Source organism: Rhodoferax sp., from assembly GCF_028714215.1.
Taxonomy (GTDB): domain Bacteria; phylum Pseudomonadota; class Gammaproteobacteria; order Burkholderiales; family Burkholderiaceae_C; genus Rhodoferax.
The window spans coordinates 57672-115342 of the sequence record NZ_JAQTMS010000003.1 but is presented as its reverse complement, the minus strand read 5'-3'; the positions used below and the strand labels follow the sequence as shown (position 1 = coordinate 115342).

Below are 57671 nucleotides of genomic sequence, written 5' to 3'. Positions count from 1 at the left end.
GACCAAGCAGGCTTACATCAGCCGGTTTGGCCATGACAAGTGGGTTGAGCATCTCAAGTCGATTGACGATGTCTGGTTCGGAATCCAGCAAATGATCAAGTCTCTGGAGTTGCCCTATGCAACGGTGCGCCTGTACCAGGACGGCTTGCCCGTTTGCGCCAGAGAAGAGGACATTGTCAAGGACGTTGCCGCACAGGGGAGCAAGAATCACCGCTTGCTGCTGGAATTGATGGCGCAGGGCGCCCAGTTGATGGGCACCGAAGATGCCGGGCTGCTGCTGCAGGAGTACCAATTCCATCAGGCTGCCGCGCGCCACGCTGATCCCGAGTACCAGCACCAGCGTGAAGAGCAAAGCCGCAAGCTGCTCTGGAAGCGTGATCGGTTTATCGCCAATCGGGTCAACGCGACGCTGCGCGCTGGCGAGATCGGTTTGCTGTTTCTGGGCTTGGCCCATTCCGTTGAGGCACTGCTTGACGCCGACATCCTGGTCCGCCAATTGCTCCCGTCGCTCAGAAAAAAACAGGGAAAGACGCAATGACAGTTGGCAAGATCGCTGGCGCACCTTCGGCCCTGGCCAAGGTGCTGGTGGTGGACGACCAGGAGGATGCACGCTGGGTCTTGTCCAATCTCATGCGACAGGCCGGGTTTGCACCGTTGTTGGCGGCGAACGGCGAAGAAGCACTGGTCGCTATCGGCAAGGAGGTGCCCGACGTGGTGCTGCTGGATATCGGTTTGCCCGACCTGGATGGTTTTGAGGTGCTGACAAAGATCAAGACCGACTACAAAACGACACCTGTCATCATGGTCACCGGCAACGGCAACACCCATGACGCGGTGCGCGCCGTTCGGGCCGGGGCCTGGGATTACCTGACCAAACCGTTCAAGAACGAGGACGTGCTGAGTACCGTTCGCTACGCCCTGGAGGAAAGAAGAGCCAAGCTCCAGGTTCGGCAAATCCTGGACCCTCCGCGCCAAGCCGATTCGCTGGTGAATTCGATGGGAAACAGCGCCGCCATTCAAGGCATCCAGCGCGAGGTGGAACGGGTTGCCCGGACCAATTTCTCGGTCCTGATCACGGGTGAGTCCGGCACCGGAAAGGAATTGGTGTCGCAAGCCATTCACGCCCGAAGCAAGCGCTGCGCCAAGCCGCTGGTGGCGGTCGATTGCGGCGCCATATCGGAGTCGCTGATCGAGAGTGAATTGTTTGGTCACGAAAAAGGCGCTTTCACGGGAGCCCATCAGGCTAAAGCGGGGGCTTTTGAACTGGCCGAGGGCGGCACCATTTTTCTGGACGAGATCGGCAACCTGCCATTGGCGATGCAGGGCAAGCTGCTGCGGGTGCTGGAGACGCGGCGAATTCACCGCATCGGCAGCAGCAAGGAACAAAAAGTCGATTTCCGGGTGGTGGCGGCGACCAATGCCGACCTGTTGGCGATGGTGGAGCGGCACACCTTTCGCGGCGACCTGTACCACCGGCTGGCCGAGTACACGATTCATCTGACGGCATTGCGGGAACGCAAGGAAGACCTGGTGTTTCTGGTGCATCGATTTTTGACCCAGACCAACGCCGAGTTGGACAAGCAGGTGAAAGGCTTGTCAGGCCATGCCTGGGGCATCTTGCAGCGCTACGACTGGCCCGGCAACGCGCGCGAGTTGCGCAACCAGTTGCGCCGCGCCGTCTTGCTGTGCGACAGCACCGATGGCTTGATTGCGCCGGAACTGCTGGGCATGCTTGACCAACGTGTTTGTCCACAGCTGCCGCGGCTGCCGGAGCGACTGACACAGGCGCATTTTGAAACAAGTGAGCACCAGGCTTGCCCGCTGTGTGCGCCAGAGGAGTTCATGACCTTGGGGGTTGATTTTCCCTTGAAGGACTTGATCGGGCAGATTACGACTCAAGTGGAGCGTGCGATTCTTTTGCGGGCGCTGGCACTGACCCACGGTAACAAGGCGCAGGCGGCACGGATGCTGCACCTGGATTACAAAACGATCCATACCAAACTCAAAACGTATGAGATTTCCTCCATTCATTTCATGAAGGACGACTACAAACTTCAGAAAGATGAAGCGGCGCTTCGGCATTGATCAGGCTGGTTTACATCAAAGAGGTAAGAACATGGTTGACAGAAAACGTTCAGATGAATTTGCACCCGGCAAGGAGCGCCTCGATGAAATCGGGCGTCGCCTGGGGGAGGCCTTCGGCAAGGGCAAATCCGAGTCTTCGGGTGGCGGTTTTCTCGCCGGCATGGGCAACCTGATCGAGCAGTTGGGCAAGCTCGCGCAGGAGGCGCAGCAGTCCGGCGGCAGCGTCAGCAAGGGTGGCGAGTTCAAGTTCGGGTCGGGCCAGCAGGCCAAGGGCGTCTATGGCTTCACGGTCAAATCCGGTATCGGGGACAAGAGCCCCAGGGTCGAGCCGTTCGGAAACGTGCGCCAGAACGAGGAAGGCAAGCTGGTGGCGGTGCGCGAGATCCGCGAGCCGATGGTCGATCTGTTTGACGAGCCGGGGCGCTTGCTGATCATCGCCGAGGTGCCGGGGACCGAGGAAGCCAATGTGAAAGTCGAGGTGCACGACGACATCCTGCTCATCACGACTGAAATGGGGCAACCCAACTACCGCAAAGAGATGCTGCTGCCGGCCAGTTTCACCCCCGACAAGCTGAGTTTTCATTGTCGCAACGGCATCCTTGAAATTGCGCTGAGCAAGAAAGGAAAAAGGAAAGGGTCATGAAAAAAGCAGAAGACACCGGTCCGCGCTTCAAGGTCAGCGAGGCCTTGAGCAAGGACGTTGGGCGCGCACTGGCACGACTGGACCCCAGCGATATCCAGGCGCTGGGACTGGAGATTGGCGACATCGTCGAGATCGTCGGCAAGCGGCGCACCGTTTGCAAGCTGATGCCGGCCTACAAGGATGACCGGGGCGGCGCCAGAGTGCAGCTCGACGGCTTGTCGCGCGGCAACGCGGGGGTGGCGCTCGACGATGCCGTGGCGATTCAAAAAGTGAAGGCCCAGGCGGCGCAGCGCATTGTTCTGTCGCCCACCGCGGCGGGTCTGTCGGACCGCGATCTGGAATACATCGGAGCCCGGCTGGACGGCTTGCCGGTGCTGGAGGGGGACCGCATACGCGGCACCTTGTTTGGCAGTCGCTCGCTGGACTTCCTGGTGCGCGAGACCAAGCCCAAGGGACCGGTCCTGATCGCCCCGGAAACCTTGTTGTCGGTCGGTCCGGCGCAGACCGAAGCCAAGGCCAGCCCGACCGGGCGAGGCACGCTGTCGTACGAGGACATTGGCGGACTCAAGCGCGAAGTGCAGCGCGTGCGCGAGATCATCGAACTGCCCTTGCGCTTTCCGGAGGTGTTTGTCCGGCTCGGCATCGACGCGCCCAAGGGGGTGCTGCTGTACGGCCCGCCCGGCTGCGGCAAGACGCTGATTGCGCGTGCCGTCGCGCATGAGACCGACGTGCACTTCTTCTCCATCAGCGGCCCGGAGATCATGCAGAAGTTCTACGGCGAATCGGAGGGCTACTTGCGCAAGCTGTTCGACGATGCGACCAAGCAGGCACCCAGCATCATTTTCATCGATGAGATCGACTCCATCGCGCCCAAGCGGGAAGGTCTGGGGGGTGAACATCAGGTCGAGCGCCGCGTCGTGGCGCAGCTGTTGAGCCTGATGGACGGCCTCAAGGCACGCGGACAGGTGGTGGTCATAGCCGCCACCAACATTCCCAACGCCATTGATCCGGCCTTGCGCCGGCCCGGGCGTTTTGATCGCGAGATCGGGATTCCGATTCCGGACCGCCATGGCCGTTTGGCCATTCTTGAAATCTACACCCGCGGCATGCCGGTGGCCGACGATGTGGACCTGCCCGGCCTGGCCGACATCACCCATGGCTTTGTCGGTGCCGATCTGGAAGCACTTTGTCGCGAAGCGGCCATGATTTGCGTGCGGCGCATCTTGCCGGAGATCGACTTCGCCCAGGCCTCTTTGCCCTATGAGTCCTTGCAGAAGCTCGAACTGTGCAAGGACGATTTTCTGGCCGCCCTGCGTGACGTGGAACCGTCGGCACTGCGCGAGGTTTTTGTCGAGGTGCCCAATACCGGTTGGGACGATGTGGGCGGGCTGGAGGACGCCAAGCGCCTGCTGCGCGAACTGCTGGAATGGCCGCTGCAGCACGCCGATCTGTTTCAGGCCGTCGGTATCAAGCCGCTCAAGGGCGTGCTGCTGTGCGGCCCGCCGGGTTGCGGCAAGACGCTGCTGGCGCAGGCGGCGGCCAGCGCGACCCAGGTCAACTTCATTTCGGTCAAGGGACCAGCCTTGATGTCCAAGTACGTTGGGGAGTCCGAGCGCGCCGTCCGGGAGGTCTTTCAAAAGGCCAAGCAGGCCGCACCGTGCCTGGTATTTTTTGATGAGGTTGACGCCCTGGTGCCACGGCGCGGCAGCGGGGCGTCGGACTCCGGTGTCAGCGAGCGCGTGGTGGGGCAGTTTCTGGCCGAACTCGACGGTGTCGAGAAACTGGCCGGGGTGCTGGTGCTGGCGGCCACCAACCGGCCGGACATGGTGGACCCGGCCTTGCGACGCCCCGGACGCTTTGACGTGACGATAGAGATTGGCCTGCCGGACGAACCGCAGCGGCTGGCGATTCTGCAGGTGCAGGTGCGTGGCAAGCCGGTCGCCAAGGGGGTTGACCTGAAGGCGCTGGCGCTTGGCACGGTGGGGCTGACCGGTGCCGACCTGGGTGCCATCTGCAACCGCGCCGCCTTGAACGCCATCCGCGAGCGGATTGGACAGAGCCAGGGTGCCGGCGCCAAATCGGCCAAGTCTTCCCCGTTGCAGATCCAGGCGCGGCACTTCGATGCGGCCTTGAAAGAATTTTGATCATGACCGATCTGCCGCCTGAAGCCGTACCGGAACTCGGCGTTTACCTCTACTGCCTGGCTCGACCCGAGTGCCTGTCCGCGGTCGGTCTGCTGGCGGATGAGGGATTGCTGGGCGTCGATGAGCGTTACCAGGTGTCGGCGCTGTGCGAGGCCAATGTGGTGGCAGTGACCGGGAAGGTGGTCATCGCCGATTTTTCCGAGCAGAATCTGCAGACCCTGTCCTGGATCGGTGAGCGGGCCACCCGGCATGAGGCGGTGGTGGCACGGATCATGGCGGCGTCGCCGGTGCTGCCGGTCAAATTCGGCACCCTCTACCGTTCCCGGGACAGCTTGCGGGACTTCCTGCGGCAGCATCAGAAGAACATTGAATCGGCACTGGACCAGCTGCGCGACAAGAGCGAGTGGAGTGTCAAGGGCTACCTGGTCGAAGAAGATGCCCGTCGCATCATTGCGGCCGAAGATCCCGAGGTGCAGTCGCGCCGCGCCGCGCTGGCGTCCTCGCCGGGAGTCCGCTACCTGCAGCAGAAGCAACTGGATGCCCGGATCGAAGCGGCGCTGGAGTCGGGGGTGGCGCGGGTCAGCCAGGACTTGCAGCAGGCACTGGCTTTGCACGCGCTGGACGCCAGCCCGTTGCGGCTGCATGCCAGCGCCGTCACCGGACGCGCCGAGCGCATGGTCTTCAACGGCAGCTTTTTGTTGACGCCCGAGATGCTGCCCGATTTCCGCTGCGCACTGGCGGACCAGCAAGAGGCCTACCAGGTGATCGGCCTGAACCTCGAACTACGGGGTCCCTGGCCACCCTACAATTTTTGTCCGAATCTGTCTGAAACCCGGGCATGAAGAAGTCCAACAGCGCCGGCTTTTCGGCAAGCAGCGGCATCCGCTCCGCGACCACCGCTTCCAGCGAAGCCTGGTATGAAAAGCTTTACCACATGCTGCTGGGGAATATCCCGTTTTCCCTGATCCTGATCGATCCTGCCCTGCGCGTGGTCTCGGCGAACCGCAACTTCATTGAGAAGGCCAGGCGGACCGAGGAAAACACCATAGGGCGGCAGATCCGTCAGGTCTTTCCGGATGCGATCCTCGAGTTCACGCAGCTGGAAGCCAAGATTCGAAGTGTCTTCAACATCGGTTTGCCGCTGCCTGGCGCCCAGATGACCTACCGGGCACCCGGTGTGCCGATCCGCAGCTATTTCTACACCGTGATTCCGATCAAGACCGGTGCCGCGGTGGAACACGCAATGCTGGTGATGGACGATATCACCGAGAAGTTGCAACTGAGTGCCAAGGTCAGGATGGCGGAGCGCCACCTGGCCAGCGTGGTTGAAAGCGCCAATGATCTGGTGATCTCGACCGACCCCGAGGGCTGCATCACCAGCTGGAACCCGGCGGCCGAACGCATCTCGGGCTATCGGATCGGCGAGGTGCAGGGACAGTTGCTGGCCGAACTGTGCGAAACCAGCCAGCGCAAGGACATGGCGGCGATCATCCGGCAACTGGTCGGTGGCGACGTGGTGGAGTTCCGGGAGTTGAACCTGATGGCCAGCTCGGGGGCATCGATACCGGTGGACTGGTCGTTCTCGCCGATCCGCGACGACTCCGGCAAGGTCAGCGGCGTCGTGGCGGTGGGCCGCGATCTGTCCGAGCGGCGGGCGCTGGAGCAACACCTCTACCAGAGCGAAAAACTGGCCGCCTTGGGGGTGATGGCTGGTGGCATTGCGCACGAGTTGCGCAATCCGCTGTCGGTCAGCTTCTCCGCGGCGCAATTCCTTCTGGAGCCGCCCGATGATCCGGTGTTTCAGCAGGAGTGCGTGCGCAAGATCATCGAAGGCATAGAGCGCTCATCCATGATCATCGAGAATCTGCTGCGCTTCGCGCGGCCCTCGTCCAGCAGTCAAAAAGAAGCGCTGAATCTGGTCGCCCTGGTGCGCGAGACGCTCAGCGTGCTGACGCCGCAAGCGAAGCTGCAGAAGATCAATTTGGTGGAGCGCTATGCAGAGCCCGTGCTGCCGATTTCCGGCAATGCCAACCTGCTGCAGCAAGTGATCATGAATCTGGTTTTGAACGCCTATCAGGCGATGCTGGGTGGCGGCGACGTCAGCGTGGCCACCTGGCGCGATGGTGACGCGGCGTTGGTGCAAGTGTCCGATACCGGATGCGGGATTTCGCCGGCCCACTTGAGCCGGATATTCGACCCCTTCTTCACCACCCGGCCGGTCGGCAAGGGTACCGGTTTGGGGCTCTCGATTTGCCACACGATTGTGAAGCAGCATGGGGGCAGCATCGCGGTGGAGAACAGCATCGAGGGACAGGGCACCACGTTTGCTGTGCGCCTGCCGGTTGCGCAGGCTGCCTGATGGTCAAGCACCGCACGGTCCTGGTGGTCGATGACGAACCCGACGTACGTTGGGCTCTGGAAATGATTTTGAAAAAAAACGGCTTTGCCGTCGCCACCGCAGACAGCGGCGACGCGGCACTGCGCTGGCTGCGCTCGCACGCCTGTGACCTGATCCTGCTGGATGCCAAGCTGGGAGATATCGAAGGCGTGGAACTGGCCCGGCGGATTCAGGGTGAAACCTCCAGCAGCGCGCCGATGATTCTCGTCTCCGGCTATTTCTACAAGGACGATAGCGTGGTGCAGCAAAGCTTGAGAACGGGCCTGATCTCGGACTTTGTCACGAAACCGTTTCGTCATGACGACATCATGAACGCGATCCATGCCGTCTTATCTTCGGTATGAGGCGCCATAGCTATGGCGTGCGCTCCATGGTCAATTTGCCTCTGCTTGGACGGTCGGCGCAGCCCTTGGACTGACCAACCTGGGTATTCCATCAGTGATCTTTTCATTCGTTTGATATCTGTCAGTGAAACGGCTTGGTTGGCACCGGATGCCGGCACTTGGCACGGTCAATGCGTTACATCCTGTAACGAAGGGTTTAACCCCGTACTTCGTGTCTGGAAAGCGTTTAACAGGGGTGACATACGTTAGGAGTTTGAAATGGCAAAGGTACAAAAATCGACGGATTCGTCGAGTTTGGCTGAAGTTGTAGACCGCATCTTGGACAAGGGTATCGTTATCGATGCTTGGGTCAAAGTGTCGCTGGTCGGTATTGAACTGCTGTCGATTGAGGCACGTGTCGTGATCGCATCGGTCGAGACTTACCTCAAGTATGCAGAGGCAATTGGCCTCACATCCAGCGCGGCGGCTCCGGCCTAAGGGTCTGTGCTCAGTGTTTTCCTTGCCGGGAGGTTCGCCCCCCGGCAGGGAAAGCATGTGCCTCTAAAACAAGGTCCAACGAATTGAATCCAATCAGCAAGCAGTCAGCAAGCTGCCCAGCCTAAGAGGAGTGAATTGAAATGAGCAACATCCAAAAACACATGGCAACCCCCTTGGTGCCGGGCATGGCGTCTGCGGCGCACGAGCGTCAGCGAGTGGTTGCTGACATCAAGGCACAGACTGCCCACGCACTGCGAGCGTTCGGGCAGGAGCGCAAGGCGATGGCCAGGACGCTGAGAGGCGACCTCGCTGCCGATCAACTGAGCCGGTCTGGCGAAGTGCATCAAATACTTGGCAACGCCAGTGAACTGGGCAGCGAGTTTCGCCAGGACCATGAACTCATGCGCAACAACCTGCGCCAGAGTCTGGTCGAGTCGAGAGAAGCCGTGGTGAGCGCAGTGAGTTCTCTGTTTATTGATTTTTCAAAAGAGCGCGCCGATTTTTCCAAAGCCCATCAGGATATGGCACAGACCCTTAAATCCGGGCTGGCGGCCGATCGCATGGGGCTATCCGCCGAAGTGCTTGAGATACGCCATAACGCCGGCGAGGTGAGCAAGGGCTTGCGCCAGGACCATGGCCTGATGCGCCACGAACTGCGTCGCAGTCTGGCCCAGTCGAGACAAGCCGTCGGGACTTCCGTGGCTTCCCTGTTCAACGAATTTTCCAGAGATCGCGCCGATTTTGCCAAATCGCTGCGGCGCATGGCTAAGGCGCAGGGCGCCGGTTTGGCGCGAGACCGGCGCGAGCGCGCCCACGCGGTGGCGGCGCTGATGCGTTCCTTTGCCAGAGCGCATCATCATATGGCCAAGGCACAGTGGGCCGGCTTGGCCAAATGCCGGCGCGAGCGCGCCCATTCACTGGCCGAACTGATGCAGGGTTTTCATGCTTCACGTGGCCATGTGGGGCACTCGTTGGCCAGGAGTCTGCCCGCAACGACGGCGCGGACCAAGGCGCCGCTGCCCAGTTCCCACTGGAGCACGCCCGTGGCGCTTAAGCCCGGGGTGCGCATCGAGCCCGTTGCACCGATTGCCAGCGCCCGCAACGTGCCAGTGAAAGCCAGCGTCGGGGGCACCGAGAAACTGGTCAAACCGGCGCCGCATGTCGTGTCCCGACGCGAGCTTGTGAAGCCGCTGCCCGAGGTGGCGCCAAGCGCCGCCAAGCCATGGCCCAGCACGCCGCCGCGTGGCGAGCCGGTCAAGCCGGTGGCAAAGAAGGCCCAGGCTGGCGCCAAGGCCAAGGTCAAGGCCGCACCCGCCAAGGCGGTGCACGCCAAAGCCAAGACCTTGAAGCCGAAGAAGAAGTGAGGCGCGAGTTGAGCCGGGCTTGGCGTGGCAGCCAGGGCGCGCGACCGGCCGCTATCGGTGTTAACCAACATGAGGAGTGGGTGCGATGAACGAAGCTGAAGAGCTGACAGTGCTGACGTTGGAGAAGAAGGCCAATTTTGTCGAGACGCCTTATATCCAGGGCGTCGCCGGGCGGGCGCTTGACTACATAGGGGCCGGTTATCCGATTCATTTCAGCGGACCAGCCGGCACTGGCAAGACCGCTCTGGCCATGCACGTGGCGGCGCAACTGGGCCGCCAGGTGATCCTGATCCATGGGGACGACGAATTCGGTAGTTCCGATCTGATCGGAGGCCAAACCGGTTATCGCTCCACCAAGGTGGTCGACAACTACATTCACTCGGTGCTGAAACAGGAGGAGAGTGTCTCCAAGCAATGGGGCGACAACCGCCTGACCACGGCCTGCAAATACGGCTTCACTCTGATCTACGACGAGTTCACGCGCTCACGCCCCGAAGCCAACAACGTGCTGCTGTCGATTCTGGAGGAGCGCTTGCTGGAACTCCCGGATGCGCGCAGTGGCGATGGCTATCTCCAGGTGCACCCCCACTTCAGCGCCATCTTCACCAGCAATCCGGAGGAGTACGCAGGGGTACACAAGACCCAGGACGCGCTGATGGACCGCATGATCACGATCAAAGTGGGGCACCACGACTATGAGACCGAGGTGGCCATCACGCAGGCCAAGTCGGGCCTGCCGTGGCGGCAGTCGAAATCGATTGTCGACATCGTGCGCGAGTTCCGCAAGTTGGGCGTCAACAACGGCCGTCCCACCATCCGTGCCTGCATCATGCTGGGGCGCATCGTGGCCAACCGCAAAGGCACGGTGGCCGCCAGCGACCCGACGTTCCGGCAACTGTGCCATGACGTGCTGAACGCCGATTGCCTCAAGGTAACGCACGATGGGCAGGTTGCAGGGCTGGAACGCCTGGATGAAATCATTGCGCGCTGCTGCCCGCCGCTACCGGCGCTGGTTCCGGTTGCGGGCGACAAGAAGGCCGCCAGCGACTCGCGCCGCGCCGGCAGCGCCGTCAATCTTGTGGCAGAAATCGGCTAAGGGGAAAACCATGAGCACTGATAAGCGCGGCGTGCAGCAGATCAAGACCATGGGCGGGATTGTGGATGCCCGGCGCATCCGGACCTCGGCCGGTGCACTGCTTGAGTTGTCGATGCTGGAAATGGAAAAACAGCGACTCATGAAAGAGATGCAGAGGGCCCAGCGGCGCTGCATTGAAATTCGGGCGCGCGTGGCTGAAATTGAAACCAAGCAGGTCCGACTGCAACGGTCGGTCGACCGACCCTATGCTGAAACGCAGGCCAACCAGGCGCTTGCCGCCATGCCCTTGCCGATTCATACGGCGCCGACCGATCGCCTTAAACGCAGGTCCCTGGCCTATTGAAATAGGCTGGCCCCAAGTCGGCCGTAACCAAGCCGTTTTACTGCTCGTCAATTTGGGAGTGTGATGCAATGAATATCCGAACATCCTCATGCCTGGCATCTTCCTTGAGTAGCGCCGCCTTCCGGCTCGTGCCGGGACGCGACCAACGCGGCCTGGCGTACCGGCGCCGACGCGAGATCATGACCTGGCGGCGGTTGCGGCAAGACCCTGTTCCGGCCGGGTATGGGTTGGCCCCGCGCGGTCGCGTGGCGACCGTCCGCGATATCAAGACCCTGAGTTCCGGCAGGATTCGCAATGGGGTGAAAACATGAGCATTGAAACCCGGCTGGAGCCCGGTCACTACCTGTACGCGATTGCCGACGCAGTTGAATCGCATCCTGTCTACGGGAACATCGGAATCAACGGCGCGCCAGTCTATGTGATATCCCAGGGTCCCCTGGCCGCGGTGGTCAGCGACATCACTGAAAAACGCATTCGGCCCGAGCGCAAGAATCTGGCGGCGCATAACGTCGTCATCAAGCGACTGATGGAAGAGACGACGGTGCTGCCGGTGGCGTTCGGCACCATTGCCGCCAGCAACAAGGCGCTGCTCAATATCCTGAAACAGAACGGCAGCACTTTTGTCGAGCAGTTGGACAAGGTGCGCGGCAAAGTCGAGTTGGGGCTGCGTGTCGTCCTCGATGTGCCGAACATTTTTGAGTACATGGTGACCCATCACCCGGATCTGGCGGAGTTGCGCGATGCCATGCTTGGAAAACAGCACGGACCCTCACAGAATGACAAGATCGAAATGGGACGCCTGTTCGATCACCTGTTGACGCAGGACCGCGAGCAGCACGCCGAGACCGTGATGGAAGTGCTGGGTCCGCGCTGCGTCGACGTCAAACAGAATCCGTCGCGCGAAGAGAAGGAAGTGATGCACCTGGCCTGTCTGGTGGAGCGCGGTGCCCAGAAGGCTTTCGAGGACGGTGTTTTCGACGCGGCCAATCGTTTTGACAACAATTTTTCCTTTGATTTCAACGGTCCTTGGGCGCCGCACCACTTCGTCAGTGTTGCGTTGCAGGCTTGAGGATTGCCCCATGTTGATTCTCGACAATCTGCTGATCTCGCCGTTGCTGTGGATTTTCAGGGAAATCAACGATGCGGTGCAGAAGGAGCAGGCCGGAGAGGCCGAGGCCGTGACCCGTTCGCTCAGCGAGCTTTACATGAAGCTCGATACCGGAGCGATCACGGAACAGGAGTTCGAGACCGCCGAGGCGCAGCTGCTCGACCGCCTGGACGCCATCCGGGACCGGGAGGAGGGGCTGGCCGAAGAGGGTGAAGAAGGCGATGAAGAGGACCAGGAAGAAGAGGAAGAAGAGGACGAGGAAGAAGAAGAGGACGAAGAAGAGTTTGAGGACGAAGAAGAACAGGAAGAAGAAACGCTGGTCGCCAGTTTCTTGCCGAACGTTGCTGCCAGGGTGTGATCGTGGAACCAGCCGCCGTTCCGGGATTTTTGCGGGAAGACGGGCTTCGTCTGCTGCTTTTTGGCGGCAAGGGAGGGGTTGGCAAGACAACTTGCGCCTCTGCCGCCGCCCTGGATTTGGCGCGTCGGCATCCGGCCGCTTCCTTCCTGTTGGTCTCCACTGACCCGGCTCATTCGCTGTTGGATTGTTTTGCCGGCTCGGCAGCGCCGAAGAATCTGGCCTTATGTGAAATTGACCCACAGCAGAGCCTGCAACGCTTCAAGACGCAGCATCAGGAACACCTTCGCACGATTGCCCTGCGCGGTACTTTTTTGGACCCGTCCGATGTGGCCCGGTTTCTGGACCTGTCGATACCGGGTCTGGACGAGATGATGGCTTTGCTGGAAATCATGGCTTGGGTGAAGCAGCAGCGCTACGCCTGTATCGTGGTGGACACGGCGCCGGCCGGGCATACGCTCAAGCTCCTGGGGCTTCCGGCACTGATGCGCCGCTGGGTTGCGGCGCTGGACGCGATGCTGGCCAAGTACCGGTATATGGCGCGGCTGTACCGCGGCGCCTACTGCAAAGAGGCTGTCGATCTTTATCTGGAACAGACCCTGGCTGACCTGAAGAATTTGTGGACGCTGCTGCGTTCGCCCAAGCGGTGTCGCTTCGTGCCGGTGATGCTGGCCGAGACCTTGAGCATCCATGTGACACAGGTGATGCTGCGCGAGTTGGAGCGGCTTGGCTTGCCGGTGCGCGAGGTCGTCGTCAACGGCTTGCTGTCGCAACCATCCGGCTGCCCGGTCTGCGCTGAATGGGCGTCAAGGCAGAGGCTTGAGCTGAAGGAACTCACGCAGGTGTTTTCAAAATACGCCTTCTGGGGGCTGCCCCTGTTGCTTGACGAGGTGCGGGGAGCAGAGCGCTTGTTGAGCCTGTGGGAGCAGGCTCGGCCCCTGGCGCAAGCTGATGACTGGCCGCTTGCCGCGGTGGTGCCCGGCGGCGGGTTCAACAACGTCATCACGGGGCACTCACCGGTAAGCCATCCGGCACCCTTGCCGGCAGCTTCGATGAAGCTCATTTTGTTCGCCGGCAAGGGCGGCGTCGGCAAGACCACCCTGGCCTGCGCCTCGGCGTTGCGGCTGGCACAGGAGCGACGCGGCAAGGAGATACTGCTTTTTTCCATCGACCCGGCCCATTCGCTGGCCGCTTGTCTGGGTTGCGAGATTGGCGCACAGGAAACCCGGGTCGCGCCCGGACTGAGCGTGATCGAGTTGGACGCCCAGGCCGAGTATGAGCGCCTGAAACGGGACTACGCGACCGAGATCAGCGCGGTCTTCGGTCGCGGCACGGAACAGGCCGGAACCGATTTCGCGTTCGACCGGGAAGTCATGGAGCGGATGCTGGACGTGGCTCCGCCGGGTCTGGACGAAATGCTGTCTCTGGCCCGCATCGTGGACTTGATGGATCGCAAGCGGTATGACTGTTTTGTGCTGGATACTGCACCGACCGGGCACCTGCTGCGTTTTCTGGAAATGCCCGAACTGATCGAAAAATGGCTCAAGACTTTCTTTGCTCTATTCCTGAAATACCGGGACGTCTTCTGGTTGCCCAGGATCTGTGAGTTGATGGTTGATCTATCCAAAAAATTGAAGCTGTTTCGGCGCCTGCTGGTCGACGCCAGGCAGGCGGCGTTGCTGGCGGTGACCATTCCTACCGAGATGGCATATGCCGAGACGCTCGATCTGCTGGCCGCCTGTCAACGACTTGGGGTGGCGGTGCCTATCCTGTTTGTCAACCTGCTGACGCCACCCTCTTCCTGCCCCATCTGCTCGGCCTTGCGCCGCGCCCAGCAGCCGCTGCTGGAGCGCTATCGGACGACATGCGCGGATCGGCACCTGGCGCTGGTGTTTCGACAGGACGAGCCACGCGGGTTCGAGCGGCTGCGCGTACTCGGCCGCGCCCTCTATGCAACATAACGGAGAAATGTCATGACGAATGCAGTGGAATTTGACAAAGACGAAGCGCTGGCGGAGTCAGTGAATCTGGCTCCCGAGGCCGGCGCTGCACCCGGCAGCGCTGCTGTTTGCGCCGCGGAAAAGGAGATCAGTTGCGAGATGAGCCGGGAACTGCTGGAGCGGCTTCTCGCCATAGCGCAACGACACCGCAAGGAGGGGAATATCCAGCGCGCCAAGGAACTGTTCTGGACGCTTGTGGAAGAACGTTCCGAGACCCCTCAGGCGGACACGGCAAGGGCGGAGTTGGCGGCGTTGGCCGAAGGCCTTGCCAGCGCCGCTGCCAGCCAACCGCTGCTGGAGCACCTTTTCACCATGGCGCAACATTACCGCAAGGAGGGCAAGCAGCGGGAGGCGACCGAGTTGCTCTGGACGCTGGTGGAAGATCATGCGGGGACGCCTCAGGCAGACGCGGCGAAGGCCGAGTTGTTGGCACTGGCCGAAGGCCATGAGCGCGCCGGCAACCAGCACATGGCGCGCAGCATGTACGAGCGCTTGCTGGACCAGGAAGATTGACCGATGGACGCGGGAGCTGCGTGATGGGATTGGCTGTGGAGAAGAACTCTTCCTTGTGCGAGCTGCTGGACCGGGTGCTCAACACGGGCGTGGTGGCGATGGGCGAAATTGTGATCTCGGTGGCTGGTGTGGATCTGATCTATTTGAATTTGAACCTGCTCCTGACCTCGGTTGAGACGGCGATTGTGCAGCGCAAATTGATGCAGGAGGTCGCATGAACACAGCCCAGGTGTTTCTCTTTCCCGAGGAGAACAAAAGTGCCGAAAAAGCCAATCCGTCGCCCCGCATCGCGCTCGATCCGGAGACTGTCAAGAACGGTCTGGGGCAACTGGTCCTGACACTGGTGGAACTGGTCCGGCAGTTGCTGGAAAAGCAGGCGATCAGGCGCATCGAAGGGGGTTCGCTGACGGAAGACGAGATCGAACGCCTGGGTTTGACTTTTCTTGAATTGGACAAGCAAATGGTCTGGTTAAAAAAAGAATTCGGCTTGACGGACAAAGATCTGAATCTGGATCTCGGCCCGCTGGGCAAATTGCTGTAACAACGCCAACAGACAGACCGGGCGTCCCCCGAGCTGCTGACGCAACAGGATAGAAAGACATGAATACCCCGCAATTGGCGACACCGCCAAACAGGCCCAGGAGCATCACGCATGGCACCAGTTCCGCGACGCTGGCGGATGTTCTGGAACGCATCCTGGACAAAGGCCTGGTGATCGCCGGCGACATCAAGGTCAAGATCGTCGATATCGAGTTGCTGACGATCCAGATCCGTCTTCTGATCTGTTCGGTCGACAAGGCGCGCGAAATGGGGATTGACTGGTGGTCCAGCAGCCCCTACCTGAATCCCAAGCTGGCAGCGGAAAATCCGCAGGCGCAGGCGTTGAGCGCGCGCATCGAACGCCTGGAGGCTTTGCAGCAGACGCAACCGGTGTTGCAACCCTCGGCGGCGCCGGTTCAGAGAGATCAGTTGCTTTCGTGATTGCGCTGCGCGCCCATCCCAATGGGCTGGTACGACATGAAAACCTTCAAATTGCGCAACCGGGCGGGTGCGGCCCAGCCCGCCCGAGCGACCCTGAGCCCCGGCGTCTGGCGTCATGTTTTTGACGCGTTCGCCAAGCCGGCGTCCCTGCAGGACGCGCAGTTTCGCCCGCCGCTGGCCGAGCGGGCTGATTACCGCGCCGCCGGCGTGACCGAGGCGCGGGTGCTGGGCCAAGCGCTGCAAAACATGGCAGCCAAGTTCCATACCACGTTCGAATTGTCTCCCGATGCGATCATGCTGCTGGACCAGCACGGATTTTTCGATTGCAACCCGGCCGCCCTGCGGATGTTCGGCTGCCGCACGCGTGACGATTTCATCCGCAAGCATCCAGCACAGCTGTCCCCACCCAAGCAGCCCGGCGGCGAGGATTCGATGAGCCTGGCCAATCAGCGTATTGCCGTGGCGTACCAGAATGGCAGCCATCAGTTCGAATGGTTGCATCGCCGGCGCGACGGCACCGAGTTTCCGTCCGAGGTGTTGCTGACCGCCCTGGAACTCGACGGCAAGCCGGTGTTGCAAGCCACGGTGCGCGACATCAGCCAACGCAAGCAAAACGAGCAGGCACTGGCCCGGGCCGTCCGCGCTCTGCGCACACTGAGTGCCTGCAACGAGGCGCTGGTGCGCGCCGACAACGAGGCCCAACTCTTGAACTCGATTTGTCGGCTGATCGTGGAAACCGGCGGTTACAGCATGGCGTGGGTTGGTTTTCCCGAGCCGGACACGGCCAAGACGGTGCGCCCGGTGGCGCAATACGGCCACGATGACGGTTTTTTGGCGACCGCCAATATCAGTTGGGCCGATTGCGAGCGCGGGCGCGGCCCCTCCGGCATGGCCATTCGGACCGGTGCGGTCCAGGGCAATCAGAACTTCTTGACCGACCCGGCCTTGCTGCCCTGGCGCCAGGCCGCGCTGGCGCGCGGTTATCGGTCCACCATTGCGCTGCCGCTCAAGAGTGCGGCTGCCACCTTGGGCGTGCTGACCCTCTATGCGCCGGAGCCCGACGCTTTCAACGATGCGGAACTGGCGCTGTTGCAGAAACTGGCTGAAGACCTGGCCTTCGGCATCCAGACCCTGCGTGCTCGCGTCGAGCACCTGCGCCATGCCGAGATCTTGCGGCTGAGTCTGGAGGACTCCATCAAGGCCATTGCCGACACGGTGGAAATGCGCGACCCCTATACCGCCGGCCATCAACGCCGGGTTGGGCAACTGGCCGTTGTCATCGCGCGGGAACTGAGCCGGCCGGAAGACACGAATCATGGCATCGAACTTGCTGCCAGCATTCACGATCTGGGAAAAATCGCGGTCCCGGCAGAAATTCTGGCCAAACCCAGCAAGCTGACGACGATCGAATTCATGCTGCTCCAGAATCACGTTCAGGCCGGTTTCGATATTCTCAAGGACATCAAATTCCCCTGGCCCATCGCCAGCATGGTGTTGCAGCACCACGAAAGGCTGGACGGCTCGGGCTATCCGCGGGGGTTGAGGGGCGAGCAAATCCTGCTGGAGTCGCGCATCCTCGCGGTGGCCGACGTGGTCGAGGCGATGGCCTCGGATCGACCTTATCGGGCAGCCCTGGGGATCGAAGCCGCGTTGCAGGACATGGCGCGCGGCCGGGGCGTCGCTTATGACGCGACGGTGGTCGACGCCTGCATCCGCTTGTTCTCCGAAAAGCAGTTTGCATTTTTGGCCTGATCAATCCCACCATGGGTGATGGCAAAAAAATGTGCGCGGCGCGCGCGCGCTCGCCTATATTTTGGGATAAATTCAGAGCGACAATGTTTTGCGGTGCGGCGGTCGCTTGGAAGGGCATGGCCTGCTGCCGAGCGACGCAGCTGCAATTGAAGGACAGCCAGTGAAGACGGAGACAAAGAGACAGAAATTGCTGTTTCAAGGCAACTGGGTGCGGCCTGCGCTGGCGGGCGTCTTGATCAATTTGATTGCGCTTTCCAGTGTATTTGCTGAAGGCGCCAGTGCTGCCAGACTTCTTTTTCTCGGCAACCAGAACATAGCGCCGGTGGTCTACCTGGACAAGGCAAGCCCGACCGGCGTTGCGGTCGATATTGTCCGCGCGCTGGCGCCGCATCTGCCGCAGCCGATTGAAATCAGGGCCATCGATTGGCCGCAAGCGCAGGCGCTGGTGGCGCGTGGCGAGGCCGATGCGCTGATCCAGATCAACCAGACTGAAGAGCGGGAAAAAATATACGACTTTTCGGAACCCTTGCTGGAGTCGCAGTTTTCAATCTTCACCAGAACCGATAAGGTTGGCATAGCGGGGATTGCAAGTCTTGCCGGTTTGCAGGTGGGCGTCGAGGCGGGCGGGCTGCCCCGGCAACTGCTGGAGAAATTCCCCGCCATTCGGTTGACGATCATTCCCGACTTCCTGGCCGGATTCAAACTGCTCAACGCCGGCGCCATCGACGCCGTGGTGGTGGACTACCGGGTTGGGTCCTATGTGATTGCCGAAAACAAGCTGCGCGACATCCGGATCAGCGGCGAACCGGTGGCCTTCTCCTACTCCGCCATTGCCGTCAAGGAAGGAAATACACAACTCCTGGCCGCCATCAATAGCGCACTGAAGACGATTAAAGCCGATGGCAGCTACCAGCGCGTGATCGACAAATGGAAACCGAAAGAGGTGGTTTTTGAAACGCGCGAGCAGATCAGACACCGGGTCTACTCCCTGGCGATCCTGGTGTTGCTGGTGTTGTTTCTGATCGCGGCGATCTGGACCTTGACCCTGAGAAGGGAACTGGTCAAAAGAAGGGTGGCAGAAGAGCGGCTCAGGCAACAGTACTCGACCTCCCGCGGCATTATCAACAGCGCCAACGCCCTCATTTTTTCGGTCGACCGGCAATACCGTTACACCAGTTTTAACCAAGGCCATGCCGCCAGCATGAAAGCGCTGTATGGCGCGGAGATTGAACTGGGCCACAGTGTGCTGGATTACATGAGCGTGACCGAGGACCGGGACACCGCCCGGCACAACCTGGACCGGGCGCTGGCGGGAGAGCAAGTGGTGGAGGAAGCGTTTTCCGGGGAAGAGTTGCGCTCGCGCCAGTATTTTCAAGTCTCGCACAGCCCGATCAGGAGTGAGGAAGGCGTCATAGGCGTCGCCGTGCTGGCCCAGGACATGAGCGAGCGCCGGCGGGCGGAGGAGGCAACGCACAGACTGAATCGGGAACTGCGTGCCATCAGCGACTGCAATCAGGTTCTGGTGCGGGCGCAGGACGAACCGACCCTGCTGAACGACATCTGCCGCATCGTTTGCGAGGAAGCCGGCTACCGGATGGCTTGTGTCGGTTATGCCGAAAACGACGCGGCCAAGACCGTCAAGCCGGTTGCCTGGGCCGGGGTCGAGCAGGGCTATCTGGCCGACGCCAACATCACCTGGGCCGACACCGAACGGGGCCACGGCCCGGGCGGAACAGCGATCCGCAGCGGCGCTATTGTGTGTGTTCAGGATTTCGCCACCGACCCGCAAACCGCCCCCTGGCGCGACGCTGCCCTACAGCGGGGTTATCGCTCCTGCATTGCCTTGCCGCTGAAGGACGATGGCGCCAAAGTATTCGGTATTTTCCTGATTTATTCGGCCGAGATCAACGCCTTCAGTCCGGACGAAATCCGGCTTCTCGATGAGCTTTCAGGCGATCTGGCGTTCGGCATCACGGTGCTGCGCACCCGTGTCAAGCGCCAGCAGGCGGAAGAGTCGCTCTACGAGGCCCAGCAGGTGTACCGGGCCCTGATCGAATACTCGCCCGACATCATCGCGCGCTACGACCGTGACTGCCGGCGCACCTATGTCAATCCGATGTACTTGAAGGTGGCGCAGATGCCCCGGCAGGGACTGCTTGCCAGCGCGCCGAGCGAGCGCTCGCCGCTGCCCGCCGCCGGTGCCACGGTTCTCCAGGATCTGCTGCGCCGGGTGCTCGACAGCGGCGTCGCCGAGGCCATTGACGTGGTCTGGCCGAAAGCCGACAACATCGATTACTGGTACAACATTTACGCCTTCCCGGAGTTGGACCGCGAAGGACGCGTCGTCAGCGTGATGACTGTTTCGCGCGACATCACGGCGCGCAAACAGGCGCAGGAGGCTTTGACCAGAAAGGAACGCTACTATCGCAAAATGATCGAGGGTGGAACGGAAGTTTTCTTTCTCATCGATCGCTCGGGAACCTTGCTCTACCGTAGCGAGTCAGGAAAGCAAATAACCGGCTGGGATACGGCGGATGTGCTCGGGAGGCCTATAACGGATTTCGTGCCAGCGCAGTCTCTGCCTCTGGTTCGCAACGCAATGGCTGAAGCCCTGGCGAAGCCTGACCAAACGATCAGGGTTGAGGCGCGCTGGAGGCGCAAGGACGGAACCCAACTGGACGCCGAGGCGCTGGCAAGAAACCTCCTCGATGATCCCGATGTAGGCGGTATCGTGATTACCGCGCGCGACATTTCCGGACGAAAACTGGCCGAGCAGGAACTCAGGCGGCTGAACCGCGCCTTGCGCACCCTGAGCGCCTGCAACGAGGCGCTGGTGCGCGCCATAACCGAGGCCGAACTTCTCGACGCCATTTGCCGCCTGGTGGTGGAAACCGGCGGCTACAGCATGGCGTGGGTTGGTTTTCCCGAGCCGGACGCCGCCAAGACGGTGCGCCCGGTGGCGCAATACGGCCACGATGACGGCTTTTTGGCGACCGCCAACATCAGTTGGGCCGATTGCGAGCGCGGGCGTGGCCCCTCCGGCATGGCCATTCGGACCGGTGCGGTCCAGGTCAATCAAGAGTTCTTGACCGACCCTGGGTTGCTGCCCTGGCGGCAGGCGGCGCTGGAGCGTGGCTACCAGTCCGTCATAGCGCTGCCGCTCAAGAGTGCGGCGGCCACCTTGGGCGTGCTGACCCTGTATGCGGCGGCGACCGACGCCTTCAATGAAGCCGAAGTCACTCTGTTGCAGGAACTCGCCGGCGACCTGGCCTTTGGCATCGAGACCTTGCGCACGCGCGCCGAACGCGATCGCATTGCCAGCGAGCACCGGCATCATGAGGAAACGCTGCGGCAGAGCCTGGAGGAGTCGATCAAGGCCATCGCCAACACGGTGGAAATGCGCGACCCCTATACCGCCGGCCACCAGCGCCGGGTCGGGCAACTGGCGGTCGCCATCGCCAAGGAACTGGGCTTGCCGGAAGACACCAATCATGGCATCGAACTCGCGGCCGGCATCCACGACCTGGGAAAAATCAGCATCCCGGCGGAAATTCTCACCAAGCCGTCCAGACTGAGCGGCGTCGAATACATGCTCCTGAAAAATCACCCGCAGGCCGGCTTCGATATTCTCAAGGACATCAAATTTCCCTGGCCGATCGCCAGCATGGTGTTGCAGCACCACGAAAGGGTGGACGGCTCGGGCTATCCGCAGGGGCTCAGGGGCGAGCAAATCCTGCTGGAGTCGCGCATCCTGGCGGTGGCCGACGTGGTCGAGTCGATGGCCTCGCATCGACCGTACCGGCCGGCGCTGGGGGTAGACAGCGCGCTCAAGGAGATGGCGAGAGGCCGGGGTACCGTCTACGATGCGGCGGTGGTCGATGCCTGCCTGCGCTTGTTTACACAAAAACAGTTCGTGTTTTCAAGCTGAAGCGCTGCCGGCGCCCTTGCTCCCGGCCCCGACAAGGAAGCGGGCCACTTTGTCCGCGTAAATACCGACACAGGTCAAGTTCGCTGGCGTCGGTCCGGTGTACCATCTGCCGAACCAATTGCAGATGGGGTGAGATGATTAAGAACTTGTCCGCAAATTACGGGGGGCCGCGTTGGGACGCAATCGGGATGAGTTGTCCGCCAACATTTCGCCGCATGGGCTGCCTGCCCATGCAAGGAATTTGGTGGGCAAATCGCCCGATTTCGACCCAACCCTGCGGGCAAACGGATTTTCGGGCGGTCTGCTTCGTTACAAAATCAGCCAAGGCAAGCAGCCTTGGCTTGGATTTTGCGCCTCGCATCCCATCCCGAAAATCGATTTGCGCGACCCCCAGTAATTTGCGGACAAGTTCTAAGAACCTGTTGCTTGGATGCCTTGCGCTGGCACGGTTGGCATGCGGCCAGATCGAGGTTTTTTTGCGCAAGTTCAGTCCGATCGTGCATCCCCTGGACGAGCCGAAAAAATGAGCCCGTTTTTTTCAGGAATAAGCGCCCGGGGATCATTCAAACGACAGATTGTTCTGGCCTTTGTGGTCGGTTTCTTTTTGTTGATTGGCGCTTATTCCGCCTACCAGATCAACGGCGAGAGAGAACATCTCTACCGCGACAGCCGCGAGGCGACGACCGGTCTGGCGCAATCGCTGGCGGTCAGTTCCCTGGCCGGGGTGCTGACCAATGACGTGGTCGGTCTGCAGGAGGTGGTGCGTTCCTTCCAGACCTACCCCGGGTTGCGTTATGCCATGGTCATTTCTTCCAGCTGCCGCGTGTTGGCGCATAGCGACCCGACCAAAGTGGGGCAGTTTGTTTCCGACCCGCAAAGCCTTGCCCTGATCAAGGCGCCGGCCCAAATCCAGACCCTGATAGACAACGCGTTGATGGCCGATGTGGCGGTGCCCGTCGGCATCGACAACCGGCAGGTCGGCTGGGCGCGCATCGGTCTGGGGCGGGGCAAAATTTCCAGCGAGTTGCGGGAAATGCTACTGAGCAGTGCCATCCTCGTGCTGCTGGCCACGGCCTTCTCCCTGCTCGCCGCGACACTGATCGCGAACCGGCTGGGGCAGCGCATCGGCTCCCTGGTTCGGGTCGCCGAGCAAGTGCACGCCGGCAATCTCGCCAGCCGCGCCAGCATTCCGGGCGACCGGGATGAAATTACCAAACTGGCCGATAACCTGAACCAGATGCTCGACGCGCTGGCGCGCAATGAAGAACGCCTGCGGCTGGCCTCGCTCTATACCCGAAGCCTGATCGAGGCGAGCCTGGATCCTCTGGTCATGATCAGCCCGCAAGGCACCATCACCGACGTCAACGAGGGCAGCGTCAAGGTGGTGGGGGTGCCCCGCGAGGACTTGATCGGGACCGACTTCTCCAACTATTTCACCGAGCCGGAGAAGGGCAGGGCGGTCTATCGACAGGTTTTCGCCAAGGGCTCCGTCACCGACTACCCGCTCACCATCCGGCACCGCGACGGCAGGCTCACCGAGGTGCTGTACAACGCCTCGATCTACCGCGACGGAGACGGCAACGTGCTGGGCGTGTTTGCCGCGGCGCGCGATGTCACCGAGCGCAACAAGGCAGAACAGGAGGTGGCGCAACTGGGTCTGCGCAACCGGCTGATCCTGGATTCGGCGGGGGAAGGCATCTACGGACTCGACAACGACGGCCGTTGCACGTTTGTCAATCCGGCGGCGCTGCAATTGCTGGGTTTCAAACTTGAAGAGCTGATGGGCCAGCACAGTCATGCCCTGTTCCATCACACCAAGCCGGGCGGCGACCCCTTCCCGGAGCAAGAGTGTCCGGTGCAGGCGGCTTACAAGCAGGGTGTGGTGCATCGCGGCAGCGACCTCTACTGGCGCAAGGATGGCGCCAGCTTTCCGGTGGAATTCATCAGTACACCGATTCTGGAGGCCGGGAAAATCACCGGGGCGGTGGTGGCCTTTCGCGACATCACGGAACTCAAACGAGCCGAGGAAGCGCTGCGCGCAAGCGAACACTTTCTTGATGCCATCGTGGAACATATCCCCAACATGGTCTTCGTCAAGGATGCAAAGGATTTCAAATTTGTAAGATTCAACAAGGCCGGGGAACAGTTGCTGGGCTATTCACGCTCTGAATTGATAGGAAAAAGTGACCATGACTTTTTTCCGAAAGAGCAAGCGGATTTCTTCGTTGCCAAGGATCGGGCGATTCTCGATAGCCGGGCCTTGCTCGATATTGCCGACGAGCCGATCGACACCAGGTACCTGGGCCGGCGTCATCTGCATACCCGAAAAATCCCCATCCTGGCCGATGACGGAAGTCCGCTCTACCTGCTGGGCATTTCCGAGGACATCACCGAGCGCAAGCTGGCCGAGGAGCAGTTGCGGCGCAGCGAGCACGGCCTGGCGGACGCGCAGCGCATCGCCCATCTGGGCAATTGGGAGCTTGATCTGGCCAGCAATGTGTTGACCTGGTCGGACGAGATTTACCGCATCTTTGAAATCGATCCCAAAAAATTCGGCGCCTCCTACGATGCTTTCCTGAACGGAATCCATCCCGATGACCGGGAACGGGTGAACCAGGCCTACACCGAGTCGCTCAGCAGCAAGCAGCCTTACGACATCGTGCACCGCTTGCTGATGAAGGATGGGCGTGTGAAATACGTCAACGAACAATGCGAGACCTACTACGCCGAGGACGGCAAGCCCTTGCGTTCGGTCGGCACGGTTCACGACGTTAGCGCGCTCAAGCGGGCCGAGGAAGAACTGCAGGAGCGGGAACGGCATTCGCAGTCATTGCTTCATCTTTCCAGGAATCTGGAACGCGCCCAAACTTATGCGGAAATTCTGCAGGCGGCGCAGGTTGAAGTCAAAAACATTATTGGCTACCAGAATCTGTGGGTCTATCTGCTGTCGGAAGACCAGGCGTATTTAAAGGCTTTGGTCGCCGGCGGCCCGGAGTCGGGCACGGTGATGTCGGAAGAAGGCACTGCCACGCTGACCATTGCCGGCGACAAGATGCTGGAGGAGATCGCGCAAGCCAAGGAAATTGTCCTTGTCGAGGATGCGCAAACCGACCCGCGGGTGAACAAGGAAATTGTGGCCCGGATTGGCAGTCGGACCATCGTCAATGTTCCGATCATTTTGTCCGGGCGGCATCTGGGCTCGGTGGGGGTCGGCACCTTTGGCGCCGAGGGCGTGCGGATTCCGTCGAGTTCCGAGCAGAAGTACCTGACCGCGCTGGCCAGCCACATGGCGGCGGCGCTGGACCGCATCCAGTTGCTGGCCGAGCGCAAAAAGGCCGGTGAGGAGTTGCTCCGTTACAAGGATCACCTGGAGGAACAAGTGCAGCAGCGCACCGCCGACCTGGTACTGGCGCGCAATGCGGCCGAAGCGGCCAATCGGGCCAAGAGCGTTTTCCTGTCCAGCATGAGCCATGAGTTGCGCACGCCCCTGAACGCCATTCTGGGTTTCTCCAACATGATGCGCAAGGATGCGCTGCTGCCAATGGAGCAGCGCGAGAACCTTGACATCATCAGCCGCAGCGGCGAGCACCTGCTGACCCTGATCAACGACGTGCTGGAAATGGCCAAGATCGAGGCCGGCCGGGTGCAGTTGGAGAGTGCCCCCTTCGATCTGGGCAGTCTGGTGCGCGATGTCACCGACATGATGCATGTGCGCGCCCGGGAGAAAGGGCTGCAGTTGCTGATCGATCAGTCCTCGGAATTTCCGCGCTATATCAAGGGCGACGAGGCGCGCGTGCGCCAGGTGCTGATCAACCTGCTGGGCAATGCCGTCAAATTTACCCAGCAAGGTGGTGTTACCGTGCGCTTCGGCTTGAAGCCCGATGCCGTGCCGCAACGCCTGCTGATCGAGGTCGAGGACTCGGGTCCGGGCATCAAGCCGGAAGATCAGCAAATAATCTTCGAACCGTTTGTGCAACTGGGAAATGCGGCGGCCCAGAAAGGCACCGGCCTGGGCCTGACGATCACCCGGCAGTTCGTGCAACTGATGGGCGGCGTCATCAGTGTTCTGAGCCTGCCCGGCAAGGGCTCGACGTTCCGGGTGGAACTGCCGCTGGAGAAGGTCGAGGTTGGCGCTGTGACGCTACCGCAGGGCGCCGACCGGGGCGAGATCGTGGGCCTGGCGCCGAATCAGCCCGAGTACCGCATCCTGATCGTCGAAGACCAGTTGGAGAATCAATTGCTGCTCTCCAGACTGATGAAAAACATGGGCTTGCAGACACAGCTGGCGGAGAACGGCGAGCAGGCCGTGAGGCTGTTCCTGAGCTGGGCACCGCAGCTGATCTGGATGGACCGACGCATGCCGGTGATGGATGGCCTGGAAGCGACGCGGCGTATCCGTGAGCTGCCCGGCGGCAAGGAAGTCAAGATTGTTGCCGTCACGGCCTCCGCCTTTACCGAGCAACGCGAGGAAATGCTCAAGGCGGGCATGGATGACTTCGTGCGCAAACCCTACCGCTTCAACGAAATATACGACTGCCTGAGCCAGCAGTTGGGCCTGCGCTACCGGTACGCCGAAACGCCTGCGCCGGCACCAGCCGGTGATGGGGTGCTGACGGCCCCGATGCTGGCGGTGGTGCCGCCCGACCTGCGCCGTGAACTCCAGGATGCCCTGGAAAGCCTGGAGGGTGAACGCATAGCCACTGTCATCCGGCAAATCGCTGCCCTCGATCCCGGGCTGTACAAGAGGCTGTCGCAACTGGCTGGAAACTTCGACTATCCCAGCATTCTGAAGGCTTTGCAGACCAACAATCCGGCAGGTGTGACATGACAGACAAAGGCAAGATACTCGCCGTTGATGACACGCCGGCCTCCTTGAGGCTGTTGACGGAGATTCTGAAGGAGGAGGGCTACGAGGTTCGTTCCGCGATCAGCGGCGAATTGGCACTGCGCGCGGCCACTATCAATCCACCCGATCTGATGCTGCTCGACATCCGCATGCCCCAGATGGACGGCTACGAGGTGTGCCGGCGTCTCAAGGCCCAAGCCGCAACGCGCGATGTGCCGGTGATCTTCGTCAGCGCGGTTACGGAAATGGATGAGAAGTTGCACGGTTTTGGGGTCGGTGCCGTGGACTTCGTGACCAAGCCCTACCAGCATGAGGAGCTATTGGCCCGGGTCCGCACCCATCTGGAACTCAATCACTTGCGCCATCATCTGGAGGACTTGGTGGCGGAGCGCACGGCGGAGCTGCGGGAAAGCGAGAAAAAGCTCAAAACCAGCCTGCTCGATTCGATCACGGCACTGGCCGCCATCGTCGAATTGCGCGATCCCTATACCGCCGGCCATCAGCGCCGCGTGGCCCAACTGGCCATGGCCATCGCCCGGGAGCTGCAACTTCCCGAGGAGCAGGTGGAGGGCGTTCACCTGGCCGGGGTGGTCCACGATGTCGGCAAGATCCGGGTGCCGGCCGAGATCCTGAGCAAGCCGGGGCGGCTGACCGAACTGGAAATGGCGATCATCCGGGAACACGCCCAGACTGGCTACGAAATACTCAAGGCCATCGATTTCCCCTGGCCGATTGCGCAAATCGTGCAGCAACACCATGAGCGACAGGATGGCTCCGGCTACCCGCAGGGGCTCCGGAGCGAGCAGATCATGCTGGAGGCCAGGATCGTGGCGGTGGCCGATGTGGTGGAGGCGATGTCGTCGCACCGGCCGTACCGGGCGGCGCTGGGGGCCGACAGTGCGTTGAAGGAAATGGAACGCGGCCGTGGCACCCTCTATGACGCCGCGGTCATCGACGCCTGTAACCGGCTTTTCACCGAAAAACAGTTTGCCTTCTCAGCCTGATGCGTCATCGGCACTGATGACGAACAGGCGTCGACCGTTTTGACGGGTTGCCCGGAGCCAAGCAGGGCTCGCGATTTCACGCCTGACCGAGTTCCGGGACGCCCAGGAAATTGAGTTGCCGAACGCCTGGCAATGGTCTTATGATGAAAATTGTCGACGAGCACAGGATGGCACTTAGTTTAGTGAACAGGAGGTAACGAATATGCGTATTTCCCACTATCAAGGTGATTCCGTCGGGAACAAGGTTGCCACGGCAGGGCACCGGAAAACCGGTTTCGTTCAAGGTTGCGCGGCCCTCTGGAGCAAGCTCGGGCGGATGGCGCTTGTTTCAGCGGCGGTGCTCCTGCATCTGACTATTGCATGCCCGGCAAGTGCTCAAACTCTGACCATTGTGTCCGACCCCTATCCGCCGCTGGGGTATGTCAAGGACGGAGAGATTGTCGGATTTACCGTGGATCTCATCAAGCTGCTTCAGCAGCGAACGGGAATCGAGGGCAAATTTGTCATGTACCCCTGGGCGCGCGCTTACGAAATGGCCCAGAAGGAGAAAGACATTCTGATCTACCAACTGACCTACACCGAGGAGCGCGCGCGCCTGTTCCAACTGGTGGGGCCGATCTATCACGCCACCGATTCTCTTTGGAAACTGAAAGCCAGAAAAGATGTCGTCGTGCGAAATCTGAGCGATGCGAAGCAATACCGGGTAGGTACCGTCAGGGACTATTTCACGCACAAATACCTTCTGGAAAACGGCTTCCAGGAAGGAAAGAATCTGGACGCCGTTCATGACGATGACATGAATGTTCAAAAGCTTGCATCCGGGAGAATCGACCTGATGTTTCTCGATGAGCTGGTTTTCAATTACCGCGTTAAGGAGCTGGGTTACAAGAGAGACGATTTCGACAACGCTTTTCCAGTTGTATCGCACGACGAATACCTTGCCTTCAGCAGGCCGACATCGGCGGATGTGGTGTCACGGTTCGCAAAAGCGCTGCTGGTGATGAAAAAGGACGGCAGCTATAACAGCATCTTGCGGAAATATGGGATTCATGCTCCGGAAGGAAAAGCCGACTGAATCAACCGGCAGGACAGTCATGGTTCTGGATCTGACATTGCGCAGCGGTAACGCCGCAAATTTGGGGCACATTCTCCGCGGGGGCGATCGGAGATGAACGGCTCACAAAGCGGGGACCCTGGTCCTGACAAAAAGTCAGCGTCAAGAATTGGCTCCGGGATTCGCTCCATCTCCAGGCGTCTGGCCCTGGGCCTGACCACTGCCGTGGGCCTGGTCTCCGTCATCACTTTTTTGATGCTCTATCTGGGGGCGGTCCATGAGGAGGAAGTCAACCTGATGAAGAGCGCCGACGCATCCAGGGACTACCTTGTCGGCGCGCTTGAACTGCCATTGTGGAATTACGACAAGCCCACGGTGCAGACCATCGGCCGGACTCTTTCGCAGAATGAGTTTGTGGCGGGACTGGTGATCAAGGACGCGTCGGGATCGATTGTCCAGGCGGTTGGAAAGGGCTCCGAATCGGATGGGCTGAACCGGACCGGAAAGATTTACCACCAGGGAAGATTGCTGGGCGAGGTCCAGATCTTTTTTACCAAGCGGTACGTGAAAGAGGCCGCACGCGGGTTGTTGTTTGCCTACGCGACGACCATGTTGTTTGTGCTGATTTCTCTGGCGCTTCTGACCCACCTGTTCCTGCGCAAATTCCTGAAAGAACCGATAGACGCGCTCAACAGGATCGTTCGGCCCTATGCCGACGGCATTTACGATTTGCCGGTGGCCGAGTTGCCTTATGTTGAGTTTCAGGCGTTCGGCAGGATTCTTGGCCAGATGGGTGAAACGATCCGACTGCAGATGAAGGGGATCAAGGATGCCGAAGAGAAGTATCACAGCATCTTTGAGAATGCACGCGAAGGGATCTTCCAGTGCACACCTGAAGGGCGCTACCTGAGCGCCAACCCGGCGCTTGCCAGAATCCACGGCTATGACTCGGCCGAGGCCTTGATGGCCCGCGTCAACGACATTGGACGTCAGTTCTATGTGAATCCGCGGGACTGGGAGCGCTTCCTGAAGGCCGTTGAAACGAATGGCTATGTCGAGGGATTTGAAGCGGACGAGTACCGCAAGGACGGGAGCCGGATTTCTGTTTCCATCAATGCCCGCCGTGTCTCTGGTCAGGATGGGGCTACCCTTTACTACGAGGGTTCCGTCGCCGACATCACCGGGCGCAAGCAGACGGAAGAGGCGTTGCGCCAACTCACCCTGTTCCAGCGAACGATTCTGGACAACGTGGCCTATGGCGTCATCTCCGCCAACCCCGACGGCATTGTCACCAGTTTCAATCCGGCCGCCGAGCGCTTGCTGGGTTACGCGGCCAGCGAGGTGGTGGGCCAACAGTCCCCGGCGCGCTGGCACGATCCTGAAGAAATGGCACGGCACGCCCGGCAGTTGTCGGAAGAACTGGGCGCGGCGATCCTGCCGGGATTCGAAGTGTTTGCGGCCCGCCCGCGGCGCAAGCTGCCCGAGGAAAATGAATGGACTTTTATCCGCAAGGACGGCCGGCGCATTCCGGTGAATCTGTCGGTGACCGCGCTGCGCGATGAGAGCGATCGGATCACGGGCTTCGTCGGATTGACCTACGACCTTACCGAGCGCAAGCGGGTGGAAGCATCGTTGCGGGCGAGCGAAGAAAAATACCGAACCCTGATCCAAAAAATTCAAGCGGCAGTGATCGTGCATGGAGCCGACACGAAAATTCTGACGTCCAATTCCATGGCGCAGGAAATACTGGGACTCTCGCAAGACCAGCTATTGGGCAAAATGGTGATCGATCCGGCCTGGCATTTCTTCCGTGAAGACGGAACTGTCGCTGCTCTTGCCGACTATCCGGTAAGTCGGGTGCGGGCATCGCGCAAGGCCTTGAGAAATTACGTTTTAGGCGTGCATCGTCCCGATCAGGAGAACGATGCGTGGGTCCTGGTGAATGCCGATCCGGTTTTCGATAAAGAAAATGAGCTCACGCAGATCATCGTCACCTTTATCGATATCTCCGAGCGCAAGCGTGTGGAAGATGCCTTGTCTTTCGTGGCCCAACGCGGCTGGCAGGCCAGCGGGGAAAATTTTTTCGATGCGCTAGCGCAGTTTCTCGGCGAAAAACTCGAAATGGATTACGTCCTCATCGACCGGTTGGATGAGAATCCGGACATGGCGGAGACGGTGGCCTTGTACGCCAAAGGCGCCATCACACCGAACATGCGCTACGCCCTCAAGGGCACGCCCTGCGAAAACGTCATGGGGCGGCGACTCTGCGTTTATCCACATGGAATTCAGCAACTGTTTCCCGAAGATTCCCTGTTGCCCGGAATGGGCGCGGAAAGTTATATCGGCATTCCGCTGTGGGATTCAACAGGCCAGCCGATAGGCCTGATCGCCGTCATGAGCAGTAAGCCGCTTCCTGACGATGCACCGGTCACTCAGCTGCTGCAACTGGTCGCGACACGTGCTGCCGCCGAACTGGAGCGCGAGCGAAGCAACCGTTTGCTGCGGGTGCGCGAGCATGAATACCGCACCCTGGCGGAAAACTCGCCCGATGTCATCGTGCGTTACGACCGGCAAGGGCGGCGCATCTACGTCAACCCGGAATTCGAGCGAGTCAATCACCTGACGGCGCAGCAGGTTCTGGGCAAGACACCGGCCGAGCTCTCAACCAACCTTCAACCTCGGGCAGACGTGTTTACGCAACAACTGATGGCGGCGATGGCGTCCGGCAAGCTCGCCGAAGTCGACTTGTCCTGGACCGTGGAGGGCAAACCGGTTTGCTGGTTTGTGCGTGTGGTGCCCGAATTCGACGCCGCTGGCGAAGTGACCAGCGCCCTCACCATCTGGAGCGATATCAGCGAACGCAAACAGGCGGAGGAAGAAATCCGCCAACTGAATGCCGAACTGGAGCAACGCGTCCTGGAGCGGACCCACCAACTGACCGCCAGCGAAGAGCGCATGCGCCAGTTCTTCGAACGCCAGTTGGTCGGCATGGCGATTACTTCGCCGGAAAAAGGCTGGGTTCAGGTCAACGACAAGCTTTGCGAGATGATGGGCTACTCGCGTGGGGAACTGCTGCGCCTGAGTTGGGCGGAAATGACCTACCCGGAAGATTTGACCGCCGACGTCGCCCAGTTCGAGCGGATGCTGCGCGGGGAAATCGACAACTACATGCTGGAAAAACGCTTCGTGCGCAAGAACGGTAGCCTGGTTTTCACCAACCTGGCGGTGGGTTGTGTCCGGCGGGTCGACCGGTCGGTGGACTACGTTCTGGCCTTGCTGGAAGACATTACCGAGCGCAAGCAGGCGGAGGACAGCATCCGGAAATTGAACCAGCAACTGCTGCTGGCGCGCGATGCGGCCGAAGCGGCCAACAAGGCCAAGAGCGTCTTTCTGGCCAGCATGAGCCACGAACTGCGCACCCCGCTGAACGCCGTCCTCGGTTTCTCCAACATGATGCGCAAGGATCCGTTGCTGCAACCGGAGCAGCGCGAGAACCTCGACATCATCAACCGCAGTGGCGAGCACCTGCTGACCTTGATCAACGACGTGCTGGAAATGGCCAAGATCGAGGCCGGCCGGGTGCAAGTGGAGCGGGCCCCCTTTGATCTGGGCAGCCTGGTGCGCGATGTGACCGACATGATGCATGTGCGGGCGCAGGAGAAGGGGCTGCAATTGGTCATCGATCAGTCTTCTCAATTCCCGCGCTACATCCGGGGCGACGAGGGGCGGGTGCGCCAGGTGTTGATCAACCTGCTGGGCAACGCCGTCAAATTTACCCGGCAGGGGGGTGTTACCGTGCGTTTCGGCTTGAAGCCCAATGCCACGCCGCAGCGCTTGCTGATCGAGGTCGAGGACTCCGGCATCGGCATCGGCGCGGAAGATCAGAAAAGAGTCTTCGAGCCTTTCGTCCAGTTTGGGGAAACGGCGGCGCAAAAAGGCACCGGCCTGGGCCTGTCCATTGCCCGCCAATTCGTCCAATTGATGGGTGGCACGATCGGCTTCGAAAGTACGCTGGGCAAGGGCTCGACATTCCGCGTGGAACTGCCGATGGAGAGGGTTGCCGCGGCCGACGTGCTCAAGCCGCAAAGCGCTGGCAGGGGCGAGATCGTGGGCCTGGCGCCGGGCCAGCCCGAATACCGCATCCTGATCGTTGAGGATCAGCTGGACAACCAATTGCTGCTGACCCGGTTGATGAAAAATGTCGGTTTGCAGGTCAGGCTGGCGGAAAACGGTGAGCAGGCCGTGGCCTTGTTCGACAGTTGGCGGCCGCAGCTGATCTGGATGGACCGGCGCATGCCGGTGATGGACGGTCTGGAAGCGACGCGGCGTATCCGTCAGCTTCCCGGTGGTCGGGAGGTGAAAATAGTCGCGGTCACGGCCTCGGTCTTTACCGAGCAACGCGATGAAATGCTGAAGGTCGGCATGGATGACTTTGTACGCAAACCCTACCGCTTCAACGAAATATACGAATGCATGACCAAGCAGTTGGGCGTGCAATACACTTATGCCGAGACGCCGGCGGAGCCGCCGGTGAGCGATGTGGTGTTGACTTCGCGGATGCTGGCGCTGTTGCCCGCCGACCTGCGCCAGGAACTGCTTGAAGCCCTGGAAAGCCTGGAGGGCGAACGCATCAGTGCCGTTATTCAGCAAATTGCATCCCTTGATTCGAAGTTGCACAAGACGCTGTCCCAGCTGGTAGGAAATTTCGACTACCCAGCCATCCTCAAGGCATTGCAGACCCAACAACCGGATGAGCTCGCATGATGGACAAAGGAAAGATACTCGCCGTTGACGACACGCCGGCCTCCTTGCGGTTGTTGACGGAAATTCTGAAGGAGGAGGGCTATGAGGTGCGTTCCGCGATCAGCGGCGAGCTGGCCTTGCGCGCGGCCGCCCACAACCCACCCGATCTGGTGTTGCTCGATATTCGCATGCCGGGGATGGACGGCTACGAAGTTTGTCGGCGTCTCAAGGCCGATCTCGCGACGCGCGATGTGCCAGTGATCTTTGTCAGCGCCGTCACTGAAACGGATGAAAAAGTTCAAGGTTTTGGGCTGGGTGCCGTGGATTTTGTCAGCAAGCCCTATCAGCATGAAGAACTGATGGCGCGGGTCCGCACCCATTTGGAACTGAATCGCTTGCGCCACCATCTGGAAGACTTGGTGATGGAGCGCACAGCGGAGCTGAGGGAAAGCCGCAATAAGCTGAAAACCAGCCTGCTCGATTCGATCACGGCGCTGGCCGCGACGGTGGAGCTGCGCGATCCCTATACCGCTGGCCACCAGCGCCGCGTGGCTCAACTGGCCATAGCCATCGCCCGGGAACTGCAGCTTCCCGAGGAGCAGGTGGAGGGTGTTCACCTGGCCGGTGTGGTCCATGATGTCGGCAAGATCCGGGTGCCGGCCGAGATTCTCAGCAAGCCGGGGCGGCTCAACGAAACGGAATTCGCCATCATCAAGGAGCACTCCCAGGACGGCTACGAAATACTCAAGTCCATAGACTTCCCTTGGCCAATCTCGAAAATCGTGCAGCAGCACCACGAGCGGCAGGATGGTTCCGGTTACCCGCTGGCCCTCAAGGGCGAGCAAATTCTGCTTGAAGCCAGGATTGTGGCGGTGGCCGACGTGGTGGAGGCGATGGCTTCGCACCGGCCGTACCGGGCGGCGCTGGGGGTCGATGCGGCGTTACGGGAAATAGAACGCGGCCGGGGTACCGTCTATGACCCCGCAGTCGCTGAGGCATGCGTTCGGCTTTTCACCGAGCAACGATTTGCGTTTTTGGCCTGAACAGACCCTGGCTTCCCAAGTATCCCCACCAGGGGCGCAGCCAAACCTAACACCGTACACTCGGCGCCTTGCTTCCCTACTTCTCCCGGTTCCCCATGAACGCCCCCGTTGACGTCTCCTTTTTCCCCCGCGCCGCCAAGCCTTTGGGCAGCTACCGCAAATACTGGGCGGCCCGTTTTGGCACGGCCAAATTCCTGCCCATGAGCCGCGCCGAGATGGACCTGCTGGGTTGGGACAGTTGTGACATCGTGCTGGTCACGGGGGACGCCTATGTCGATCACCCCAGCTTCGGCATGGCGGTGGTCGGTCGTGTGCTGGAAGCCCAGGGTTTTCGGGTCGGCATCATTGCGCAACCGGATTGGCAAAGCGCCGAGCCGTTCAAGGTACTGGGTAAACCAAACCTGTTCTGGGGCGTGACGGCCGGCAACATGGATTCCATGATCAACCGCTACACCGCCGACCGCAAAATCCGCAGCGATGACGCCTATACCCCCGGTGACGTCGCCGGCAAGCGGCCGGATCGCGCGGCAATTGTTTACAGCCAGCGCTGTCGCGAGGCCTTCAAGGAGGTGCCCATCGTGCTGGGCGGCATCGAAGGCTCGTTGCGCCGCATTGCGCACTACGACTACTGGTCGGACAAGGTACGCCGCTCCATCGTGGTGGACGCCAAGTGCGATTTGCTGTTGTACGGCAATGCCGAGCGTGCGATTGTCGAGATTGCGCACCGGCTCGCCGCGCGCGAGCCGATCGAGCAAATGACCGACGTTCGCGGCACCGCCTTCGTGCTTCGCGCATCGCATGATTTGCGACGCCCGGGCGAAGCCTCCGGCGGGCAATGGTTTGAGATCGATTCCACCAGCGTCGATGAGCCGGGCCGGCTGGAGTCTCACATCAACCCCTACCAGACCACCAGCGAGCAGGCGGTCGGGCAGGGCAGTTCGTGCGCCAGGGAGGGCGGCCGGCAAGAAGATGCGATGCAAGGCGATTGTCATCCCGGACTCGATCCGGGATCCATGCAGCCGGGCACATGGATTGCGGGTCAAGCCCGCAATGACAGCAAGCGCGGTAGCCATGACAGCAAGAGTAGCCGCAATGACACTGCTCAACCACTGACTTTTGTGCCGAACCCGGCGCTGCATGGCAAGGGCACGGTCAAGGTGCCGCCGCGCGGCAGCTCGGTGATCCGCCTGCCCAGTTACGAACAGGTGAAAAGCGACCCGGTGCTGTATGCCCATGCCAACCGCGTGCTGCACCTGGAGACCAACCCCGGCAACGCCCGGGCGCTGGTGCAGGCGCACGGCGAGGGGGCCACGGCGCGCGATGTCTGGATCACGCCGCCGCCGATTCCGCTGACCACCGCCGAGATGGACTGGGTGTTCGACCTGCCCTACGCCCGCAGCCCGCATCCGGTCTATGCCGACGCGAGCGGCAGCCATGAGGGTGCCAGCAAGATTCCGGCCTGGGAGATGATCCGTTTCAGTGTCAACATCATGCGCGGCTGCTTTGGCGGCTGCACCTTCTGCTCCATCACCGAGCATGAGGGCCGCATCATCCAGAGCCGTTCCGAAGACTCGGTGATCCATGAGATGGAGGAAGTTCGCGACAAGGTGAAGGGTTTTACCGGCACCATTTCCGACCTCGGCGGCCCGACCGCCAATATGTACCGGCTGGGCTGCAAGAGCCCCGAAATCGAGGCCGCCTGCCGCAAGCCGAGCTGCGTCTACCCCGGCATCTGCCAGAACCTGGGCACCGACCACGGTCCGCTGATCCACATGTACCGGCGCGGTCGCGCCCTCAAGGGCATCAAGAAAATTCTGATTGGTTCGGGCTTGCGCTACGACCTGGCGGTGCGCAGCCCCGAATACGTCAAGGAACTGGTGACGCACCACGTCGGCGGTTACCTGAAAATTGCGCCTGAGCACACCGAAGCGGGGCCGCTGGCCAAGATGATGAAACCCGGTATCGGCAGTTACGACAAGTTCAAAGCCTTGTTCGACAAGTTCTCGCTGGAAGCCGGCAAGAAGCAGTTTTTGATTCCCTATTTCATCGCCGCGCACCCCGGCACCAGCGACGAAGACATGATGCAGCTGGCGCTGTGGCTGAAGAAGAATGGTTTTCGCGCCGATCAGGTGCAGACTTTTTATCCGTCGCCGATGGCCACTGCCACCGCCATGTACCACAGCAAGCGCAACCCGCTGCACCGGATAACGCGCGATAGCGAGACCGTGGACGTCGTGCGCGGCGACAAGCGCCGGCGCCTGCACAAGGCGTTTTTACGCTACCACGATGCCAACAACTGGCCGCTGTTGCGCGAGGCCCTCAAAGCGATGGGCCGGGCCGATTTGATCGGCAACGGCAAGCAGCATCTGATCCCGACTTTTCAGCCGTTGACGGACGGCAATTACAGCAGTGCCCGGCGCAAGAATTCAACGCCGGCGGCGCTCAAGGGGCAAGCCCCGCTGCCGGGACGGATTCTGACCCAGCACACCGGCTTGCCGCCGCGCGCAAGCGCTGCCAAACCGGCCGGCGCCAAACGCTCAGGCGGTCGGGGCGCGCTGTAGTTTGATGTTGGCGGCCAGGCCGCCGGAGCTGGTGTTGCTGAGGGCAAAAGTGCCGCCCATGCGGAGCACCACTTTTTCCACAATCGCCAGGCCCAGCCCGGCACCGTTGGCCGCGGTGCGTGCCGCCTCCCCGCGGTAAAACGGCTTCGTCAGGTTCTCCAGTTGCGCCTCGGAGACGCCGATACCGTGGTCGCGCACGCGGATCAGCACCCATTTGTCACGCGCCTTGGCGGCAATATCAACCTGCGCCACCCCGGTATGCACCGACTTGCCATAGCGGCCGGCGTTCTCCAGCAGGTTGCTGATGACGCGACCCAGTTCGACCGCGTCGGCGAGCACCACCAGGTCCTCGCTGAGGTCCAGATTGATGCGCATGTCGGGTCGATTCCGGACGTTGAAAAGACAGGCGTCGACCACTTCGCGCAGCACCACGCTGCTCAATTCGACCTTGTCGGGCCGGGCGTATTCCAGAAACTTGCCGATGATGGCGTCGAGCTGGGCGATATCCGTGACCATGTTGGCGCGCGCCTCGGGATCGGCCACGCTGAGTTCCGTTTCGAGGCGCAAACGGGCCAGCGGCGTGCGCAGGTCGTGCGAGATGCCGGCCAGCATGATGGCCCGGTCCTGCTCTATTTTGGCCAGCTTCTGGCTCATCCGGTTGAAGCCGATGTTGACGGCCCGGATTTCGCTGGTGGCCACTGTTTCGTCCAGCGTGCTGGCGTTGAAATCGCCCTCGCGAACACGGCTGGCGGCAAACGAGAGTTGCTTCAGGGGCCGGTTGATCAGACGCGCAATCACCGCTGCACCGGCCAGCGACAGCGCGGCCGCCGTGATCAACCAGATGATCCAGGTCCGGCCAGCCATGCGATTGAAGCGGTCGCGGTTGGTGCGCATCCAGTAGTTGTCGCCGTCGATGACGAAGCCGACCCACAGCCCCTCTTCCTGGTTGACGCTGTTGGCCAACTCGGTGCCGGGACCGAGTTTGCTGCGCAGTTCGAGCGAGATGCGCTGGCCCAGCGCATCGGTGTCGAAGGGCTCGAACTTGTCGCCCGGTTCGCGCGGCACGATGCGAACGCCTTCCTGCTCGCGCATGGTCTTGATCAGGGAGACGCGGGCGATGGCGTCGGAGTGGATCAAGGCGGCGCGGCTGAGATTGACTAGCGACGCGATTTGCTGCGCCGTCTGGAAGGCGCGCGGTTCAAATTCCAGCGCGCGCAGCGTCTGCAGCCAGGCCAGAATGCTGCCGATCAGCAGCAGCGCCAGCAAAAAAAAAGTGCGCCAGAAAAGGCTCAGGCGCCAGCGCGATTGGCGGCCCCTGGATGAGGTCTCCAGGGGAATGGCGCCACTGAGCAGCGCGGCTGAAGTTTTCGCTCGGGTCAATCGGCTCAACCCGCACCGTCCGGTACAAAAACGTAACCAATACCCCAGACGGTTTGAATGTAGCGCGGCGCGGCGGCATCGACTTCCACCAATTTGCGCAAGCGCGACACCTGCACATCCAGACTGCGGTCAAACGGCTCGAACTCCCGGCCGCGCGCCAGTTGGGCCAACTTCTCGCGCGACAAAGGTTGCCGCGGATGGCGTACCAGCGCTTTGAGCATGGCAAATTCGCCGGTGGTCAGGGGCAGGTCCTCGTTGTCCCGGTGCAAGGTGCGCGCGCCCAGGTCAAAGGTGAAGGGGCCAAAACTGACGATCTGGTTGTCGCTGGACGGCGAACCGGGTGCTTCCTGCGTCGGGCGCCGGCGCAACACGGCATGCACGCGGGCCAGCAATTCGCGCGGGTTGAAGGGCTTGCCCAGATAGTCGTCGGCACCGACCTCGAGGCCCACAATGCGGTCCACGTCCTCGCCCTTGGCGGTCAGCATGATGATGGGGGTGCGGTCGTTGGCGGCGCGCAGCCGCCGGCAAATCGACAAGCCATCCTCGCCGGGCATCATCAAGTCCAATACGATCAGGTCGACCGTTTCGCGCAACAGGATGCGTGTCAGGGACTTGCCGTCTTCGGCCTGCACCACGTCAAAGCCTTCTTGCGTCAGGTAACGGCGCAGCAGGTCGCGGATGCGGACGTCGTCGTCGACGACCATGATCTTGTCTTTTCGGCTGGGGTTTTGACTCATGATGGCACCACTGAATTTGTAACAATGGGGATTTTGCAGGCTGGCGGCGGCAAAATGGGAAATATTTGGCAAGTGTTGACACTCTGTTACAAATCTTGCCCTGGAGCACCAGCCAGAGGTTGAACAATCTGAGCCAGCGCCTCATTATCCTGTGACCATGAAATCTTCTCCGCTTCTTCTGGCTATTTCGCTGCTTTCCATCGGCGCCTGGGCGCAGCCGGCGCCCAATGCGCAGGCCGCGGCATCGCAATCGGCACCCGAGCAGCGGCGCGCCGAGTTGCGTCAGGCGCTCAGGCTGGCGCCGGCGCCGGCGCCGGCACGGGACGACCAGCGCCAGGAGCCGGCGCTCAAAAGCACGCCCGAGAAGCGCCATCTGTCGCCACAGGAGCGCGCCGATCTCAGGCAGCAATTGCGCCAGCAGCGCCCGGATGCCCGGTCGGATCGCCCCTGAAGTCGGTTTCTTCTCCCGTTCACCGTTGAGGAATCAGTTTGAAATTCGCCATCAAAGTCATCTCGGTATGCGTTCTGTTGGCCGGCTCTGCCGGCATTTTTGCCCAGCAGGTGAGGGATCCCGAAACAATCAACGTGGTGCACCTCTCGGCTCAGGGCGCGATCGAGGTGGGGACCGACCTGCTGTCGATTTCCCTGAGCACCAGTCGCGACGGCAGTGACGCCGGTGCGCTGCAATACCAGCTCAAGACGGCGCTTGATGCGGCCCTGACGGAAGCCAAAATAGCGGTGCAGCCGGGACAGCTTGAGGTCCGCACCGGCAATTTCAACCTGTCGCCGCGCTATGGCCGCGACGGCAAGCCCATCGGTTGGCAAGGATCGGCTGAATTGATTCTGGAAGGCCGCGATTTCGCGGCCATCGCCGCAACGGCTGGCCGGATACAGACGCTCACGGTCAGTGGCGTCGGTTTTTCTCTCAGTCGCGAGCGCCGCGGCAAGGTCGAAGCCGAGGCGCAAAACATGGCCATTGAACGTTTCAAGGCGCGGGCGTCGGAGATTGCCCGCAGCTTCGGTTTCACTGGCTACAGCTTGCGCGAAGTCAGTATCACGGCCAACGACCAGGGTTTTGTGCCCCGGCCCCGGATGATGGCGATGGACGCCCGCGCCAGCGTGGCCGACGCGCCGTTACCGGTGGAGGCCGGCAAGACCTCGGTCGTGGTGACGGTGTCGGGATCGGTGCAACTGAAATAGCGGCGCCGGCCGGGGCGCCTTCAGCACCGGCTTTGCCGGCACTATCAGTAGGCCACCTGGTACATCGCCAGCGCGTCCTGGTAACTCACATCACGCGGGTTATTCACCAGCAGGCGCTGCACCTTCATGGCGTCCTCGGCCAGCATCGGCAGGTCACTCTCCTTGACGCCGGCGTCGCGCAGCGTCTGCGCGTAAGGCATGGCGGCAACGCGCTGACCGATGGCGGCGACGAAGGCGTTGGCGGCTTCGCCGTCGCCGCTGCCGGCCAACTGCGGCAAAATGGCGCGCCCCAATTGTGCGTAGAGGGCTTGCGCCAGCGGCAGATTGAATTTCAGCACCGGCACGAAGACCAGGGAATTGGAAAGGCCGTGCGGCAAGCCGTAGTGGCCGCCCAGCGGGTAGGCCAGGGCGTGGACCGCGCCGACCGGGGCGTTGGCGAAAGCCATGCCGGCAAACAGCGAACCGAGCAACATGTTCTCGCGCACCGTGGCGTCCTTGCCATCGGTCACGGCCGCCGGCAGATTGGCATAGAGCAGTTGCAGGGCCTTGAGCGCCAGGGCGTCGGACAGCGGATTCTTCTTCAGCCGGGTGCTGAAGGCTTCGATCGCATGCACCATGGCGTCGACGCCGGTCATCGCCGTGGTGGCCGGCGGCAGGCCCAGCGTCAGGCGGCTGTCGAGCAGCGCCACGTCGGGGTACAGCAGCGGCGAGACCACCCCTTTCTTCTCGTGGCTGGGCGTGGTCAGGATGGCGATCGGCGTCACCTCGGAGCCGGTGCCGGCGGTGGTTGGCAGCTGGATCAAGGGCAGGCGCGGGCCGCGCGCCAGGCCAATGCCGTAGATCGCGGGCAGGGCCTGCGGCGTGCGCGCCAGCAAGGCCACCAGCTTGGCGCTATCGAGCGAGCTGCCGCCGCCAAAGCCCAGCACGCCATCGGCGCCAGCAGCGCGTGCGGCGTCGACTGCCGCCTGCACGCTGAGTTCGGGCGGATCGGCCAGGACATCGGAAAACACCGTCACCGCCACCTTGGCGGCAGCCAGCGAGGTCAGTGCACCATCGATCAGCCTGGCCTTGATCAAGCCGGCGTCGGTCACCAGAAACAGGTGGCTGATGCCCAGACCCTGGGCGATCTCGCCCAGGCGATTGGCGCCGCCCTGCTCGCAGATGATTTTGGGTGCCGTTTCAAAGGTAAATTGCGACATGACGAGTCCTTTGCGGGTTTATTGCGCGGCCCAGCCGCCATCCATGTTCCAGGCCACGCCGCGCACATTGTTGGCGGCCGGGGAGCAGAAGAACACGGCCAGTTCACCCAGCTCTTCGGGCGTCGTGAACTGCAGCGACGGCTCTTTTTCACCGAGCAGCAATTTGATCGCTGCCTCGTTGGAGACGCCAAGCGCCGCAGCCTTGGCGTCGACCTGTTTTTGCACCAGCGGCGTCAGCACCCAGCCGGGGCAGATGGCGTTGCAGGTGACGCCGCTGGTGGCGTTTTCCAGTGCGGTCACCTTGGTCAGGCCGACGACACCGTGCTTGGCCGTGACGTAAGCCGATTTTTCGGCCGAAGCCACCAGGCCATGCACCGACGCGACGTTGATGATGCGGCCCCAACCCGCGGCTTGCATGGCCGGCAGCGCCAGCCGGGTGGCGTGAAAAGCGCTGCTCAGGTTGATGGCGATGATGGCGTCCCAGCGCTCGACCGGAAAATTCTCGATCCGGGCGACATGCTGGATGCCGGCGTTGTTGACCAGAATATCGATCCGTCCAAACCGGCCGGCGGCAAACTTCATCATGTCTTCGATCTCGGCCGGCTGGCTCATGTCGGCGCCGTGGTAGGCCACTTGCACGCCCAGGCCCGCGACCTCGGCTTTGGGGCCTTCAACATCGCCAAAACCGTTGAGGACGATGTTGGCGCCTTGTTTGGCCAGGGCCTTGGCGATGCCAAGGCCGATGCCGCTGGTGGATCCGGTGACGAGGGCCGTTTTGCCTCTGAGCATGGTGGTTCTCCGATTGAATTAGGATGCAGACATTATCAAACCAATAATTGCACCATGCCTGACGCTAAGCTGAACTACGTAATCTGTCCCGATGCCTCGGGCTCGCACCGCATGGCCTACTGGCAATGGGGCAACCCGCAAAGCTCGCACGTGGTGGTTTGTGCTCACGGTTTGTCGCGCCAGGGGCGCGATTTCGACACGCTGGCACAGGCCTTGTGCAGCCAGGCCGGTGACGCCATTCGGGTGGTTTGCCCGGACGTGGTGGGGCGGGGCAGAAGCGACTGGTTGAAAGACCCCATGGGCTATCAGATTCCGGCCTACGCGGCCGATATGCTGGCCTTGTTGGCGCAGCTCAAACCGACCACGCTGGATTGGGTTGGCACCAGCATGGGGGGCTTGATAGGCATGGTTCTGTGCGGCCAACCCGATTTACCGCTACCGGTTCCGGTGCGTCGACTGGTACTCAACGACGTCGGCCCCGCCATGCAGTGGCAGGCCTTGCAGCGCATTGGCGAGTATCTCGGCGATACCGGGTGCTTTTCCTCGCTGCAGCAGGCCGCCGATGCGCTGTGGGCCAGCTCCACCAGCTTCGGGCCGCATACGCCCGCGCAGTGGCTGGCGTTCTCCAAACCCATGGTCAAACCGCTGGCCGGTACGCCCGGTAGCCTGACGCTGCATTACGACCCGGCCATTGCGGTCCCGTTTCGCCATGTGACGCCTGAGTCGGTGGCGCAGGGGGAGGCGGCGCTGTGGCAACTCTATGACAACATCAAGGCCACTACCTTGCTGCTCAGGGGTGCCCAGTCCGACTTGCTGGCACCCCAGACGGCACAGGCCATGACGCTGCGCGGCCCGCGGGCGCGACTGGTCGAATTCGAGGGCGTGGGCCACGCGCCCACCTTGATGGCAGAGGATCAGGTGCGCACGGTGGTGTCATTTCTGCTGGATTAGAAACTGGATGTATTGCGGATGAAAAGACTGACAGCCGAGCCCACTGGTTCGACCACCCTGCTGGCCGCGACGGCGCAAAACGAACCTGGACAAGACCACGCACTGGCGCGTGCCCGGGCTTTTGCCGAGCCCCTGCTGGCGAGTGAAACACTGGACACCGGTGAAAATATTTTTGCCCATGCCGAAGCGGTGGCAGCCATTCTGAAGACCATAGGCGGGTCGGAAGCGATGCAGGCGGCCAGTTACCTGGTCTATGCCTGCGACCACTTGAACAAGCCGCAGGAGGTGATTGCCAAGGCCTTTGGCGACAACTTTGCGGCCCTGGCGATCGAAACCACCAAGCTGGTGCGGGTGCAGCGGCAAGCGCGTCTGAGCCAGCTTGCCGGCGCCCGCGCCCCAGCGGCAATCCCGATGGCGCAAACGGCCGCGGCCCAAACCGAAAACGTGCGCAAGATGTTGCTGGCGTTCTCGCGCGACTTGCGGGTCGTGATGTTGCGCCTGGCCTCGCGCCTGCAGACGCTGCGCTTTTTTGCCGCCAGCAAGCTGCCCATTCCGCCCGGGCTGGCGAGCGAAGCCTTGCAGGTCTTTGCCCCGCTGGCGAACCGTCTGGACATCCGGGAAATCAAGTGGGAGATGGAAGACCTGTCGTTTCGTTTTCTGGAGCCCGAGACCTACCGGCAGGTGGCGTTGCTGCTGGACGAAAAGCGTTCCGAGCGCGAAACGCACGTGGAACTGTTGCGCTCGCGCCTGGAGGCTGAACTGAAGGCGCAGGGCATCGCTGCCACGGTACAGGGGCGACCCAAGCACATCTACAGCATCGTCAAGAAGATGCGCGGCAAGTCGCTTGGTTTTGACCAGGTTTACGACATCCGGGCACTGCGCATTGTGGTCGCCACCATTCCGGACTGCTATGCCGCCTTGAGCTGGGTGCACAGCCAGTTCGCGCCGGTGACGCAGGAGTTCGACGACTACATCGCGCGGCCCAAAGCCAATGGCTACCAGTCCTTGCACACCATCGTGCGCGATCAGGCCGGGCGGCCGATCGAGATCCAGATTCGAACCCAGGCCATGCACGACCATGCCGAACATGGGGTGGCGGCGCATTGGGCCTACAAGGAGGCCGGTGCCAAAGGCTACTCGGGTGTCTCGGCCAGCGGTGCCTACGACGCCAAAATCGCTGTGCTGCGCCAGTTGCTGGCCTGGGAGCGCGATCTCTCGGGGCTGCCGGGGCAGGTTGTTCTGGATGACCGCATTTACGTGCTGACGCCGGACGCCGCCATCGTCGAGTTGCCGCAAGGCGCCACCGCCATTGACTTCGCCTACAGCGTGCATACCAACCTGGGACATCGCTGTCGCGGTGCGCGGCTGGACGGCGTGATGGTGCCCCTGAACACGCCGCTCAAGAACGGCCAGACGGTGGAAGTGACCGTGGCCAAGGAAGGCGGCCCCTCGCGCGACTGGCTCAATCCCGAACTGGGCTACCTGGTCAGTCACCGGGCCAAAGCCAAAGTGCGGGCCTGGTTCAATGCGCTGGCGACCAATGAGACTGTGGCAAAAGGTCGTGACGCCGTCGAAAAACTGCTGCAACGCATCGGCAAGACCGCCGTCAAGCTGGAAGATCTGGCCTCGCAACTGGGCTTCAACTCGGCCGACGATCTGTTCGAGGTGGTGGGCAAGGACGAGTTCTCGCTGCGCAATATCGAAACCGTGTTGCGTCCGCCGGAGCCAGCTCCGTCCGACGACGACCATATGCTGCTCAAGAAGCCGCGCGGCAAGCCCGGCGGCGGCAAGGGCGGGTTGCTGGTGGTAGGTGTTGATTCGCTGATGACGCAGCTGGCCAGGTGCTGCAAACCGGCCCCGCCGGACGCCATTTGCGGTTTTGTCACGCGCGGCAAAGGGGTCAGCGTGCACCGCGCCGATTGCTCCAATCTGCGCGAGATGGTGGCCAAAAATGGCGAACGTGTGATCGAGGTCGAGTGGGGTCTACCCGAAACCACCGAAGCGGCCGTCTATCCGGTGGACGTGGCGGTGGAGGCTGCCGACCGACAGGGTTTGTTGCGCGATATTTCGGAAGTCTTCACCAAGGAAAAAATGAATGTGATCGGGGTCCAGACGCAGTCGATCAAGGGCACCGCCTGGATGACTTTCACGGTTGAAGTGTCCGACTCGGGGCGCTTGCAGAAGGTGCTGGGGATTGTGGCGGATTTGAATGGCGTGCGTTCGGCGCGGCGCCGGTGACAGGGGAATGTCAACAAGATCGAGAGGAAGGCTGGAATGAGGTCAATCAGGGCAAAAATGCTGATCTGGTTCGGTTTGACGCTGGGCCTGTTGATGACTGGTTTCGGATTCACGATCTATTCAAACGTCGAGGGCACGGTAGTCCCGCTGACCCAGGATCTCGGCCAGGAAATTCTGAAGGCCCGATCAGCGGAGATCGGGCGTCTGATACAGGGCTATCTGAACGAAGTCAAGACCATCGCCAGTCGCGATCTCATCCGCAGCGGCGATGTCGAAGCGATTGGCAAGGACCTGGTAAAGCGGCGGCCTGCGATCAACCCGGATTTCGAGATGCTGTTTTTCGCCAATGTCCAAGGGCGTTTTGTCACTTCCCAAGAAGGCTCCAGCGGCAACGTTTCCGATCGAGGCTACTGGAAGGCCGTCATGGAAAAGGGGCAGACGCATGCCATCAGCGACCCCCTGGTTTCAAAAGCGACCGGCGAGTCCATCTTTGTGGTGGCCAGCGTTGTGACCAATGAAAAAGGGGCGCGCGTTGGCCTCGTCGGTGCAACGGTATTGCTCAAGACACTCTCCCATATCACGGAGGCCATCCACATCGGTGAAAGCGGCGCCGGATGGGTAGTTGACAGCAGCGGGTTGGTCGTGGCCCACCCCAACCCGGCCTTGCCCATGAAGCTCAATCTTCTGCAATCCTCGGCTGTGGGCTATCGGGGATTGGAGGAAATCGGGCAAAGGATAGTCAAGGCAGAGCCGGGTCAGGGCAACTTCGTTCGCCCGGACGGCACCAGGCTCGTGACGCTATTCAGCCCCATCCCCAACACGCCGGGCTGGACCTTCGGCATAGTTCTGCAGCGATCGGAACTCATGGAGCGCCCCGAGCAGTTGATGCGCCTGATCGTCTGGCTGATGGCAGGCATGCTGGCCATTGTGCTGCTGGTGATCATCGCGCTTTCCAGGAAGATCACGGCGCCGGTTCTGCTGTTAAAGGAGGGGGTCAATATCGTCAGCACCGGCAAGCTCGATCATCGGCTCGATATTCGCACCGGCGACGAGATCCAGGAATTGGCCGATGCCTTCAACCGAATGACGACGGATCTGAGGGAGTACATCAAAAACCTGACCGAAACCACGGCTGCCAAGGAGCGTATCCAAAGCGAACTGAAGGTTGCCACCGACATTCAGGCGAGCCTGCTTCCGCGTCTGTTCCCGGCCTTTCCGGATCGTCCGGAACTGGACATATTCGCCTCGATGGACTCGGCGAAAGAGGTCGGAGGCGACTTCTATGATTTCTTTTTCATCGATCAAGACAATTTGTGCTTCCTGATTGCCGATGTCGCCGGCAAGGGTGTGCCGGCCGCACTGTACATGATGGTGGCAAAGACGTTGCTGAAGTCCGAGGGGCAGCGGCTTGGAGCACCCGACCAAATACTTTCTTATGTGAATAAGGTGCTCGCCTCGGACAATGACAGTTGCATGTTCGCCACGGTGTTCTGCGCCATCCTGGATGTTAGAAGCGGGGAGGTGCGTTTTGCCAATGCCGGACACAATCCTCCGCTGCTGATTGACTCTCAAGGAACGCGCTATCTGGTCCTGAAAGCAGGTTTTGTGTTGGGTCCCATGCCGGATACGATTTACCAAACCGAGCGGTTCACGCTACAGCCTGGAGACACGCTTTTTCTCTATACCGACGGTGTGACCGAGGCCACCAATTCGGCAGACGAGTTGTACGGAGAAACGCGACTTTTGAACGCGCTACGCAATGGACCCAAAGATGAACTGGCGCAGATGATTCATCACATCCGCGCGGAAGTCTCGCGGCACGCCGACGGGGCACCACAATCCGACGACGTTACCATGATGGCACTCAGGTATCGGGGAGCTGTGACCGATGTCTAATTCCGTCCGATAGCAAAACCTATACCCCCCAACCAAAAACGAGAACGATATGGACATTCAGACCCGCAAGGTAGCCAACGCCACCCTCGTATCGATCAGCGGTAGACTCGACGCCGTTACCGCGCCGGTTTATGAAAAGGCCGTGGCCCAACTGATGAGCAGCGCAGAGATCGCTTTCATTGTTGATTTTGACGCTCTTGACTACATCAGCAGCGCGGGCTTGCGGGCCTTGCTTGTCACCGCCAAGCAATTGAAGGGGAAAAGCGGACAGATCCGTTTTGCCAATGTCAAGGGGACGGTCAAGGAGGTGTTCGAGATCTCCGGTTTCGGCGCCATTTTCCAGATCGATGATTCGGTGGCCAGCGCTCTGAGCAAGCTCTCCTGAATAGCCATGCAAGCAGACAAGAAAATATGCGCTGCGCATGTTGAGAATCTGCCTCTGGTGAGTGAATTTGTCGAGCAGCGCGCCGATCATTTCGGTCTTGAGACAAAGAAGAAGATCGGCTTGCTGGTCGCCCTTGAGGAAGCTTTTGTCAATGTCTGTAGCTATGCCTATCCGGTGGGAGAGGGAGAGGTGGAACTTGCCTGTAGTGCGCAGGACGATGCCTTTGTGCTGGAAATCGCGGACAAGGGCCTCCCGTTTGATGTTCTGTCGCTGCCAGATCCAGACACAGGCCTGGGTATCATGGAACGAGAAATCGGTGGACTGGGGGTTTACTTTATCCGCAGGTTGACGGATGACGTCAGCTACCGCAGGGAAAACGGGCAGAATATTTTGCGACTGGTGCTCCGGCGCGCGGAGCTTGGTAAAGCCTGATCATCGGCCTGGAGTTCGTCATCGAGTGGGTGTCGAGCTCGAGCTAAACAAAGTTGAGGGGGAAATATCTGTGACAAGCGATGAAGAAAAACCCATCCATCCGGAACATGAGCCCTTTACCGTAAGCAGTTTTCGCCCCGACGATGCCGAGGGCATCGCAGAGCTTTTTCGCTGCGTTTATGGTGAACATTATCCGATCCGGCTTTTCTACGATCCGGCGGCCATCACCGCGGCAAACCGGGAAGGCCGCTACTACTCGATTTGTGCCCGTGCCGCGTCCGGCAAGATCATCGGCGTCAATCACCTCTATCTCTCGGCGCCGTGTAAATCCCTGTACGAAGCCGGCGCCGGTCTGGTCCGGCGGGAATACCGAAACTCCGGGGCCAACAGGGCTACGCTGGATTATTTGTTCAATCAATTTGTTCCGCAAAATCCACATATCGAGGCGCTGTTCGGTGAGGCTGTCTGCAATCACCCTTACATGCAGAAAGCTATCGCAACGTTCAACTTTGTGGAAACGGCTATCGAGATTGCCTTGATGCCCGCGGAGGCCTACAGCCAGGAAAAAAGTGCAGCCGGACGGGTGGCAACCGTTAACGCTTCGCGCTGCTATAAACCGAAGCCCCACCGGATATACCTGCCGTTGATCTATGAGGACGAATTACGGAAAATCTACGATCGCCTTGATGACACCCGAGAACTGGTCGTCTCCACGGCAGAGATACCCGGCGGTAAGCTCACCGGGGCTGACCTGACGGTTTTTGATTTTGCCCGCGTGGCCCGGATTGCAGTGACCGATGTCGGAGGCGATTTCCGGGACTTCCATGCCGCGCTGGAGGGACAGGCGCTGGCAAAAAACGTGCTTGTCATTCAGGTTTGGCTGAAGCTGACCGAACCCTGGGTTGGCGCCGCGGTGGACATCCTTCGGGAGCGGGGCTATTTTTTCGGTGGCCCCATGCCGCGCTGGTTTGACGGCGACGGACTGCTCATGCAGAAGCTCTTGTGCCCACCCGATTTCGAGGACATCGTGCTGGCTTCGGATTTTTCCAAGGAACTGTTGGAATTCATCATGGAAGATTGGGCACGGGTGAAGGGTCAAGGGTGAACAGGGAGTTCTCATGCTGAAATCATTTTCTTGTTCCGGCCATGCCGACGTGAAAGGTCAATAGGATGCGACCGCTGGGCAGTACACCCCTAAAAGCCACCACGCGCCTGCCTTTTCGAGCGCCGTTCCTTCCTCTGGCCATGGAATTCGTCGACAAGGGGGCGCACGGTTTTGGCTATAACGACCGGGAGACCGGAGGTCTGGTACTGGCAATGGAGGAACTTTTCGCCTTTTATGCGCGGCAGGTCGCGGCGAATTCGGTGCTGGAGATCGAACTGGAGGATCAAGGTTATCGGCTGGCGCTCACCCTCTCGTTGCACACGGCCAATCCCGATATGCGGGCCTTCAACCTGACTTGGCATGTCAGCACCGACAGTCAGGAATCGCTGGAAATGCTGGGACCGATGCTGGCTGCCCGCAGCGTCTCCAGCCTGCGGCTCGAATTCGGCGCTGACGAGAGGCTGGTGCTGCGCATGACCCGGGACCGGGACTACCCAGCGGCGGGCGTCGTGGCGCTCCCACCACCCGATATGGTCGCAAGCCTTGGTCTGACCGACCCGTCCCCGGATGACCTCAGGTACTTTGCCGCCATGGTGGCGACCTCCGGCGCCCCCTTTGTGCCAGCGTTTTTGACGCGTCCCGGCATGGCGGCCGACATGCTCGCGGCGGGACACCTGAATGCCATTCTGCTCACCTGCGGAGACTGGATCATGGGCGGCGTGATGTGGCGAGCGCTGACCGAATCCTGCCTGGAACTGCATGGCCCTTACCTGTTCGGCGCCGACCCGGATGATCGGGCGCTGACCCTGCTGCTGGATGAAGCGGTGGGACGCATTTCCCGCTCCAACTGCCGGGGATTCGTGCGGCGTCAGGGGGTGCTGGTGGGGTACGAGCGCTTCTTTGACTTTCTCGGAGAGCTGGAGTTGACTGGGATCGGCGACGCCGCCGCCCACAGCACCTACTATTACCGCCAGCTCAAGGAGGAGAGCGGCGGTGCAGTCTATTGCAGCGGCCAACTGGCAAGCTTCCTGGCTGCTCAGTATGAACGGCTGTGCCTTCCCCGGCAACTGCGGGTAACAGCCACTGATCCTTCCAGGCTGCGTGATGCTTCGGTGTTGGCAGTTGAGCTGGAATACGCCCGTTGCCTGGCAATCATCCGCCCCTTGTGCGCCGGCAAGGACATGGCCGCCAACCTGGCCGCCCATCTCGAACTGCTGCGCGCTGAAGGAATCGAAAACTTTCTGGTTGAGATCAACACCGGCCGCGGCGAGGATACCGCTTTCGCCACTGCGCTGGAGGAAACCGGTTTTGTCCCGCGCCTGCTGATACCGGACGCCGGGCGGGGCGATCTGGTGGTCTACGACCATTCAGACAGAAACGTGCGGTCATGAATCTGGACGCCCTGATCCCCGATTACGTCCGCAGTTTCCAGGCCTACGTGCCCAGCCGGCCCGATCATCTGCTGATGCAGGAGTACGGCACTTCCGTGTTGCATCGCCTCAATAACAACGAAAATCCCCTCGGTCCGCCAGCGGCCGCTGTCCGCGTCATCGCTGCCTTCCCGCCAGAACGGGCGGCCATCTACCCCAGCGGTGATTCCTACGATCTGCGCGAAGCATTGGGTCGACGATTCGGTATATCTCCGGATTGTTTCCTGGTTGGCAACGGCTCCTGCGAAGTGATCTCGTCGGTCATCAAGGCCTTCTGCCAGGCGGGCGATAACATCGTCACCGCTGACAAGACCTTTGCCGTCTACGAATGGGTGGCCGAGTTCTCCGGTATTGAGGCCCGCCTGGTCCCTTTGCGCGATTACGCCTTCGACCCGCAGGGGATGCTGGACCGGATCGACCGCCACACCAAGATCCTCTTTGTCTGCAATCCCAATAATCCCACCGGCAGCTACTGGAGCCGGCAGGTTCTGATCGATTTCCTGGAAAAGGTGGGCGACGACAGGATCGTGGTGTTGGACGAGGCGTATCGGGAGTATGTGGAGGACCCGGAGTACCCGAATGCGATCAGGCTGATGGAGCGGTTCCCCAATCTGGTGCTGTTCCGAACCTTTTCCAAGATGTATGCCCTGGCCGGACTGCGCAGCGGCTATCTGGTTGGAACCGACACGGTGGTGGATGTGGTGCGGCGCACCAGCGTCGCCTATTCGGTCAACGTCCAGGCTCAGCAGGCCGCCCTGGCGGCGCTGTCCGACGACCGGGAACATATAGCCGCCACCTGTGCTTTGGTAAAACAGGAAAAAGCCCAGCTGTGCAGAGTCTGCGACGATCTGGGCCTGGAGACGGTCGGCGGTGAAGGCAATTATCTGATGATCCGGACTCCCATCAACGACATGTTGATGTACCGGCGCTTGATGAAACGAGGGATGATGGTGCGTACCATGACGGGTTTTCGTTTTCCGGGCTGGATTCGGGTCACCCTGCGGGAGAGGTGGGTGATGGAAAGCTTTGCCGGGGTCCTGAAAGAGGAAGTAGGGGCGATCCGGGCGTCAAGGAGCACGACCCCATGACGGACCGACAGCCACTGGCGGCCGGTAAAGCGGAAATCCGCGGCGATGCCCGTGCCAAGGCGTCCGGCACGGAACGCTTTGCCGCCGACTGTTACCCCGACCAACTGATCTGGGCCGGGGCGGTGCGGGCCGGCGTCGCCAGCGGCAGGCTGCGGGCGGTGGAGGCTGGAGCGGCCCTGGCAGTGCCCGGCGTCCTCAGAGTATTGACGTCCGTGGATGTGCCGGGACCCAACCGTCATGGCATCATCCATAAGGACACACCGGTTCTGGTGGACGACCGGGTCCGCTATCCCGGAGACGCCGTGGCACTGGTGCTGGCTGAGACGCGCGAGGCGCTGAAACGGGGGATTGCCCTGGTACAGGTCGAAATCGAGCCGCTGCCGGGGGTCTTTGATCCGCAAGCGGCGCTGGCCCCGGGGGCTGCGCAACTGCACGAGACGCATCCCGGCAACATCCTGATGGCGGCCGAGATCCGCAAGGGGGACGCCAGCAGTGTCCTAAGCGCTTGCGATGTGGTCGTGCAGGGCTCGTTTTCCACCCCGGTGCAGGCCCATGGCTTTCTGGAAACGGAAAACGGCGTGGCGCGGCTGGAGGAGGACGGCAGTATCGCCATGACCGTATCCACCCAGTCGCCATTCCGCGACCGCTTCGAGATCGGCGCTGCCTTGGGGCTTGCCTTTGACCGAATCCGCATAGTCAGCCCCAGCCTGGGGGGTGGTTTCGGCGGCAAGGACGGCGCCACGGTGCAATGCCTGCTGGCTCTGGCGGCGCTACACGCCAACGGCCGGCCGGTGAAGATGCAGTGGGAGCGGGAAGAAAATATGACCGCCGGTTACAAGCGCCATGCCTGCACGCTACGCTACCGCCTGGGCGCCGGGCGGGACGGGGTGCTACAGGCTTTGAGCTGCCAACTTGTGTATGACAGCGGCGCCTACGCTCATCTGGGCGGCGAAGTCATGGAGCTGGGAATGGAGCACGCGGGCGGCCCTTACCGCATCCCCCATGTGCTGATCGAGGGCCACTGTGTCTTCACCAACAACCCGGTGGCCGGCGCGATGCGGGCTTTCGGCGTCTGTCAGGTTACCTTCGCCTTTGAATCGATGATGGATTTGCTGGCGGAAAAACTGGGCATGGATCCCCTGGAACTGCGTCTGCGCAACGCACTGCTAGACGGCGACACCAATGGTGTCGGGATGCGTCTGATCACGTCGACCGGCATCGTTGGCTGTCTGAAAATTCTGCAAGATCACCCGCTGTGGCTGGAGCGCAAGCACTGGCAGCAACTGGCGCCACCCCATACCCGGCGCGGCGTCGGCTTGGCATCGGTGTTCAATGCGGCGGGTTACGGCGGTAAGGTACGTGACTCGGCCATCGCCAAGGTGGAGTTGACGCCACGGGGCGAGATTGTTGTGCACAACGCGGTGACGGATATGGGGCAGGGTAATTCCAGCGCTTTTTTGCAGATTGCCGGGCATATCCTGGGCCAGGATGCCGACCAGATGAAACTGCGTCAACCGGACACCGCGACCGCCTATCCCAGCGGCTCCTCATCGGCCGGCCGCACCACCTACACTTTTGGCAATGCCCTGATCAAGGCCTGTGAAGAATTGCAGGCGCGCCTCATCAACCGCGCCGGGCTGCTGCTGTTCACCGACAGCGACCGGGACCTGCGCCTGGTCCCTGGCAAAGTGATTCATTTGCCGAGCGCGCGCGCCGTGCCGTTGCAACAGTTGGCCTCTTTCATGCCCGCTGAAGACCGGGTCTGCATCAGCCAGTTCGTGGCGCCGGTCTGCGAGCAGATTCCGGATACCGCCAAAGGTTTTTTTGTCGGTTTCCCCCACGTGATCTTCGCCTACGGGGCGCATCTTGCCCGCATCGAGGTCGATCTATTGAGCGGTGTGATCCGAGTCTGCGACTATCTGGCAGCCACCGACGGCGGCGCGGTCATCAATCCCTGCATGTTCGATCAGCAGATCCAGGGAGGCGTCGCCCAGGGGCTCGGTTATGCCTTGATGGAGGATGTGGTGATCCGTGAAGGCGTTGTGCAGAACGACGATTTAACCAGCTATCTGATCCCCGGCCCGCTGGATCTGCCCGACACCTTGTCGGTTGCCTGCAAAGGGCATGAGGATAGCGGTCCCTTTGGCATGAAGGGTATCGGCGAGGTGGCCATGAACGGCCCGCTGCCGGCGTTGGCAAACGCCCTGGCCGATGCCTGTGGCGTTCGCCTATGGCATGCACCGCTGACCCCGGAACGGGTCTTGATGGCCATGGAGGCTGAACAGTGGAAGTGAGCTTTGAACTCAATGGCGCCGAGATCCGGATCGATCTGCCTGCCGACCGACGCGTCGTTGACCTGCTGCGGGAAGACCTGGGGTTGACCGGAACCAAGGAGGGCTGTGGCACCGGCGAATGTGGGGCCTGCACCATCTTGCTCGATGGCGAGGCCCGCTTGGCCTGCCTGATGCTGGTGGGGCAGCTCGCGGGACGCAAGGTCGAGACCGTGGAGGGGTTGACGCTGACTCCCACCGGCGCGGTGCTTCAGCGGGCCTTTATCCAAGAAGGGGCCGTCCAGTGCGGCTTCTGCACCCCTGGCATGGAGATGGCGGCCCTGACCCTGCTGCGGCATGACGGCCAGCCGTCACGCGACACAATCAGGGAAGGCCTTTCGGGCAACCTGTGTCGCTGTACCGGCTATGTCAAGATCATCGATGCAGTCGAACGCGCGGCCGGCGACCTCGGTTGCCGCCGGGAGGACAAATGAGAGCGGTCCTGACCCCCTCGTGCAGGGAGGAACTCTTTACCCTGCTGGAGCGCCATCCCGGCGCCCTGCCGCTTGCCGGTGGTACCGACCTGCTGGTCAGGCTGCGCCGCCAAGCGCTTCAGGATGAGCACCCTTTGCTGTGCCTTGCCGGAGTGGCGGAGTTGCAAGGCATTTGCGAGCAGGAAACAACGATTGCCATCGGCGCGGCAACGACTTTTTCCCGCATCATCACCGATCCGCTGGTGCTGCGGCATGCGCCGTTATTGGCCCGGGCGGCGCAGACCATCGGCGGTCCGGCGGTTAGAAACATGGCCACCATCGGCGGCAATATCCGCACCGCCTCGCCTGCGGGGGATTCCCTGCCGCCCCTGTATATGCTCGAAGCGCAGATAGAGATCGCCTCGCGGCGCGCGACGCGTGTTCTGCCGATTGGAGAATTCATCACCGGCCCCGGGCAGACCACGCTGCGCGACGGTGAGTTGATAAGTCGCATTCTGCTGCCGCGTGGGGCAAGTTCGCACTGCCAATCTTTCGAAAAGATCGGGCGTCGCAGATCCATGGCGATCAGCGTGACCAGCTTTGCCGGATGGGTCCGGCTTTGCAGCGATGGGTCGATTGAAGAGGCGCGTTTCGCCTGGGGCAGTGTGGCGCCGACGGTGCTGCGGATTCCTGCGCTGGAAAAAGAGCTGGTCGGCGTACCGCTGGATGCCGCCATCATCCGCCATGCCGCACACATCGTTAGCCACAGCGTATCCCCCATCAGCGATATCCGCGCCACGGCGCAATACCGGCGCATCGTCGCCGGCAAGTTGCTGGTTCGATTTCTGGAGGGGCTGCGTGGCTAGTCTTTCAGGGTTGTTTTCCCTCGGTTTTCTGACCATCAATTGCCAGTTTGCGCTGGTCACGGCGATTGCCGCCCTCTTCTTTGCCTTTTCAGGGTATCTTCAGCAGTTGGGTATTGCTCCGGCGACGGCCGGTTTCATACTCAGCGCTGATGCGCTGGCGGCCTTGATCGTCCAGTTGCTGATCTCCCCTTTGATACATTCCGGCACGGTTAGCCGCTGGCTTCTGGGCGGCTCGCTGCTTCTGTCGGCAGCGCTGTTCATGTTGGCCCATGTCACCTCTGTTGCGCTGTTGACCGCGGCGCGTCTGCTACAGGGCGCCGGGTTTATGTGCGTGCTGGCCTCGCTGATCACGATGGTGGTTCGCTATATCCCCCCTGAAATGAGCGGGCGCGCCTTTGGCTGGCTCTCTTTGGTGCGCCTGATTCCCTATGCGGCCATCCCCCTTGTTTTTGATCAATTGGCACTGGCCCCAGCCTCGTTCGCGGCGTTGCTCAATATTGCCGCGGTGGTGGCGCTGGTACCGGTTTTGGCGCTGCTGCTTCCCTCCTCATGGCAGACCGAGGGAGTAGAGGCTTCCCAAGCACCCGGATGGTCCGGCATGCGCGCCAGCCTGGGTTGCCGGTCAGTGTTGTTGCTACTGCTTTCGGCGCTGCTGTTTTTCTGCGGCTATTCGGCCATCTTCTTTTTCCTCCAGCAGTTTGGTCAAACCCTGGGAGTTGCCAACGCCAGTCTCTTCTTCACCCTTGCAACCCTGGTGATGATCCTTGTCCGACTTGGTGGCGGATGGCTGTTTGACCGCTACGACAAGACGCTGGTAGGTGCCGCGGGCTTGCTGCTGATCGCGCTCTGCTACGGTCTGCTGCCGTTGTGCGCCTCCAGCCGCATGTTCTTTGTCCTGGCCGGCTTTGCCGGTCTCGGCTGGGGGATTGCGATGCCGCTCCAGGCCGCTGCCATGTTCGACATTTCCTCCCCTTCCACGCGGGCCATGAACCAGAATCTGCTGATTGTCATGATGCAGGGGGGATTCTTTATCGGTCCGTTTGTGGGGGGGGCGCTGATTTCACGCTTCGGCTACGCCGCTCTCTTTGCCTGCCTTGCCGGGACGACGCTGCTAGCCGGGGTTTTGATGCTGGGTGTCAAAACTCCGGATTCAGGGGGCAGCGCCGTTTGATGGACGGATGCCGCAACGTCATCGAGATGGGATGGCCTGACCTGATAATTCAAATAACACCCCCCACCAAGCCAGTGGTCCCTGATAATCAAACGGTGAACAAGATCGCGTCCTAAACTTGGCACCCAAATGACTTCTTCACCGATCTCCCACACCTTCCTCTGGCACGACTACGAGACTTTCGGCACCAACGTGCGGCGCGACCGGCCGGCGCAGTTTGCGGCGCTTCGAACCGATGCCAACCTGAATGAAATCGGTGAACCGGTGATGTTGTATTGCCAGCCGGCGAACGACTTTCTGCCCGATCCGCAGTCCTGCCTGATCACCGGCATCACGCCGCAACTATGCCTGGAAAAAGGCCTGCCCGAGTACCAGTTTGCGGCGGCAATAGAGCAGTTGCTGAGCGCGCCCGGCACCATTGGCGTCGGTTACAACACCATCCGTTTTGATGACGAGATCACGCGCTTCATGTTCTGGCGCAACCTGATCGACCCCTATGCGCGCGAGTGGCAGAACGACTGCGGGCGCTGGGACCTGCTGGACGTGGTGCGCACCGCCTACGCGTTGCGGCCCGAGGGTATGGTTTGGCCGACTAAACCTGACGGGACGGCCAGCTTCAAGTTGACCGATCTGAGCAGCGCCAATGGCTTGCTGCACGAGGCCGCGCACGATGCCTTGAGCGACGTGCGCGCCACCATTGCACTGGCGCGCTTGATCAAGACCGCGCAACCGCGGCTGTTTGATTTCTGTTTTGGCTTGCACCGAAAAGACCGGGTGGCCGCCGAGCTGGGTCTGCCGACCACCTTGGCCAGCGCGCGGCCGTTTCTGCATGTCTCGGGCATGTTCCCGGTCGAACGCGGCTGCCTGGCCCTGATGTGGCCGCTGGCCATGCATCCAGCCAACAAAAACGAGCTGATCGCCTGGGATCTGGCACAAGACCCGCGTGAGCTGGCGGCCATGAACGCCGATGAGATTCGCCTGCGGCTGTTCAGCAAGCGCGAAGAGCTGCCCGAGGGCGTGACACGCCTGCCCATCAAGAGCGTCCACCTGAACAAGTCGCCGATGGTGATGGGCAATCTCAGGACCCTGTCGCCAGCGATGGCCCAGCGCTGGGGTTTGAAGCTGGATGAGCAACTGCAAAATGCCGCACTGGCGCAAGGCTTGCCGGACCTGAGCGGCATCTGGCCGGAAGTGTTCAAGCGCCCGAAAGAACCGACGCCTGACGTCGACCAAGATCTTTACGGTGGTTTCATTGGCAACGCCGATCGGCGTCGCCTTA

General features: G+C 61.2%; 45 protein-coding genes (2 of these 45 cut by a window edge). 41 read left to right on the top strand and 4 right to left on the bottom strand.

The window, feature by feature from the left end; genetic code table 11:
• From PHS32_RS02455 to PHS32_RS02330, 26 genes are all read left to right on the top strand, one after another.
• On the top strand, positions 1-538 hold the 3' portion of the coding sequence (locus PHS32_RS02455; RefSeq protein ID WP_301077196.1) for a hypothetical protein. The gene continues 65 nt to the left of window position 1, outside the view; 538 of the gene's 603 nt are visible here — the last part of the coding sequence; its start codon lies off the left edge, out of view; its stop codon occupies positions 536-538.
• Positions 535-2085, top strand: coding sequence for a sigma-54 dependent transcriptional regulator (locus PHS32_RS02450; protein WP_301077195.1), 1551 nt, complete (start codon positions 535-537; stop codon positions 2083-2085). Before PHS32_RS02455 ends, PHS32_RS02450 begins: the two co-directional genes overlap by 4 nt.
• Before the next feature lie 31 nt (positions 2086-2116).
• On the top strand, positions 2117-2728 hold the full coding sequence (locus PHS32_RS02445; RefSeq protein WP_301077193.1) for an Hsp20/alpha crystallin family protein: 612 nt from the start codon (positions 2117-2119) through the stop codon (positions 2726-2728).
• Positions 2725-4872: a CDC48 family AAA ATPase gene (locus PHS32_RS02440; protein WP_301077192.1), complete on the top strand. Its 2148-nt coding sequence runs from the start codon at positions 2725-2727 to the stop codon at positions 4870-4872. Before PHS32_RS02445 ends, PHS32_RS02440 begins: the two co-directional genes overlap by 4 nt.
• A 2-nt stretch (positions 4873-4874) precedes the next feature.
• Positions 4875-5714 carry a GvpL/GvpF family gas vesicle protein gene (locus PHS32_RS02435; protein WP_301077191.1) on the top strand — a complete coding sequence of 280 codons (840 nt, stop codon included), beginning with the start codon at positions 4875-4877 and terminating at the stop codon, positions 5712-5714.
• Positions 5711-7231 carry a PAS domain-containing sensor histidine kinase gene (locus PHS32_RS02430; RefSeq protein WP_301077190.1) on the top strand — a complete coding sequence of 507 codons (1521 nt, stop codon included), beginning with the start codon at positions 5711-5713 and terminating at the stop codon, positions 7229-7231. The genes PHS32_RS02435 and PHS32_RS02430 overlap by 4 nt, the downstream gene beginning before the upstream one ends.
• Positions 7231-7614 carry a response regulator gene (locus tag PHS32_RS02425; RefSeq protein WP_301077188.1) on the top strand — a complete coding sequence of 128 codons (384 nt, stop codon included), beginning with the start codon at positions 7231-7233 and terminating at the stop codon, positions 7612-7614. The genes PHS32_RS02430 and PHS32_RS02425 overlap by 1 nt, the downstream gene beginning before the upstream one ends.
• Positions 7615-7872: 258 nt before the next feature.
• Positions 7873-8091 (top strand): gas vesicle structural protein GvpA, encoded by a 219-nt coding sequence (gene gvpA / locus PHS32_RS02420; protein ID WP_301077186.1) that lies wholly within the window; start codon positions 7873-7875, stop codon positions 8089-8091.
• A 140-nt stretch (positions 8092-8231) separates the two neighbouring features.
• The gene (locus tag PHS32_RS02415) at positions 8232-9455 is read left to right on the top strand and encodes a hypothetical protein (protein WP_301077184.1); all 1224 of its coding nucleotides are present in this window, start codon (positions 8232-8234) and stop codon (positions 9453-9455) included.
• An 85-nt stretch (positions 9456-9540) separates the two neighbouring features.
• Entirely contained in the window at positions 9541-10551 is a 1011-nt protein-coding gene (gene gvpN / locus PHS32_RS02410; protein WP_301077183.1) for a gas vesicle protein GvpN, read from the top strand.
• Positions 10552-10561: 10 nt separating this feature from the next.
• The gene (locus PHS32_RS02405; RefSeq protein ID WP_301077182.1) at positions 10562-10894 is read left to right on the top strand and encodes a hypothetical protein; all 333 of its coding nucleotides are present in this window, start codon (positions 10562-10564) and stop codon (positions 10892-10894) included.
• A gap of 307 nt (positions 10895-11201) precedes the next feature.
• The gene (locus PHS32_RS02400; protein WP_301077181.1) at positions 11202-11963 is read left to right on the top strand and encodes a GvpL/GvpF family gas vesicle protein; all 762 of its coding nucleotides are present in this window, start codon (positions 11202-11204) and stop codon (positions 11961-11963) included.
• Positions 11964-11973: 10 nt separating this feature from the next.
• Positions 11974-12360: a gas vesicle protein GvpG gene (locus tag PHS32_RS02395; RefSeq protein ID WP_301077179.1), complete on the top strand. Its 387-nt coding sequence runs from the start codon at positions 11974-11976 to the stop codon at positions 12358-12360.
• Between the two features lie 2 nt (positions 12361-12362).
• Complete coding sequence (locus PHS32_RS02390) at positions 12363-14318, top strand: ArsA family ATPase (protein ID WP_301077178.1); 1956 nt, start codon at positions 12363-12365, stop codon at positions 14316-14318.
• Between the two features lie 12 nt (positions 14319-14330).
• Positions 14331-14870: a hypothetical protein gene (locus PHS32_RS02385; RefSeq protein ID WP_301077177.1), complete on the top strand. Its 540-nt coding sequence runs from the start codon at positions 14331-14333 to the stop codon at positions 14868-14870.
• Positions 14871-14893: 23 nt separating this feature from the next.
• Positions 14894-15088 (top strand): gas vesicle protein, encoded by a 195-nt coding sequence (locus PHS32_RS02380; RefSeq protein WP_301077176.1) that lies wholly within the window; start codon positions 14894-14896, stop codon positions 15086-15088.
• Positions 15085-15411 (top strand): gas vesicle protein K, encoded by a 327-nt coding sequence (locus PHS32_RS02375; RefSeq protein WP_301077175.1) that lies wholly within the window; start codon positions 15085-15087, stop codon positions 15409-15411. The genes PHS32_RS02380 and PHS32_RS02375 overlap by 4 nt, the downstream gene beginning before the upstream one ends.
• 59 nt (positions 15412-15470) lie before the next feature.
• On the top strand, positions 15471-15851 hold the full coding sequence (locus PHS32_RS02370) for a gas vesicle protein (RefSeq protein WP_301077174.1): 381 nt from the start codon (positions 15471-15473) through the stop codon (positions 15849-15851).
• A gap of 36 nt (positions 15852-15887) precedes the next feature.
• Positions 15888-17603 (top strand): HD domain-containing phosphohydrolase, encoded by a 1716-nt coding sequence (locus tag PHS32_RS02365; protein ID WP_301077173.1) that lies wholly within the window; start codon positions 15888-15890, stop codon positions 17601-17603.
• A 160-nt stretch (positions 17604-17763) separates the two neighbouring features.
• A complete protein-coding gene (locus tag PHS32_RS02360) occupies positions 17764-21531 on the top strand; it encodes a transporter substrate-binding domain-containing protein (RefSeq protein WP_301077171.1) in 3768 nt (1255 codons plus the stop codon).
• Positions 21532-22054: 523 nt separating this feature from the next.
• Positions 22055-26359, top strand: coding sequence for a PAS domain S-box protein (locus tag PHS32_RS02355; RefSeq protein ID WP_301077170.1), 4305 nt, complete (start codon positions 22055-22057; stop codon positions 26357-26359).
• Positions 26356-27381 (top strand): HD domain-containing phosphohydrolase, encoded by a 1026-nt coding sequence (locus PHS32_RS02350; RefSeq protein ID WP_301077169.1) that lies wholly within the window; start codon positions 26356-26358, stop codon positions 27379-27381. The genes PHS32_RS02355 and PHS32_RS02350 overlap by 4 nt, the downstream gene beginning before the upstream one ends.
• Positions 27382-27583: 202 nt before the next feature.
• A complete protein-coding gene (locus tag PHS32_RS02345; protein ID WP_301077167.1) occupies positions 27584-28456 on the top strand; it encodes a transporter substrate-binding domain-containing protein in 873 nt (290 codons plus the stop codon).
• A 93-nt stretch (positions 28457-28549) separates the two neighbouring features.
• Complete coding sequence (locus tag PHS32_RS02340; protein WP_301077165.1) at positions 28550-33199, top strand: PAS domain S-box protein; 4650 nt, start codon at positions 28550-28552, stop codon at positions 33197-33199.
• Positions 33196-34221: an HD domain-containing phosphohydrolase gene (locus tag PHS32_RS02335; protein ID WP_301077163.1), complete on the top strand. Its 1026-nt coding sequence runs from the start codon at positions 33196-33198 to the stop codon at positions 34219-34221. The genes PHS32_RS02340 and PHS32_RS02335 overlap by 4 nt, the downstream gene beginning before the upstream one ends.
• A gap of 95 nt (positions 34222-34316) precedes the next feature.
• Positions 34317-36782: a YgiQ family radical SAM protein gene (locus PHS32_RS02330; protein ID WP_301077162.1), complete on the top strand. Its 2466-nt coding sequence runs from the start codon at positions 34317-34319 to the stop codon at positions 36780-36782.
• Here PHS32_RS02330 and PHS32_RS02325 read toward each other — a convergent pair.
• Positions 36759-38135: a sensor histidine kinase gene (locus PHS32_RS02325; protein WP_301077253.1), complete on the bottom strand. Its 1377-nt coding sequence runs from the start codon at positions 38133-38135 to the stop codon at positions 36759-36761. The two genes, PHS32_RS02330 and PHS32_RS02325, sit on opposite strands and share 24 nt — an antisense overlap.
• 32 nt (positions 38136-38167) lie before the next feature.
• Positions 38168-38899 (bottom strand): two-component system response regulator OmpR, encoded by a 732-nt coding sequence (gene ompR / locus PHS32_RS02320; RefSeq protein WP_301077160.1) that lies wholly within the window; start codon positions 38897-38899, stop codon positions 38168-38170.
• Between the two features lie 157 nt (positions 38900-39056).
• On the opposite strand from ompR, the gene PHS32_RS02315 reads away from it, so the two are divergent.
• Both PHS32_RS02315 and PHS32_RS02310 read left to right on the top strand, forming a co-directional pair.
• Positions 39057-39350: a hypothetical protein gene (locus PHS32_RS02315; protein ID WP_301077158.1), complete on the top strand. Its 294-nt coding sequence runs from the start codon at positions 39057-39059 to the stop codon at positions 39348-39350.
• Between the two features lie 38 nt (positions 39351-39388).
• Positions 39389-40099, top strand: a complete 711-nt coding sequence (locus PHS32_RS02310; protein WP_301077156.1) for an SIMPL domain-containing protein — start codon at positions 39389-39391, stop codon at positions 40097-40099.
• 44 nt (positions 40100-40143) lie between these two features.
• Here PHS32_RS02310 and PHS32_RS02305 read toward each other — a convergent pair whose 3' ends face one another.
• Both PHS32_RS02305 and PHS32_RS02300 read right to left on the bottom strand, forming a co-directional pair.
• Complete coding sequence (locus PHS32_RS02305; RefSeq protein ID WP_301077155.1) at positions 40144-41298, bottom strand: iron-containing alcohol dehydrogenase; 1155 nt, start codon at positions 41296-41298, stop codon at positions 40144-40146.
• 18 nt (positions 41299-41316) lie between these two features.
• Complete coding sequence (locus PHS32_RS02300) at positions 41317-42087, bottom strand: 3-hydroxybutyrate dehydrogenase (protein WP_301077153.1); 771 nt, start codon at positions 42085-42087, stop codon at positions 41317-41319.
• A 54-nt stretch (positions 42088-42141) separates the two neighbouring features.
• On the opposite strand from PHS32_RS02300, the gene PHS32_RS02295 reads away from it, so the two are divergent.
• The 13 genes from PHS32_RS02295 to sbcB form a co-directional block, all read left to right on the top strand.
• A complete protein-coding gene (locus PHS32_RS02295) occupies positions 42142-43038 on the top strand; it encodes an alpha/beta hydrolase (protein WP_301077151.1) in 897 nt (298 codons plus the stop codon).
• A gap of 18 nt (positions 43039-43056) precedes the next feature.
• Complete coding sequence (locus PHS32_RS02290) at positions 43057-45276, top strand: bifunctional (p)ppGpp synthetase/guanosine-3',5'-bis(diphosphate) 3'-pyrophosphohydrolase (RefSeq protein WP_301077149.1); 2220 nt, start codon at positions 43057-43059, stop codon at positions 45274-45276.
• A gap of 57 nt (positions 45277-45333) precedes the next feature.
• Complete coding sequence (locus PHS32_RS02285) at positions 45334-47172, top strand: SpoIIE family protein phosphatase (RefSeq protein WP_301077148.1); 1839 nt, start codon at positions 45334-45336, stop codon at positions 47170-47172.
• 49 nt (positions 47173-47221) lie between these two features.
• Positions 47222-47557: an STAS domain-containing protein gene (locus PHS32_RS02280; RefSeq protein ID WP_301077147.1), complete on the top strand. Its 336-nt coding sequence runs from the start codon at positions 47222-47224 to the stop codon at positions 47555-47557.
• Between the two features lie 6 nt (positions 47558-47563).
• Positions 47564-47989: an ATP-binding protein gene (locus PHS32_RS02275; protein WP_301077146.1), complete on the top strand. Its 426-nt coding sequence runs from the start codon at positions 47564-47566 to the stop codon at positions 47987-47989.
• 70 nt (positions 47990-48059) lie between these two features.
• Entirely contained in the window at positions 48060-49094 is a 1035-nt protein-coding gene (locus PHS32_RS02270; protein ID WP_301077145.1) for a hypothetical protein, read from the top strand.
• A gap of 140 nt (positions 49095-49234) precedes the next feature.
• A complete protein-coding gene (locus tag PHS32_RS02265) occupies positions 49235-50485 on the top strand; it encodes a hypothetical protein (protein ID WP_301077143.1) in 1251 nt (416 codons plus the stop codon).
• Entirely contained in the window at positions 50482-51612 is a 1131-nt protein-coding gene (locus PHS32_RS02260; protein WP_301077142.1) for a histidinol-phosphate transaminase, read from the top strand. Before PHS32_RS02265 ends, PHS32_RS02260 begins: the two co-directional genes overlap by 4 nt.
• On the top strand, positions 51609-53906 hold the full coding sequence (locus tag PHS32_RS02255; protein ID WP_301077141.1) for a xanthine dehydrogenase family protein molybdopterin-binding subunit: 2298 nt from the start codon (positions 51609-51611) through the stop codon (positions 53904-53906). The genes PHS32_RS02260 and PHS32_RS02255 overlap by 4 nt, the downstream gene beginning before the upstream one ends.
• Positions 53903-54376, top strand: coding sequence for a (2Fe-2S)-binding protein (locus tag PHS32_RS02250; protein ID WP_301077139.1), 474 nt, complete (start codon positions 53903-53905; stop codon positions 54374-54376). The genes PHS32_RS02255 and PHS32_RS02250 overlap by 4 nt, the downstream gene beginning before the upstream one ends.
• Complete coding sequence (locus PHS32_RS02245; protein WP_301077138.1) at positions 54373-55221, top strand: xanthine dehydrogenase family protein subunit M; 849 nt, start codon at positions 54373-54375, stop codon at positions 55219-55221. Before PHS32_RS02250 ends, PHS32_RS02245 begins: the two co-directional genes overlap by 4 nt.
• A complete protein-coding gene (locus PHS32_RS02240; protein ID WP_301077252.1) occupies positions 55214-56392 on the top strand; it encodes an MFS transporter in 1179 nt (392 codons plus the stop codon). Before PHS32_RS02245 ends, PHS32_RS02240 begins: the two co-directional genes overlap by 8 nt.
• Before the next feature lie 129 nt (positions 56393-56521).
• Positions 56522-57671: the 5' portion of an exodeoxyribonuclease I gene (gene sbcB, locus PHS32_RS02235; protein ID WP_301077136.1), read on the top strand. Its footprint extends 308 nt past the window's final position; the window shows 1150 of its 1458 coding nt (coding positions 1-1150); its start codon is at positions 56522-56524; its stop codon lies beyond the right edge, outside the window.

Coding starts and splice junctions, on each gene's coding strand:
- PHS32_RS02365 (WP_301077173.1), top strand. CDS start 15,888: ATGAAAACCTTCAAATTGCGCAACCGGGCGGGTGCGGCCCAGCCCGCC.
- PHS32_RS02280 (WP_301077147.1), top strand. CDS start 47,222: ATGGACATTCAGACCCGCAAGGTAGCCAACGCCACCCTCGTATCGATC.
- PHS32_RS02315 (WP_301077158.1), top strand. CDS start 39,057: ATGAAATCTTCTCCGCTTCTTCTGGCTATTTCGCTGCTTTCCATCGGC.
- PHS32_RS02300 (WP_301077153.1), bottom strand. CDS start 42,087: ATGCTCAGAGGCAAAACGGCCCTCGTCACCGGATCCACCAGCGGCATC.
- PHS32_RS02350 (WP_301077169.1), top strand. CDS start 26,356: ATGACAGACAAAGGCAAGATACTCGCCGTTGATGACACGCCGGCCTCC.
- PHS32_RS02275 (WP_301077146.1), top strand. CDS start 47,564: ATGCAAGCAGACAAGAAAATATGCGCTGCGCATGTTGAGAATCTGCCT.
- gvpN (WP_301077183.1), top strand. CDS start 9,541: ATGAACGAAGCTGAAGAGCTGACAGTGCTGACGTTGGAGAAGAAGGCC.
- PHS32_RS02385 (WP_301077177.1), top strand. CDS start 14,331: ATGACGAATGCAGTGGAATTTGACAAAGACGAAGCGCTGGCGGAGTCA.
- PHS32_RS02445 (WP_301077193.1), top strand. CDS start 2,117: ATGGTTGACAGAAAACGTTCAGATGAATTTGCACCCGGCAAGGAGCGC.
- PHS32_RS02415 (WP_301077184.1), top strand. CDS start 8,232: ATGAGCAACATCCAAAAACACATGGCAACCCCCTTGGTGCCGGGCATG.
- PHS32_RS02380 (WP_301077176.1), top strand. CDS start 14,894: ATGGGATTGGCTGTGGAGAAGAACTCTTCCTTGTGCGAGCTGCTGGAC.
- PHS32_RS02375 (WP_301077175.1), top strand. CDS start 15,085: ATGAACACAGCCCAGGTGTTTCTCTTTCCCGAGGAGAACAAAAGTGCC.
- PHS32_RS02290 (WP_301077149.1), top strand. CDS start 43,057: ATGAAAAGACTGACAGCCGAGCCCACTGGTTCGACCACCCTGCTGGCC.
- PHS32_RS02285 (WP_301077148.1), top strand. CDS start 45,334: ATGCTGATCTGGTTCGGTTTGACGCTGGGCCTGTTGATGACTGGTTTC.
- ompR (WP_301077160.1), bottom strand. CDS start 38,899: ATGAGTCAAAACCCCAGCCGAAAAGACAAGATCATGGTCGTCGACGAC.
- PHS32_RS02245 (WP_301077138.1), top strand. CDS start 54,373: ATGAGAGCGGTCCTGACCCCCTCGTGCAGGGAGGAACTCTTTACCCTG.
- PHS32_RS02340 (WP_301077165.1), top strand. CDS start 28,550: ATGAACGGCTCACAAAGCGGGGACCCTGGTCCTGACAAAAAGTCAGCG.
- PHS32_RS02450 (WP_301077195.1), top strand. CDS start 535: ATGACAGTTGGCAAGATCGCTGGCGCACCTTCGGCCCTGGCCAAGGTG.
- PHS32_RS02395 (WP_301077179.1), top strand. CDS start 11,974: ATGTTGATTCTCGACAATCTGCTGATCTCGCCGTTGCTGTGGATTTTC.
- PHS32_RS02335 (WP_301077163.1), top strand. CDS start 33,196: ATGATGGACAAAGGAAAGATACTCGCCGTTGACGACACGCCGGCCTCC.
- PHS32_RS02255 (WP_301077141.1), top strand. CDS start 51,609: ATGACGGACCGACAGCCACTGGCGGCCGGTAAAGCGGAAATCCGCGGC.
- PHS32_RS02425 (WP_301077188.1), top strand. CDS start 7,231: ATGGTCAAGCACCGCACGGTCCTGGTGGTCGATGACGAACCCGACGTA.
- PHS32_RS02370 (WP_301077174.1), top strand. CDS start 15,471: ATGAATACCCCGCAATTGGCGACACCGCCAAACAGGCCCAGGAGCATC.
- PHS32_RS02305 (WP_301077155.1), bottom strand. CDS start 41,298: ATGTCGCAATTTACCTTTGAAACGGCACCCAAAATCATCTGCGAGCAG.
- PHS32_RS02400 (WP_301077181.1), top strand. CDS start 11,202: ATGAGCATTGAAACCCGGCTGGAGCCCGGTCACTACCTGTACGCGATT.
- PHS32_RS02345 (WP_301077167.1), top strand. CDS start 27,584: ATGCGTATTTCCCACTATCAAGGTGATTCCGTCGGGAACAAGGTTGCC.
- PHS32_RS02405 (WP_301077182.1), top strand. CDS start 10,562: ATGAGCACTGATAAGCGCGGCGTGCAGCAGATCAAGACCATGGGCGGG.
- gvpA (WP_301077186.1), top strand. CDS start 7,873: ATGGCAAAGGTACAAAAATCGACGGATTCGTCGAGTTTGGCTGAAGTT.
- PHS32_RS02435 (WP_301077191.1), top strand. CDS start 4,875: ATGACCGATCTGCCGCCTGAAGCCGTACCGGAACTCGGCGTTTACCTC.
- PHS32_RS02430 (WP_301077190.1), top strand. CDS start 5,711: ATGAAGAAGTCCAACAGCGCCGGCTTTTCGGCAAGCAGCGGCATCCGC.
- PHS32_RS02355 (WP_301077170.1), top strand. CDS start 22,055: ATGAGCCCGTTTTTTTCAGGAATAAGCGCCCGGGGATCATTCAAACGA.
- PHS32_RS02265 (WP_301077143.1), top strand. CDS start 49,235: ATGGAATTCGTCGACAAGGGGGCGCACGGTTTTGGCTATAACGACCGG.
- PHS32_RS02295 (WP_301077151.1), top strand. CDS start 42,142: ATGCCTGACGCTAAGCTGAACTACGTAATCTGTCCCGATGCCTCGGGC.
- PHS32_RS02440 (WP_301077192.1), top strand. CDS start 2,725: ATGAAAAAAGCAGAAGACACCGGTCCGCGCTTCAAGGTCAGCGAGGCC.
- PHS32_RS02260 (WP_301077142.1), top strand. CDS start 50,482: ATGAATCTGGACGCCCTGATCCCCGATTACGTCCGCAGTTTCCAGGCC.
- PHS32_RS02330 (WP_301077162.1), top strand. CDS start 34,317: ATGAACGCCCCCGTTGACGTCTCCTTTTTCCCCCGCGCCGCCAAGCCT.